This is a genomic window from uncultured Sphingomonas sp. (genome assembly GCF_964243315.1).
Classification (GTDB): domain Bacteria; phylum Pseudomonadota; class Alphaproteobacteria; order Sphingomonadales; family Sphingomonadaceae; genus Sphingomonas.
In genome coordinates, this window is sequence record NZ_CAXTEM010000026.1 from 1 (window position 1) to 43,952 (window position 43,952).

General features: G+C 64.6%; 31 protein-coding genes and 1 tRNA gene. 21 read left to right on the forward strand and 11 right to left on the reverse strand.

Features of this window, described 5'->3' with window-relative positions; all coding sequences use genetic code 11:
* The 3 genes from ACFE77_RS09390 to ACFE77_RS09400 all read left to right on the forward strand — a co-directional run.
* A partial coding sequence (locus tag ACFE77_RS09390) for a cupin-like domain-containing protein (protein WP_375421376.1) occupies positions 1-539 on the forward strand: 539 nt, incomplete at its 5' end.
* A 9-nt stretch (positions 540-548) separates the two neighbouring features.
* A complete protein-coding gene (locus ACFE77_RS09395) occupies positions 549-2,057 on the forward strand; it encodes a tryptophan halogenase family protein (protein WP_375421377.1) in 1,509 nt (502 codons plus the stop codon).
* Between the two features lie 335 nt (positions 2,058-2,392).
* Positions 2,393-3,613 carry a hypothetical protein gene (locus ACFE77_RS09400; protein WP_375421378.1) on the forward strand — a complete coding sequence of 407 codons (1,221 nt, stop codon included), beginning with the start codon at positions 2,393-2,395 and terminating at the stop codon, positions 3,611-3,613.
* Between the two features lie 85 nt (positions 3,614-3,698).
* Here the strand turns inward: ACFE77_RS09400 and ACFE77_RS09405 are convergent, their stop codons facing one another.
* Entirely contained in the window at positions 3,699-5,180 is a 1,482-nt protein-coding gene (locus ACFE77_RS09405) for an MFS transporter (protein WP_375421379.1), read from the reverse strand.
* Entirely contained in the window at positions 5,177-6,214 is a 1,038-nt protein-coding gene (locus ACFE77_RS09410) for a LacI family DNA-binding transcriptional regulator (protein WP_375421380.1), read from the reverse strand. Before ACFE77_RS09410 ends, ACFE77_RS09405 begins: the two co-directional genes overlap by 4 nt.
* A 240-nt stretch (positions 6,215-6,454) precedes the next feature.
* On the opposite strand from ACFE77_RS09410, the gene ACFE77_RS09415 reads away from it, so the two are divergent.
* From ACFE77_RS09415 to ACFE77_RS09430, 4 genes are read left to right on the forward strand one after another with little or no spacing between them, the layout of a single operon-like run.
* Positions 6,455-9,241, forward strand: a complete 2,787-nt coding sequence (locus ACFE77_RS09415; RefSeq protein ID WP_375421381.1) for a TonB-dependent receptor — start codon at positions 6,455-6,457, stop codon at positions 9,239-9,241.
* Positions 9,242-9,251: 10 nt separating this feature from the next.
* A complete protein-coding gene (locus ACFE77_RS09420; RefSeq protein WP_375421382.1) occupies positions 9,252-11,072 on the forward strand; it encodes an alpha-amylase family glycosyl hydrolase in 1,821 nt (606 codons plus the stop codon).
* Positions 11,069-12,694: an alpha-glucosidase gene (locus ACFE77_RS09425; protein WP_375421383.1), complete on the forward strand. Its 1,626-nt coding sequence runs from the start codon at positions 11,069-11,071 to the stop codon at positions 12,692-12,694. The genes ACFE77_RS09420 and ACFE77_RS09425 overlap by 4 nt, the downstream gene beginning before the upstream one ends.
* Positions 12,695-12,696: 2 nt before the next feature.
* Positions 12,697-14,772 carry a glycoside hydrolase family 97 protein gene (locus ACFE77_RS09430; protein ID WP_375421384.1) on the forward strand — a complete coding sequence of 692 codons (2,076 nt, stop codon included), beginning with the start codon at positions 12,697-12,699 and terminating at the stop codon, positions 14,770-14,772.
* Between the two features lie 138 nt (positions 14,773-14,910).
* Here ACFE77_RS09430 and ACFE77_RS09435 read toward each other — a convergent pair whose 3' ends face one another.
* The 4 genes from ACFE77_RS09435 to ACFE77_RS09450 form a co-directional block, all read right to left on the reverse strand.
* Complete coding sequence (locus tag ACFE77_RS09435) at positions 14,911-17,322, reverse strand: hypothetical protein (RefSeq protein WP_375421385.1); 2,412 nt, start codon at positions 17,320-17,322, stop codon at positions 14,911-14,913.
* A gap of 164 nt (positions 17,323-17,486) precedes the next feature.
* Positions 17,487-18,221: a FadR/GntR family transcriptional regulator gene (locus ACFE77_RS09440; protein WP_375421386.1), complete on the reverse strand. Its 735-nt coding sequence runs from the start codon at positions 18,219-18,221 to the stop codon at positions 17,487-17,489.
* A gap of 126 nt (positions 18,222-18,347) precedes the next feature.
* Positions 18,348-19,511 carry a 1,4-beta-xylanase gene (locus ACFE77_RS09445; protein WP_375421387.1) on the reverse strand — a complete coding sequence of 388 codons (1,164 nt, stop codon included), beginning with the start codon at positions 19,509-19,511 and terminating at the stop codon, positions 18,348-18,350.
* 2 nt (positions 19,512-19,513) lie between these two features.
* Positions 19,514-20,662 (reverse strand): aldose epimerase family protein, encoded by a 1,149-nt coding sequence (locus ACFE77_RS09450; protein ID WP_375421388.1) that lies wholly within the window; start codon positions 20,660-20,662, stop codon positions 19,514-19,516.
* 311 nt (positions 20,663-20,973) lie between these two features.
* Here ACFE77_RS09450 and ACFE77_RS09455 point away from each other — a divergent pair, with 311 nt between their 5' ends.
* From ACFE77_RS09455 to ACFE77_RS09470, 4 genes are all read left to right on the forward strand, one after another.
* Positions 20,974-23,784 (forward strand): TonB-dependent receptor, encoded by a 2,811-nt coding sequence (locus tag ACFE77_RS09455; protein ID WP_375421389.1) that lies wholly within the window; start codon positions 20,974-20,976, stop codon positions 23,782-23,784.
* Between the two features lie 16 nt (positions 23,785-23,800).
* Positions 23,801-24,781: a family 43 glycosylhydrolase gene (locus ACFE77_RS09460; protein WP_375421404.1), complete on the forward strand. Its 981-nt coding sequence runs from the start codon at positions 23,801-23,803 to the stop codon at positions 24,779-24,781.
* 349 nt (positions 24,782-25,130) lie between these two features.
* Positions 25,131-27,959, forward strand: coding sequence for a PAS domain S-box protein (locus ACFE77_RS09465; protein WP_375421405.1), 2,829 nt, complete (start codon positions 25,131-25,133; stop codon positions 27,957-27,959).
* A gap of 213 nt (positions 27,960-28,172) precedes the next feature.
* Positions 28,173-28,868: a superoxide dismutase gene (locus ACFE77_RS09470; protein ID WP_375421390.1), complete on the forward strand. Its 696-nt coding sequence runs from the start codon at positions 28,173-28,175 to the stop codon at positions 28,866-28,868.
* A 37-nt stretch (positions 28,869-28,905) separates the two neighbouring features.
* Here the strand turns inward: ACFE77_RS09470 and ACFE77_RS09475 are convergent, their stop codons facing one another.
* Positions 28,906-29,256, reverse strand: a complete 351-nt coding sequence (locus ACFE77_RS09475; protein ID WP_375421391.1) for a DUF3147 family protein — start codon at positions 29,254-29,256, stop codon at positions 28,906-28,908.
* A gap of 163 nt (positions 29,257-29,419) precedes the next feature.
* Positions 29,420-31,984 carry a TonB-dependent receptor gene (locus ACFE77_RS09480; RefSeq protein ID WP_375421392.1) on the reverse strand — a complete coding sequence of 855 codons (2,565 nt, stop codon included), beginning with the start codon at positions 31,982-31,984 and terminating at the stop codon, positions 29,420-29,422.
* Positions 31,985-32,149: 165 nt separating this feature from the next.
* On the opposite strand from ACFE77_RS09480, the gene ACFE77_RS09485 reads away from it, so the two are divergent.
* The 8 genes from ACFE77_RS09485 (at position 32,150) to ACFE77_RS09520 (ending at position 39,786) form a co-directional block, all read left to right on the forward strand.
* Complete coding sequence (locus ACFE77_RS09485; RefSeq protein WP_375421393.1) at positions 32,150-33,100, forward strand: aldo/keto reductase; 951 nt, start codon at positions 32,150-32,152, stop codon at positions 33,098-33,100.
* Positions 33,100-34,194, forward strand: coding sequence for an ABC transporter substrate-binding protein (locus ACFE77_RS09490; RefSeq protein ID WP_375421394.1), 1,095 nt, complete (start codon positions 33,100-33,102; stop codon positions 34,192-34,194). The genes ACFE77_RS09485 and ACFE77_RS09490 overlap by 1 nt, the downstream gene beginning before the upstream one ends.
* Positions 34,191-35,048 (forward strand): ABC transporter permease, encoded by an 858-nt coding sequence (locus ACFE77_RS09495; protein WP_375421395.1) that lies wholly within the window; start codon positions 34,191-34,193, stop codon positions 35,046-35,048. Before ACFE77_RS09490 ends, ACFE77_RS09495 begins: the two co-directional genes overlap by 4 nt.
* Positions 35,045-35,839 carry an ABC transporter ATP-binding protein gene (locus ACFE77_RS09500; protein ID WP_375421396.1) on the forward strand — a complete coding sequence of 265 codons (795 nt, stop codon included), beginning with the start codon at positions 35,045-35,047 and terminating at the stop codon, positions 35,837-35,839. The genes ACFE77_RS09495 and ACFE77_RS09500 overlap by 4 nt, the downstream gene beginning before the upstream one ends.
* Positions 35,814-36,671, forward strand: coding sequence for an NADPH-dependent oxidoreductase (locus tag ACFE77_RS09505; RefSeq protein ID WP_375421397.1), 858 nt, complete (start codon positions 35,814-35,816; stop codon positions 36,669-36,671). The genes ACFE77_RS09500 and ACFE77_RS09505 overlap by 26 nt, the downstream gene beginning before the upstream one ends.
* Before the next feature lie 51 nt (positions 36,672-36,722).
* The gene (locus ACFE77_RS09510) at positions 36,723-37,835 is read left to right on the forward strand and encodes an LLM class flavin-dependent oxidoreductase (protein WP_375421398.1); all 1,113 of its coding nucleotides are present in this window, start codon (positions 36,723-36,725) and stop codon (positions 37,833-37,835) included.
* Positions 37,836-38,185: 350 nt separating this feature from the next.
* Positions 38,186-39,166 (forward strand): aldo/keto reductase, encoded by a 981-nt coding sequence (locus ACFE77_RS09515; protein WP_375421399.1) that lies wholly within the window; start codon positions 38,186-38,188, stop codon positions 39,164-39,166.
* Positions 39,163-39,786 carry a class I SAM-dependent methyltransferase gene (locus ACFE77_RS09520; RefSeq protein ID WP_375421400.1) on the forward strand — a complete coding sequence of 208 codons (624 nt, stop codon included), beginning with the start codon at positions 39,163-39,165 and terminating at the stop codon, positions 39,784-39,786. The genes ACFE77_RS09515 and ACFE77_RS09520 overlap by 4 nt, the downstream gene beginning before the upstream one ends.
* A gap of 369 nt (positions 39,787-40,155) precedes the next feature.
* Here the strand turns inward: ACFE77_RS09520 and ACFE77_RS09525 are convergent, their stop codons facing one another.
* The 3 genes from ACFE77_RS09525 to ACFE77_RS09535 form a co-directional block, all read right to left on the reverse strand.
* Complete coding sequence (locus ACFE77_RS09525; protein WP_375421401.1) at positions 40,156-41,052, reverse strand: hypothetical protein; 897 nt, start codon at positions 41,050-41,052, stop codon at positions 40,156-40,158.
* Positions 41,053-41,752: 700 nt separating this feature from the next.
* Complete coding sequence (locus ACFE77_RS09530; protein WP_375421402.1) at positions 41,753-42,001, reverse strand: hypothetical protein; 249 nt, start codon at positions 41,999-42,001, stop codon at positions 41,753-41,755.
* Positions 42,002-43,136: 1,135 nt separating this feature from the next.
* Positions 43,137-43,226: transfer RNA gene (locus tag ACFE77_RS09535), tRNA-Ser, on the reverse strand.
* Between the two features lie 122 nt (positions 43,227-43,348).
* Between ACFE77_RS09535 and hspQ the strand changes: the two genes are divergently transcribed.
* Complete coding sequence (hspQ, locus tag ACFE77_RS09540) at positions 43,349-43,732, forward strand: heat shock protein HspQ (protein ID WP_375421403.1); 384 nt, start codon at positions 43,349-43,351, stop codon at positions 43,730-43,732.
* Positions 43,733-43,887: 155 nt separating this feature from the next.
* A partial coding sequence (locus ACFE77_RS09545; RefSeq protein WP_375421406.1) for a bL21 family ribosomal protein occupies positions 43,888-43,952 on the forward strand: 65 nt, incomplete at its 3' end.

Consider the following 43,952-nt stretch of genomic DNA (forward strand, 5'->3'; position numbering starts at 1 on the left):
ACATGTCGAACAACATGGCCTGCTGCCTCGTCGGGCGGCGGCGGTTCACGCTGTTTCCGCCCGATCAGGTAGCCAACCTCTACCCGGGCCCGCTGGAGCCGACGCCGGGCGGACAAGTGGTGAGCATGGTCGACCTGCGGGCGCCCGATCTGGCCCGCTACCCGGGTTTCGCCGAAGCGCTGGACCAGGCCGAGATCGCCGATCTCGAACCCGGCGACGTGCTGCTTTACCCGGCCTTGTGGTGGCACAATGTCGAGGCGCTGGATGCCTTCAACGTCATGATCAATTACTGGTGGAACGCCGTGCCGCGGTTCATGGACACACCGATGAACACGCTGCTGCACGGCCTGCTATCCCTGCGCGACCGGCCCGATCACGAGAAAAAGGCATGGCGCGCGATGTTCGATCATTATGTCTTCGGCCCCGCCGATCGCGCGGGCGCACACCTGCCCGAACACGCACGCGGCGACCTCGCACCGCTCGATACGATGTCGGCGCGGCGGCTGCGCGCCAAGATCCTTCAACGCATCAATCGATAGGGACCCGGCATGACCGAGCAGCGCGTCAGGAAAGTGGTCATCGCCGGCGGCGGCACCGCGGGCTGGCTTGCCGCCGCCGCGCTCTCGCGTCAGCTGGGGCAGTTGCTCGACATCACGCTGGTGGAGTCGGAAGAGATCGGCACGGTCGGCGTCGGCGAGGCGACGATCCCGACGATGCGCGCCTTCCATACCATCCTCGGCCTCGACGAGCGCGAGTTCATGCGGGCCACCCAGGCGACGTTCAAATTGGGCATCTCGTTCGAGAATTGGGCACGCGACGGCGATCGCTACATCCATTCGTTCGGCGATATCGGCAGATCGACCTGGATGGGCGACTTCCACCATTTCTGGCTCGCGGCCCAGGCAGCCGGCGATCGCAGCGAGATCGGAGATTACTGTCTGGAATTACAGGCCGCCAAGGCGGAGCGGTTCGCGCTCCCCAGCGAAGGCGAGATCAACTACGCCTACCATCTCGACGCCGGCCTCTACGCCCGCTTCCTCCGCGCGCGCAGCGAGGCCGACGGGCTGACGCGCGTCGAGGGCCGGATCGCCAGCATCGACCGCGACGGCGAGAGCGGCTTCATCAGCGCGCTGGTGCTGGATTCGGGTGAGCGCATCGAGGGCGACCTGTTCATCGACTGCACCGGCTTTCGCGGGCTTCTGATCGAGGGCACATATGCCGCAGGGTATGAAGACTGGTCGCACTGGTTGCCGACCAACAGCGCGTTGGCGGTGCAGAGCGCCGCGACCGGCCCCGCCCACCCCTACACGCGCGCGATCGCGCACGACGCCGGCTGGCGCTGGCGCATTCCGCTCCAGCACCGCGTCGGCAACGGCCTCGTCTATGCCAGCGATTATCTTTCCGACGACGAGGCGCGCGCACGGCTGCTCGGCGCGATCGGTGGCGAGCCGCTGACCGAGCCGCGGCTGATCCGCTTCCGCACCGGTCGCCGGCGTCAGGTCTGGATGGGCAATTGCGTCGCGCTCAGCCTCGCCAGTGGCTTCGTCGAGCCGCTCGAATCGACCAGCATCCACCTGATCATGACGGGCGTCACGCGGCTGATGCAGCTGTTCCCGTTCGGCGGCATCGCACCCGCCACGGTCGCGCGCTTCAACGATCAGGCTCAGGCGGAACTGGAGCGCGTCCGCGACTTCATCATCCTCCACTATCATCTCAACGAGCGCCCCGAACCCTTCTGGGCCGACCGACGCGAGCGGCCGATCCCCGACACGCTGGTCGAACGCATCGCGCTGTTCGCCGAGGGTGCCCAGGCCTATCAGGGCGGCGAAGACCTGTTCCGCGTCGCCAGCTGGGTGCAGGTGATGCTCGGCCAGCGCCTGACGCCGCGCGATCACCACCGGCTCGGCAGCATCATGGGCGATGCGCGCCTTGCGAGCGTGCTTGCCGGCATCCGCGGCAGTATCGCGGATACGGTCGCGGGCATGCCGACGCACCAGCAGTTTCTGGACCGACACTTGGCGACAGCGGTCGGTGCCAGCGCGGCCGGCATGCGCTGAGGCAGATCTCGCTACGCTAGCTGTCTAGTGAACCGAAGGGCGGTCGCTACCGTCGCCAACGCGCTGGTCCGGCATGGTATCGAAGCTTCGCCTCGCTAGGTCGAGCACCGGTACGGGCAATTTCTCACTTCTCGAACGTAGCAACAGCGCCTCAGACGGACGCTGATCCGACGGCGGAGCAGCCACTCGAACGGAAACCATACCCGAACGCGGCCACGATCGCCAACGCCGAACCCCCGTTCACGTTCGACAGCGGCTCCCTTCAGCTAACGCTTACCAATTGATCGTACGGGCGCAGAGTGAGACTTTCTCCTTTGGCCCGGCTCGGCGCTGTCATGGCGCTGATCATCGACGTGTCGGCAATGGCACAGACGGCACCAGCGCCAGATGGTGCCGTAGCGCCACTTCAAACAGCCGGTGCAGCCGTCAGGCAGGACGCCACTGCGGTCGCCGACATGCTCGGCATCTCGGCGGATGAAGCGCTACGCCAGCTCCGTCTACAAGAGGCCAGTGTCGGCGCCACCGACGGCATCGCCAGACGGTTTGCCGCACGCTTCGTCGGGGTCTCGGTCGATCATAAGCCCGGCTTCCGAGTGACCGTGCTTCTTACCGGCGATGCACCTGTCGCCGATGAGCTGATCGATATCGATGGCGAACAGGTGGCGGTAACCTTCCACGTCGGCGCACGCGCCAGCCACGCCGAACTCGTGCAGGCAGTCTCCGCCCACCAACCGGCGATGCGAGCCAAGCTACTTCGACCTCCGGGGTTGGGCATCGACCAACGAACGGGGGATCTCGTCGTCACCGTCTCGAGCAAGGACGTCGAACGTGAGGGGTTAGCGTCTCTTCAGGATCGGCTCAGTTCGCTGACCCATGTTCCTGTTCGCGTGCGGGCCGTCGATCTGCCCGCCGTGAATATGAGCAGCATCGAAGGCGGAACGCGCATGGTCGGTAGCCTCCCTGGCGATCCGCGCCGGTACATGTGCACCGCCGGCTTTGTCGTCACGGACGACGTTCGCACGGCGTTGACGACCGCGGCACATTGTCCCGACACGCTCAGTGCTTACGATAGTGGCGGGCGCGAGCAGGTGCTCGACTTCGTCGGCCAATGGGGTTGGGGCAATCAGGACGTGCAGCTCCATGCCAGCGCGGCTCCACTGGGACCGGTGTTCCTCGCCGACACAGCCAAGACCGTCAGGCGTCCGGTGACCGGCGACCGCGGCCGGGCCGGGACGAGAGCAGGCGATATCGTCTGTCACCGCGGCGAGCGCACGGGCTATAGCTGCTCACAGGTCGAGCTCACCGACTTCGCGCCGGCAGGAGATTTGTGTGGCGGTGCCTGCCTGCCGACCTGGACGACGGTCGCAGGCCCGGTCTGCAAGGGCGGAGACAGCGGAAGCCCGGTTTTCCTAGGTACGACGGCCTTCGGGATCGTCAAAGGCGGCAGCTACCGGTCGGACGGCAGCTGCGCCTTCTACTTCTACATGTCGGTCGATTATCTGCCGAGCGGTTGGCGCCTACTAACGGATGATCCAGCCACCCGGACCGATCGCTGATTCGCCACCCATCACGAGCCACGTAGCTCCGGTATTCGTCAGACCCAGAGCTTCGACCCATACGCGGTCGTATCACTCCACCGGATCACGCCCGCCGCTCGACCCGCAGCATCATGGCCGCGGCCAACGTCATCACCGCTGCGGCTATACCCATCGTCCACACCGGTTCACCCGGGAAGAACCGTCGCACCACCTCGCCCATGATCGAGGAGACGACGAGCTGCGGCAGCACGATGAAGACGTTGAACAATCCCATATACACGCCGAGCTTGTCCTGCGGCAGCGCGCCCGCGAGGATGGCATAAGGCATCGTCAGGATCGACGACCACGCGATGCCGACCAGCACCATCGACGCGATCAGGACATGCGGATCGCGAACCACGAGAAAGGACGCGAACCCCGCTGCGCCGCACAGCAGCCCGACGACATGCGTGTTCCGCCGCCCGATCCGCGCGGCAAGCCCAGGCAGCACGAACGCCCAGAGCGTCGCGACGCCGTTGTACACCGCGAACAGTACGCCGACCCAATTGGCCCCCTCGTTATAGCCGGCGCTCGCCGGATCGGGTGCGCCGAACACGCGGCTGGTGACGATCGGGGTCGTGTAGATCCACATGATGAACAGCGCCGACCAGGTAAATACCTGGACCAGCGCCAGCCGCCGCATCGTCTCGGGCATCGCCGCCAGATCGCCGACGATCTGGCTGAGCACGTTGCCGCCGCGCCCAGACCGCACCAGCGCGGCGCTGACCAGTAGCGCACCGCCGAACGCGATCAGCCCCGCGCCGAGCAGATACACTGGCTTGTCGAGCTCGAAACGCGAAACCGCCGCGACGATCGCGGCGCCCAGCGCGATCCATACCGGCGCGAGCCGGGCGGTCGCGCCAGCGCGTGGTGCGTGGATCACCTCCGCTTCCACGTCGGTGAACGCGGCCATTTGCGCCGGCGAATATTCGCGCGTGGTGATCACCGTCCAGGCCACTGCAACGAACAGCGCCAGCGCGCCGATGTAGAAGCCGTAGAGCACCGAAGGCGGCACGCCGCCGCCCGGCGCGCTATTGGCGACGTGGAAGACGTCGGTGAGGATGATCGGCGCCAGGCTGCCGACCACCGCGCCCGCGCCGATGAAGCCGGTCTGGAATGCATAGCCCGCGGTCCGCTGCGACCGGTCGAGCATGTCGCCGACGAACGCGCGGAACGGCTCCATCGCGATGTTGAGCGACCCGTCGAGCATCCACAGCAGTACCGCCGCGACCCACAGCACCCGCGCGTTCGGCATCGCGATCAGCGCGATCGTCGCGAGGATCGCGCCGGCAAGAAAATACGGCCGCCGGCGCCCCAGCCTCCCCCAGGTCCGGTCGCTGTAATGGCCGATCACCGGCTGGACGAGCAGCCCGGTCAGCGGCGCCGCGATCCACAAAAAGGCGAGATCGTCGACCGCGGTGCCGAGCGACTGGAAGATCCGACTGACGTTCGCATTCTGCAGCGCGAAGCCGATCTGGATCCCGAAGAACCCGAACGAGATATTCCACAGGCCCCAGAAGCCCTGGTGCGGCTTGTCGATGGTCATGACTGGACGTCACCCGACGAACGGCGGACGATCAGCTGCGTCGGCAACACGATGCTGGCGACCTCGCGGTCGCCGATCCGCGCGAGCAACGTTTCGACCAACTGCCGGCCCGCAAGCCCGCTGTCCTGCGCGATCGTCGTCAGCGGCGGGTTGGCGAGTCCGGCTGCGGGGATGTCGTCGAAGCCGACGATCGCGACCTCGCTCGGCACCGCGACGCCCGCCTCTGCCAACACCCGCATAGCCGCCAGCGCGATCAAGTCGCTCGCGGCGACGATGCCATCAAAGGCTACACCGCGCGCCACCAGCGCCGTCGCCGCCCGCATCGCGTCCTCCTCGGTCGAGATCGTATCGATCTGGAGCCGTGGGTCGGGCGCCAGGCCATTTGCCGCCAGCGCATCCGCATAGCCGCGGTAGCGATCGTGGAACTCGGGATAATGATCGGTAGCGTCACCTAAGAAGGCGATGCGCCGCCGTCCGCGCTCGATCAGGTGGCGGGTCGCCGCCGTGCCACCTGCGACGTTGTCGCAGCCGATCGTCAGCCCCGGCTGGCCCGGCTGCACCGATCCCCAGCGGATGAAGTGCGTCCCCTGCGCCACCAGCTGCTCCAGACGTGCGCGATAGTCGGCATAGTCGCCATAGCCGAGCAGGATCAGCCCGTCGGCGCGGTGGCTGTCCTCGTAATCGGTATGCCAGTCGGACGAGAATTGCTGGAACGAGACGAGCAGGTCGTATCCATGCTTGGCGCAGGCGGACATCATTGACCCCAGCATGCCGAGGAAGAACGGGTTGACGACCGTGTCGTCGGGGTTGGGATCGCGAAACAGCAGCAGCGCGATTGTCTTGGTGGTGCCGCTGCGCAAGTTGGATGCGCTGCGATCGACCGCATAGTTTAATTGGCGCGCGATCGCCTCGATCCGCTGGCGCGTCGCCAGGCTTACGGTCGGGCTGCCCCGCAACGCCCGTGACACCGTCGGTTGCGACACGCCGGCGAGCTGCGCGATGTCGAACGACGTTGGTCTATGCTGGGCAGTCACGATCCATCCCCCGGGCTCCCGCCGATCGCGCGACGGTGTTTTCCCGATGCGTGGGCCGCCAACGCGACCCCGTCAATATCGCACCCATAAGCGATGACGACGTCACGAGCGCGGTTGTGATCCGCTGAATACGTATGCGGATCGATTGGCTTTGCGGCGCAGTAATCGCACTAGGGTTTCGCAATTCAATCCGCTCACGGCGCAACAAGACGCCGGGCGGTCTACAGGGGAGACTGAAAGATGACCGACGTTAATTCGATGTTCGCCACGCGCGGACTGCTCAAGATTGGCGTCAGCGGCACTGCACTCGGTGTTGCATTGCTGTTCGCGAACACCGCCGATGCGCAGAGCGCGCCCGATGCGACGACGACGATCCCCGCCACCGACCAGACCGTACAGGATGCGGCCGCCGATCAGCCCCCCGCCGAGGGCGATATCGTCGTCACCGGCTTCCGCGCCAGCCTGCGCTCCGCGATCGCCGTCAAGCGCAACCTCGATGTCGTCGCGGAGGTCGTCTCCGCCGAGGACATCGGCCGCCTCCCCGACGTGTCTATCGCAGAGTCGCTCGCCCGCTTGCCCGGCGTCACGTCGCAGCGGACCGGCGGCCAGGCCTCGGCGATCAACATCCGCGGGTTGAGCCAGGACCTCGTGTCGGCGACGCTCAACGGGCGCGAACAGGTCGCCACGTCGGGCAACCGCGTCATCGAATTCGATCAATACCCGTCCGAACTCGTCAACCAGGCCGCGGTCTACAAAAGCCCCAAGGCATCGCAGATCGAAGGCGGCGTCGCGGGCAAGGTCGAACTGTCCACCGCGCGCCCATTGACCATCCCCGGCAAGACGCTGGTCAGCGTCAACGTCCGCGGCGTCTACAACGACCGGGCCGGCCAGAACCCCGACGCCAGTGAATTCGGCTATCGCGCCAGCGCATCGATCCAGACCAAGCTGCTCGACGACACGCTCGGCCTCGCGGTCGGCTATGCGCGCCTCAAGCAGGCCAATGTCGCGACCCGCTTCGTCGGTTATGATTATACCGCGACCGGGCAGAACGGCAGCCCCGCAGCGCTCGATCTCGACGGCAACGGGCGCACCGACGCGATCGGCTACGGGTTCGAGACGGTCCAGGCGGGCGGCAACGAGACCCGCGACGGCGTGCTCGGCAGCATCCAGTACGAACCCACCGACACGCTGCGCATCCTGGTCGACGGCTATTACTCGCAGTTCAAGTCCGACGTCTATCGCCGCGGCATCCGGGTCGAGAACCTCCAATCGTCGAGCGCGGCGCTCACCGACCCGACCATCGTCGGCAACACGATCGTCGGCGGCACCACCTCCGGCATTCGCACCCGCACCGTCCAGCAGGACGAGAACCGGCTCGACAAGCTCTACACCTTCGGCGGCAACGTCCAGAAGGACATCGGCCAACTGACCCTGACCGCCGACGGCTCCTATTCCCGCGCGTCGAGCTTCTTCAACAATTCAGGGCTCGACGATAACGGCAACACCACCACCAACCCGCCAACGCTCACCTACAAGCTCGACGCGCTGAACGTCGGATCGTTTGCGACGAGCGCCAACTATACCGATCCCGCCGCAAACACGTTCGAGGGCTTCTACATCGTGCCGCAACGCGACACCGACCGGCTCTATGCCTTTGCGGGCAGTGCGCTCTACAAGGTCGACGGATCGTTCCTGAAGTCGATCGAGGTCGGCGGTCGTTACGGCAATCGCCGTGCCGAGCGCACGATCACGAGCTTCAACAGCTTCAGCTTCGCGACCCCGGTGACGCTCACCGGCGCCAACTCGCAGATCGCCGGGTTCAAGGGCAAGTTCGGCTCCTATCCCGACTTCCTGGTCGCCGACATCGGCAGCATCTTCGACCAGCAGCTCGGCACCGACCGCGTCGTCGACCAGTCGCAGGCCTTCACCCGCGATCAGAGCTTCACGATCGACGAAAAGACCTATGCCGGCTACGGCCAGCTAAACTTCGACACGATCGCCGGATCGCTGCCGTTCAAGGGCAATATCGGCCTGCGCGTGATCCATACCGACCAGAGGTCGTCCTCGACGATCGCGGACGGCAATGGCGGCCGCTACGACAATTCGCGCGGCGCGACCTACACCGACTGGCTGCCCCAGGCGAACTTCATCCTGAGCCTCAGCGAACAGGACCAGGCCCGCCTGTCGCTGTCGCGCCAGATCTCGCGCCCGCGCTTCTTCGATTTCCGCAATTCGATCACCACCAACCTGGTCGGGATCGGCGGCGGTGTCGCCCGGCTCGACGGATCGGGCGGCAATCCGACCCTTCAGCCGTTCCGCGCCAACCAGTTCGACGCGACCTACGAACATTATTTCGGCAGCAGCGGCTCGCTCGTGCTTGGCGCCTTCTACAAGGATATCCGGAGCTTCGTGATCGGCGGGATCATCCCCAACTATGATTTCGCGGCGAACGGCATCACCACCCCGCCGCTCGCGGGCACCGGCTTCAACAGCGTGGTGACGACGGGCAATCTGTCGGCGCCGGTCAATGGCAAGGGCGGCTACGTCTACGGCTTCGAAGCTGCGCTGACCAAGACCTTCGACTTCCTTCCGGCCCCGCTCGACGGGCTGGGTGCGGTGCTCAACATCTCGTACAATCAGTCCGACGTTAGCATCACCAATGCGATCAGCGGCAACACGCTGTCGCTGACGCTGCCCGGCCTGTCGAAGGTCGTGTCGAACCCGACGATCTTCTACGAGAAGAGCGGTTTCTCGACCCGTGTGTCGATGCGCTACCGCTCCAAGTTCGTGGCGCCGCAATTCGGGCTTAGCGAGCAGATCGTCACCAACGCCGCCGAAACCGTGTTCGACGCGCAGATGAGCTACGAATTTCCCGAAGGAAGCGCCCTGTCGGGGATGACGCTGCTGGCACAGGCCAACAACTTCACCGACGAACCGACCAGGTCCTATTTCGGCCAGTCCGCGCAGACCGGCACGCTTCAGTATTTCGGCCGGCAATTCTACCTGGGCGCCAGCTTCCGGTTCTAGGGGCAAGTCGATGATCAAGTTCGCCGCGGTACTGGCTGGTCTGCTGGTACTCTCCCCCGCAGCGGCCCAGCCGCCTGCCCCGAAAACCGACTATCGCGCGCGGTTGCCGCAGGACGAGGTGATCTACTTCGTCCTGCCCGACCGGTTCGAGAATGGCGATACGGCGAACGATCGCGGCGGGCTGACCGGGGATCGCCTCGCGACCGGGTTCGACCCTTCCGCCAAGGGCTTCTACCATGGTGGCGACCTGAAGGGACTGATCAAGCGGCTCGGCTATATCCAGTCGCTCGGCGCCACCGCGATCTGGCTCGGGCCGGTGTTCAGGAACAAGCCGGTGCAGGGCGCGAAGGGGCAGGAGTCGGCGGGCTACCACGGCTATTGGATCACCGACTTCACCCAGGTCGATCCGCATCTCGGCAGCAACGACGACATGACCGCTCTGGTCGCCGCGGCGCATGCGCGCGGGATGAAAGTCTACATGGACATCATCATCAACCACACCGCCGACGTGATCCACTATCGCGAATGCGCCGAGGGCACCCCCTGCCCGTACCGCGATCGCGCTGCCTACCCGTATCAGCGGAAGGGCGGCGTTGCCGGCAAAGCGATCAACGCAGCCTTCGCAGGCGACGCGTTGGCGACCGCAGCCAATTTCGCGGCGCTGACCGACCCCACCTACGCCTACACGCCCTATGTTCCCGCCGCCGAGAAGTCGGTGAAGGTCCCGGCCTGGCTCAACGACCCGATCTACTATCACAATCGCGGCGATTCGACCTTCGCCGACGAGAGCTCGACGCTAGGCGATTTCTCGGGGCTCGACGATTTGATGACAGAGAGCCCGCGCGTGATCGCGGGCATGATCGACATCTTCGGTTCTTGGATCGATCGCTTCAAGGTCGATGGCTTCCGCATCGATACCGCGCGCCACGTCGATCCCGCGTTCTGGCAGGCGTTCGTACCCGCGATGGTCGCGCGCGCGAAGGCGAACGACATCCCTAATTTCCACATCTTCGGCGAAGTCGCTGGCGGGACGATGGACCCGGGTTATCTCGCGCAGTTCACCCGGCGCGATCGGCTCCCCGCGGTGCTCGACTTCGCGTTCCGCTGGGGTGTCACCGATGTCGTTGCCGGCAACAAGGGCACAAGCGAACTCGCGGCACTGCTCGACGGCGACGTGCTGTACGACGGTGGCGAGGCGACCGCGATGACGCTGCCGACCTTCCTCGGCAACCACGACCAGGGCCGCTTCGCACGCGACGTCCGCCGCCTGAACCCTGGCGCCGATGATGCCGAGGTGCTGGCGCGCGTGAAGCTCGCTCACGCGATGCTGCTGACGCTGCGGGGCGTGCCGACGATCTACTCTGGTGATGAACAGGGCTTCGCTGGCGATGGCGAGGATCAGGACGCGCGCGAGGACATGTTCGCGTCCAAGGTCGCGGTCTACAACGACAATGTGCTTGTCGGGACGAAGGCGACCACCGCCTCCGCCAATTTCGACCCATCGCACCCGCTCTACCGCGAGATCGCAAGGCTGTCCGCGGTTCGGCGCACAAACCCTGCGCTCACGCGTGGCCGTACATCGGTCCGCGCGCGCGGGCCGGCGCCGGGGCTGTTCGCCGTGTCGCGCTTCGATCCGGTCACGGGCCGCGAGATCCTGCTCGCCTTCAACACCAGCAACGCGGCCGTCACCCAGGCGGTGCAGGTCGAGACCGCCACGCCGGGCTTCGTCGCGCTCGCCGGCGACTGCCCGGCGCGCGTCGCCGCGCCCGGCAGCGCATCGATCACGTTGCCGCCGTTCGGTTATGCCGTGTGCGCCGCGGAGACGAAATGATGCCTGACGCTGCGCGCTGCCCCGACCCGGCGGCCAATTCGCCGTGGTGGAAGGGCGCATCGATCTACCAGATCTACCCGCGCAGCTTCGCCGACACCAACGGCGACGGCATCGGCGACTTGCCCGGCATCACCAGACATTTGGATTACGTCGCGAGCATCGGCGTCGATGCGGTGTGGCTGTCGCCCTTCTTCACGTCGCCGATGCGCGATTTCGGCTATGACGTCGCCGATTACCGCGACGTCGATCCGATCTTCGGCACGCTTGGGGACTTCGATGCGCTGATCGCCCGTGCGCACGCGCTGGGGCTGAAGGTGATCATCGACCAGGTCTACAGCCATACCTCGGACGAGCATCCCTGGTTCGTCGAGAGTCGTTCGTCGCGTACCAACCCGAAGGCGGACTGGTATGTCTGGGCAGATCCCAAGCCCGATGGCAGCCCGCCGTCCAACTGGCAGTCGGTGTTCGGCGGCCCGGCCTGGACGTGGGACGCGCGCCGTCGCCAATATTACCTGCACAATTTCCTGAAGGAGCAGCCCCAGCTCCACGTCCACAATGCCGAGGTGCAGGAAGAACTGCTCGACACCGCGCGGTTCTGGCTAGACCGGCAGGTCGACGGCTTCCGGTTGGATGCCATCAACTTCGCGATGCACGACCCGGCGCTGACCGACAATCCGCCGCTCGCCGACAACAGCGTCAAGACGCGGCCGTTCGACTATCAGCGCCACGTTCACAATCAGAGCCATGCCGACATTCCCGGCTTCCTCGAACGGCTGCGTCGGCTGATCGACACCTATGGCGATCGCTTCACCGTCGCCGAGGTCGGCGGCGCGGAGAGCGATCGCGAGATGAAGCTGTTCACCTGCGGCGATGCGCGACTGAACAGCGCCTATGGCTTCGATTTTCTCTACGCACAGTCGCTCGAGCCGCGGACGGTCGCCGACGCGATCACGCTGTGGCCGGCCGATGCCGACACCGGTTGGCCGAGCTGGGCGTTCGAGAACCACGACGCGCCCCGCGCAGTCTCGCGCTGGGTCGATGCCGCACACCGGGACGCCTTCGCGCGGATGAAGATGCTGCTGCTGGTCTGCCTGCGCGGCAACATCTTCCTCTATTTTGGCGAGGAACTCGGCCTCACCCAGGTCGACGTGCGGTTCGACCTGCTCCGCGACCCGGAGGCGATCGCCAACTGGCCGCTGACCCTGTCGCGTGACGGCGCGCGGACGCCGATGCCATGGCGATCGGATATGCCCGAAGTCGGCTTCACCGACGCGGTCCCGTGGCTGCCCGTCGGCCCCGACCATGCCGCGCTCGCGGTCGACCGTCAGGAACGCGAACCCGGCTCGCTACTCCACCTCACGCGGCGCCTGCTCGCTTTGCGCAAGGCGAACCCCGCGCTCGCGATCGGCGATCTGACGCTCGTGGAAGTCGGACCTAGCCTGCTCGTTTTCGAACGCCGTGCTGCGGACCAGACGATGCTCTGCATCTTCAATATGGGTCCCCGACCGGTGGAATGGCAGCCGGCCCACCCTGAACGCTGGCGGTTGCGCGACGGCGTCAACCATCCCGGCGGCTGGACCTTCGCCGGCTATGCAGCCCTAGTCGCTGAAAGGATCGCCTGATCATGAAGACCCTTCTGCTGCTCTCCACCGCGTTGATCGCGGTGCCCGCCGCCGCGCAGGACCAGCCCGTTTCGACCACCAACGAGACGATCAAGCCGCAACTGCCGAGCGCGATCCCGAGCGCGATCGCCACCTCGCCCGATGGCAGCATCACCGTCACCGTCGCGACCGATGCCGAGGGGCATGCAAGCTACAGCGTCAGCCGCAAGGGCGAGTTGATCGTCAGCCCTTCTCGGCTCGGCTTCCTCTTCACGGACGCGCCGAAGTTCGATCGCCACCTGAGGATCGAGCGCGTCACCCGCGACAAGGCCGATGCGACCTGGACCCAGCCCTGGGGCGAATGGAAGACGATCCGCGACAATCACACCGAGATGCGAGTTCGGCTGGCCGAGACCGACGGGCTGAAGCGGATGGTCGATGTCGTGTTCCGCCTGCAGGACGACGGCATCGGCTTCCGCTACGAATTTCCCGAGCAACCCGGCTTCAAGACTGTCAACATCGCCGAAGAGCTGACGCAGTTCGCCTTCGCGACCGACGCCACCGCGTGGTGGAAGCCGGCGTTCGAATGGAACCGTGAGGAATATCTCTACAATCGTACGCCGCTGACCGGCGTCGGCACTGCCGCGACCCCGATCACGCTCAAGCTGGCGAGCGGCACCCACGTCGCGCTGCATGAGGCAGCGCTGGTCGACTATGCGGGCATGAACGTCGCCAAGGTCGAGGGCAACACGCTGAAGGCGGTCCTCACTCCCGGCGCCGGCGCACCCAAAGTGACGCGGACCGGCGCGTTCACCACGCCGTGGCGTACCCTGATCCTGGCCGACGACGCGCCCGGTCTCTACATGAGCCACCTCGAACTAAACCTCAACGAACCCAATCGGCTCGGCGACGTCAGCTGGGTAAAGCCGGGCAAGTTCGTCGGCGTGTGGTGGAACATGATCACGGGCAAGTGGAGCTGGGCGACCGGACCGCAGCACGGCGCCACCACCGCCCGCGTCAAGACCTACATCGACTTCGCGAGCGCCAACAAGATCCCGGGCGTGCTCGTCGAGGGCTGGAACGTCGGCTGGGACGGCGACTGGTTCGGCAACGGCAACGCGATGCGGTTCGACACGCCGACGCCCGATTTCGATGCCACCGAACTCGCCCGCTACGCGAAGTCGAAGGGCGTCTACCTGATCGGCCATAACGAGACCGGCGGATCGGCGAGCCACTACGACGCCCAGCTCGACCGCGCCTTTGGCTATGCGCGCGATCACGGCATTCCCGCCGTCAAGACCGGCTACGTCACCGACGCCGGGCAGATCGAACGCGTTGATCCCGACGGCACCGCCAGGCGGGAATGGCACGAGGGCCAGTGGATGGTGAACCACTATACGCGCGTGGTCACGACCGCTGCGAAATATCGCGTTGCGATCGACAGCCACGAACCGGTTAAAGACACCGGCCTGCGCCGCACTTATCCGAACTGGGTAGCCCGCGAGGGCTCGCGCGGCATGGAATATAATAGCTGGGCAGGAAAGAACCCGCCCGAGCACGAAGCCAACCTCGCCTTCACGCGGATGCTCGAAGGGCCGATGGACTTCACCCCCGGCGTGTTGAGCCTGAAGGGCAGCGACGATAGCGATATCCTGTCGACCATCGCCAAGCAGCTCGCCCTTTACGTCGTGCTCTATTCGCCGGTCGTCATGGCCGCGGACACGCCCGAAAATTACGCCAAATACTCGCAGGCCTTCCAGTTCATCCGCGATGTGCCGACCGACTGGTCCGACACCCGCGTGCTGAACGGCGAGGTTGGCGATTACGTCACCTTCGCACGCCGCGACCGCCGGTCCGACGACTGGTACATCGGCAGCGTCACCGACGAAAACCCGCGGGCGCTGACCGTCACGCTCGACTTCCTTGACGCCGGCAAAAGCTACACCGCGCAGATCTACCGCGACGGCCCGGGCGCAGACTACAAGACCGCCGCCCGCCATTCGATCGCGTTCGAGTCCAAAAAGGTGCGCAAGGGCGATCGCCTCACCTTGGCGCTCGCGCCGGGTGGCGGCCAAGCGATTCGCCTGAAGGCGCGGTAGCGTTCAGCGCCAGCGTGCACGCGTCCTCCAAAATGCAAATCGCTCACATCGGTGCACTTCCGCGAAACGCCGGCCAGCGGGAGAAGCTCGCGTTGAAGCTATGACACCGTGAGAAAGAGCTACTGGCTCTTCTCCGGCTCAGCGGACGGGTGCAGCAACGGCGTTTTGATCCCGGACGATCGGCTCGACTTGCACGAGCGCGGTCGGCGCGTCACGAAGCCGAAGGTATAGCTGGGGTCCCCGCGGCCGCGGAATGCTGACGCTGCTCCCGATGAAGCCGACGGGTACGGTCACGGGATCGGCGAAATCGGCCGAGTCTGCGATCGATGCGATCAGGAACAAGCGACGGCCTGTCAGACTGCATTGCGATCCGGCTGTCGAACAAGAAACCTCGCCCAGCTCCGGCAAGCGCACGACCTCCACCAGCGGAATCCAATCGCCAGCCACTTCCTTGCGCAACAGGCGAAAGCGCAACGGCCCCGCCGCCGACGTGCCCAGCGCTGCGGTCGGGCGGATGGTGGCGATGGCGACATCCCCGGCGACCCGCTGCAGATCGGCCGAGGCGAGCGACAGTTTCGCCCGGGCACTGCCGTCCGCCGTACCGATCTCGATCACATCTTCGGGTTGTAGCGGACCAGTCGTCGTGCGGAACGAGAAGGTGAGCATCTCCTCGGGCTGCATCGTCCCTTCAGGCAATCGGAACACGAAGCCGCCCGGCTGGGACCGCGCCTCCACGTTGCGGCTGATCAACGCGACGGCCGGACGTGGCGGCACGACGCGCATCTGGACCTTCTCGGTCCGTCCATCCCGCAGACGGACAACACCTTCACCTGAGTTTCCAGGCGCGACACTCGCCCGCATCTCGCCGCTGGACAGCGCAAGCTGATCGCCCTTTCCCCCGCGGATGAGTTCGCCGGGTGTGAATCGCGCAGTTCCGATCTGGACCTCCGCTACCTGATCCAGCCGTGCTCCCGTCAGGACGGCATCCGTATCGCCGGCATGAAGCGTGAGAGCATCGAGGCGGCTCGGCTCGCTTTGCGCGGTGAGCTTCACCGCTACCGATCCGATGCCGGCCTGATTCACCAGCAGCGTGAGCGGGCCGGGGCGGACCCGCGTGAGTGGCAGGGTAACCGTGATCTCGTCCGGGCCGGTGGCTTTCCACTCCAGCGGCCTCTGCTCACCGCTACCGGACTGCAGCACCAAGCCGTCCACGCAGGCCGAGGCGCCGCCCCTGAGCACGAGTGGGTGATCGCGCCCGACGACGACGGCCGCGGTCGGCCGCGGCCCCCAATCAGCAGCCCCTGTCCTGCCCGCGATGATCAGCGGCTCGTCGACTTGGTCGAAGCCCCAACGACCCCGCAGCGAAGCGCTCACGATCGCTCCTCCGGCCGCGGCTGTTTTCGTCTCGTCCAAAACCAGCCCGCCACGCTCGGCATTTGCGGCGACCGGCAGGTTCAGGATGCGTCCGTCGGCGAGCTTCACCCGCAGGGAGAGATCGCTCGCATAGCCGGTGGCGTAGAGAAGCGGTGCGTTCTCCACCGGAAGCACAAACCCGGGCCGCGCGAGGCATACGCCACCCTTACCGCCCACACGCCAGGTGGGGCGCGGTGCCGCCCCAACCGAGGGAAGCGCGGTCACCAGGACCGAGCGCGGCGCGGCGAACGACGGCGGCGTGTTGAGCCGCAGCTGCAACGCATCGTCCTTTCCGACGGCAAGCGCCGGTAGATACTGATACGGTGTGGAGCGAAAGGCGCCGAACAGCCGCACCAAATCACGCGCGAGTCCGATATACGGACTGTAGAAGCCGGCGCCGCCTTCTCGCGTAGACGCGATGCGATAAGCAACGTCGGTCGGCGCGCCGATCAGCCGGTCGCCAACGGTCGGGCTGTTGGTCGACGTCTGCAGAACCAAGCTCTCGTGGTTTTGCGTGAGGCAGGCGGCTCGAAGCGCTCGCTGGCGGCTCAAGCATTCGGGATTAAGTCGGATCGCGAGCGCGTTGGCGAGCACAGGCGATGCGCGGTCAAGGCGTTCAGGCTCGTGTTCCTCTATTCGCGCGATACCCGCCACGAACGCCTCGAGCCGGGCGCGATCGAGTGACGCCTGATGCAAATCCTGCGACGCGCGCACGAAAGCGCCAGGGCGTTCGCGCACGGCGTCCACCACCGCGTCGAACCCACCACCCGCCTTGGGGACGAGCAGTGCGATCGCCTGTTCCGCCCCTTCAGGTATTGTGACGATAAACGGCTTCTTGCTGCGCTGCCATGTCTTCGCTTGGAAGAACCACTTCTTGGGTGGCGGCGTAACGGCGCCCCGAAGAAAGCCGATGACGAGCAGGTAGCGCGCGGACTTTTCGACAGGCAGATCGGCCTGTGCCGCTAGCCGGTCGCCTGACTGCAGGCTCGGAACCCGGGCGATCGGCAAGGTCGATCCGCCCCTGGTGACGCTGAGCGCGATCGTCGGGCCGGCCAGGTCGAAGGTGTTCTGTTGCGCACGTGCAGGAGAAGACACACTCGCCACACTAACGAGTATGAGGAACAAGGAACGCCGCATGGCAGCCTCATACATCGTCCAAGCAGTTGGCTCCAGCCTGGCCGAAGCACGACCCGTCACCTGAGTGTACTCGGTTCATCGAAGAGTCCGACAATGAATTTGGTGCAAGCGAACCGCTTCTCCAATTCGATAGACGCGTCGAGCGTATCGATTCGGATCCCCGTCTAGATCTTGCCCTGTGATTGCTCGATCAGCTTAAGTACCTTCGCAATCAGCGAACCCATTGCCTCGCGCGCAGCACGATCATCACCGCTGAGGATTGCGTCGTGCACCTCCGCGTGATCGCCCAGACTTGCCGATCGCCCCGCGAGCCTGTTGGTGAAGCGGATCGAGGTTTGAAGTGCGGTCGCAACGACATCGCGGAATTGCGAGAAGAACGGATTATTCGATGCCCGCAAGATCGCCATGTGAAAGGCGATGTCGGCGTCCAACGTGTCATCCTTGCCGCAGTCCGCGGCGCGCATGCGCTCGAGCCCCGCGGTGATCGCAGCCTTCTGCTCGGGCGTCGCGCTGTGGGCCGCCAGCGCACACGCCGCCGGCTCAACCGCGATACGGAGTTCGCTGAACCGGCGAAGAAGGGTCAGCGAGGATTTGCGTTCGAGCAGCCAGCGCAGCACATCCGTGTCGAACAAGTTCCAGGCTTCCTGCGGCCGCACGAAAGTACCCTGCTTCGGTCTTGCACTCAGCAGGCCCTTCGCGCCGAGCATCTTGACTGCCTCGCGCGTTACCGATCGACTGACGCCATGCTGTTTGACGATGTCCGCCTCGGTAGGGAACGGCCGATCGCGGTAATCACCCACGACGATCGCCCGACCCAAAACCTCTTGAAGCCCGAATGTTAGATTACGCCCAAGCTCGCCACGGACGAGCCGATCTTCCACGTCAGATCCTTCATTCATTAAGATGAACGCTCCTTGATCCATCTCGCATGACTGGCACCTTCGCAAGGTCTCGCAAAACTAGTCTGATCGACCAACGTCGAAGATCCTGATCGTTGATGTAGACCGGCGCATGGCAGGCGCGACTTACTTGCGCTTGGCCCGCTGCAAAACAGGCGCGCCTTCGATAGACGGTACGACCCCTTTCGGGGCTGCGCTCAAACGCCGGATCAAGCTGGTCTCCGCTTCCCGGTACGGCGTGCCGTCGTTGCGGAACACTTCGTGGAACCAGATGGTCGGTTCGGCCATGACATACGGCTTCTGCCAGCTGTCCCAGGGCAGTCGTGTTTGCGTTCGACCGTCGACGAAGCCCCAGTTCATCATGCCGATATTGTAGCGCTTGGCGATCGGCAGCGATCCGTCGAACGTCGACCCATTCCCGCGCGCCATATACTCGGTACAGATCAACGGACGCTTGTAGGGCAGCAATTGCTTGACGCGGCGCTCGAAGATCTCCGGCCAGCTGTAATCGTGGAAGGTGATGACGTCGGACTGGCCGAGCTGGAGCTTCTCCATCGGCGAGCTCTTGCCGCCCGGGGCCCAATCGTCGCCGATCCAAACGCCCGAGGTCAGCGGCTGCGATGGGTCCGCGTCGCGCGCCCAGTCGAACACCTGGGCTAGCAGAGCGCGGACCAGCGGCTCCTTGCCCTCCTGACCCTTATACTGATCGGCGCCATTATCGGGCTCGTTCCAAACATCCCAGCCGAGCACGCGATCATCGTTGGCGAAGGCGCCGATCACGCCCTGCACATAGGCCTTGTACCCCGGGTAGCGCGACCGATCGCGGAGGCCGGGCAGGCCCGGGCTTTGGACCCAACCCGAATTGTGGACGCCCGGAATCGGCGGATGCTGAGGTCCGAGCTTTGGATCGGGATCCCAGCAGCTGTCGAACAGCACGAAAAGCGGCTTGATGCCGTGCGCCTGCGCGATCGTGAGGAACTCGCCGATGCGGCGCTTGAACCCTTCCGGATCCTGCTGCCAGAGCTGATCGTGGAGGAACACGCGCATCGTGTTCATGCCGATGCCCTGCGCCAGGCCGAGCTCATAGTCGATCCGCTTCGGGTCCCAGGTCGCGGCCTGCCACATCTCGAGCTGATTGATCGCGGTGGCGGGCGCGAAGTTCGAACCTACCAGCCAGGGCTGGCGATCGTACCAGCGCGTTGCCTGCGCCTCGGTCCACCGCGAGCGAGCATCGGCGGGGCTGGCGGCGAACGCGGTCGCGGCAAGCAAGGCGTAGTAGAGGGTCTTCATCGTCAGCGCTCCGTGAACAGCTTGTAGACCATCGTGTTACGATAGGTCTGGCCGGGATCGAGCCGCAGCGAGGGGAAGCGCGGCTGGTTGGGTGCATCGGGGAATAGCTGCGGCTCCATGACGATCGCATCGCCCATCCGGTAAATGTGGCGGCCCTTGCCGACGATCGTGCCGTCGAAGAAATTGCCCGAATAGAATTGCAGCCCGGGCTGGTTCGACCATAGCTCGAACCCGCGGCCCGACACCGGCTCGACCACGCGCGCCATCATGTGCTGGGTCGAGGTGACCGCGTCGCCGATCAACCAATTATGATCATAGCCGCGGCCATAGGCGATCTGCGGATCGCGCGCGTCGCGTACCCGGTCGCCGATCGCGGTCGGCTTGCGGAAATCGAACACCGTGCCTGCGACGCTGGCGTGACGTCCGGTCGGGATCGATGTCGCATCGGTCGGAGTGTAGCGCGCAGCGGGGATCGTCACGACATGCCCCATCGCGCCGCGCGGCGATCCGACGCCGGCCAAGTTCCAATAGGCATGGTTGGAGATGTTGACGACGGTCGATCGATCGGTGGTGGCACGATAGTCGATCGTCAGCTGGTTCTGTTCGTCGAGCGAATAGGTCGCATAGGTGGTGAGCGTACCTGGATAGCCCATATCGCCGTCTGGGCTGACGTAACGCAGCGTCACCGAGGCTGCGGGCCCGTTCTTCACCTCGGTGACGTCCCACAGCACCTTGTCGAAGCCCTTCGTGCCGCCGTGCAGCGAGTTGGGGCCGTTGTTGACCGGCACCGTGTACACGCGTCCGTCGAAGGTGAAGCGGCCATTGGCGATGCGGTTGGCGACCCGGCCGACGGTGGCACCGAAGAATTCCGGCTTGGTCAGATATCCGTCGATCGTGTCGTAGCCGATCTGCACGTCGGCGCGCTTGCCCGCCTTGTCCGGCATGGTCAGCGCCTGGAGCGACGCGCCGAGCGCGATCACGGTCGCCGAAATCCCGCGACCGTTGGTCAGCGTCACAGAGGGCACGGCGCGGCCGTCTGGCATGCGGCCGAACGTCGCGCGTTTGGCCTGCGCGGCAAAGGCAGGATCGGCGCCAGTCAATGCCCAGCCGCTAGCGGCAAGCGCGGTCGCCATCATCAACGTACGTGACATCTACTCTCCCTTTCCGATCATCTGCGGCCCGACCGGGGCGGCGGCATCGCACGACGTAGCGGCGCAGGTCCGGCGTTTGCGACGTCGTCGACATCCGATCTCCCACTCGGCACCGGCTTTTGCCGGTTTCCGTTATCCCGCGCACCCCGTTGCCGGCGCGAAAGCCTATCGCCGACGGGTTAAGGTGCATCCATTTACCAACCTAAGTTGATCTGTCCATAAATCTTACAAATGCGTGTTGATTGTTGCGTATGGTTCGTTTTAGCACGGTTCGCAATCGGAATACCGATGGACGATTTAGGGGAGAGACCATGAACATTCGGGCCATGTTGAACGCGTCGGCGGCGACGCTGGCACTTGCCGCTGGCGCCCCGGCGTTCGCGCAGACGACCGCGCCGGCAGCGGGTCAGGCACAGGACCTCCCCAAACCCGAGACCGCCTCCGACCAGAGCGCGAACCCCGCGACGGCAGAGCCTTCGGTGCAGGAAACTCCCGCCGAGGCTGGTGGTGACATCATCGTTACCGGTCTCCGTCGCAGCCTCGAATCCGCGCAGGCGATCAAGCGCACATCGGACGGCATCGTCGACGCGGTGGTCGCGCAGGATATCGGCAAACTCCCCGACACCTTCGCCTCGTCTGCCTTGCAACGCGTGCCCGGGGTGACCGTCACGCGCGGCGGTGGCGAAGCAGCAGGGGTGACGGTGCGCGGCCTTCCCGACCTGACCACCACCTATAACGGCCGCCAGATCTTCACTGCGGAAGGTCGCTACGTTCAGATCCAAGACTTTCCGGCGGGCACGGTCGCCGCACTCGAAGTCTACAAGTCCGGCACCGCGAATCAGATCGAGGGCGGCATCGCGGGCACGGTCAACGTCCGCGGGCGCAAACCGTTTGATTTCAACGGCTTCGAACTGTCCGGTTCGCTGAACGGCGTGTTGTCGCAGCAATCGAAGAACATCGTGCCGAATGGCAATCTGCTCGTCAGCGACCGGTGGGACACCGGCATCGGCGAGATGGGCTTGTTGTTGAACGTCTCGTACGTCGGCATCAACTTCCTCGATTCCACCCGCGAACAATCGCTGGTGATCGCAAGCACCGATGCGACCACCGCGCCCGGCGCCGCTGCCGGATTGCGCTACCCCGATGCGCAGGGCATCTTCCTTGGCTACGGCAATCGCTATCGGCCATCAGCCAACGCTGCGTTCCAGTGGAAGCCCACCCCCGAGCTCGAAATCTACGCGGACGGGCTCTACCAGGGCTTCCGGTCCAAGGATTACAACCGCTTCCTGTTCGTTCCGATCTTCGGCGGGGCGGTGTTGTCGAACGTAACGACAATCGACGGCACTAATCAGATCGCCAGCGCCACCGTCACCAACGCATTCCGTCCGGACGGCTATACGGGCTCGTTCAATGGCAAGACCGACACCTATCAGGGCGGTGGTGGCGCGATCTGGACGAGGGATCGGCTGCAGATCTCGGCCGACGTCGCCTACACCGACAGCAAATACACCGCGAACCTGGTCAACGTCGACTATCTCTTCGCAAGTTCGCCCGTCCGCAACGTGCAGTTCGAGGCTGGGAACGACGGCGGCCCGACGCAGTCCTTCGTCGATTTCGACATCACCAACCCGGCTAACTACCTCAGCCGCGGGCTCTACCAAGAGTTGCTCGTGGTCAGCGGGAAGGATCTGCAAACGCGTGCCGACGTGCAATATGATTTCGACGGCGGCTTCCTCAAGCGGGTGCAACTCGGCGTGCGTTACGCCGACCGCGATGCCGCCCGCGATTTCGGCAATTCCTACTTCAACAACGAAGGGCTGCGCGTTCCGCTGTCGTCATTGCCAGGCGCCGACATCCGTACCGCTCGGCCGGGCTTCGCGTTCGACACCGTCCAGCCCAACGTTTCCTATGCGGCACTGACTCGCAACAGCATCCGCGACAATCTGCCGGCGCTACGCAGCTTCTTCGGAACGCCCACCGGAACGGTGGCATTCAACCCACCAGACACGTTCCGCGCCAACGAGAAGTCCTACGCGGCCTATGCGCAGGTGAAGTACGGCTTCGACCTCGGCAGCGTCGTCGTCGACGGACTTGCCGGGCTGCGCGCGATCAAGACGAAGCTGCGTATCAACGGCTTCTCACGGATCGAGGACGCCGGCGGCGTCGTCTCGAACCCGGTGGTCAATGCGACGAGCGACATCACCGACTATCTGCCGAACGCCAGCGCGCGGGTGGCGTTCAGCGACAAGCTGCAACTGCGGCTCGCCTACACCCAGACCCGGACCCGTCCGAACTTCTTCGATCTGCGGCCCAATCTCTCGCTCGGCCAGCCGGTGGTGATCGTCGATCCGAGCGATCCCTGTTTCGATCCGGCCAGCACGACTCCGCAGTGTATCGAACGGCGTCGGCGCGGTGGATCTGCAGGCAATCCCGACCTGCGGGCACTGACGTCGAACAATTACGATATCAGCTTGGAATACTACTTTTCGAGGACGGGCTCGCTGACCGCAGCGTTGTTCCGTCATGATGCCCAGGGTTTCCTGTCGACGGTCGCGGACCGTTCCACCGGGGGTCTGACGATCAACCGGCCGCTCAACCTCGGCAACACTCGATTGGACGGCGCCGAGGTTTCGTTCACCAGCTTCCTCGACATCGACGGCCTGCCGGATTGGGCGAAGGGGTTCGGCGTCCAAGCCAACGGCACCTACATCGACGCAAAGGGCGATCTGCCGCCGGACCAGGCGGCGACCTTCAACAACGAACAGCAGCCCTTCCGCGGCGTGTCGAAATGGGCATACAACGTCATCGCCCTTTACGAACGACCAACCTTCTCGGGCCGTCTTGCCTATAATTATCGATCCAAGTTCGTGACTTTCGATCCGGCGTACACGTTCCAGCCGCTCGATCCGATCGCGCATCCGGTCATCGAACGCGGCCGGGGGCAACTTGACGCGTCGTTGACTGTTACGCCCGTGCCCAACATCACGGTTGCCTTCGACATCATAAATCTTCTCGGCAATCCGCTCCAACGCTATCGCCAGTATGACAACGGCGACTCATACACGCGTCAGATCCTCTACATTGAGCGCGCCTATTCGCTCGGCGTCCGGTTCCGGTTCTGAGCGGCCGATGCGGAGGATGAGATTGTCGGGGGCGCTTGTCGCAGCATTGCTCGGGATCGCGCTCGCCAGCACGGCGGTGGCGGGCAATCCCGAATTCCAGGGTGCCGATCCGCACGCGCTGCTGATCGGCGACGAGCTATGGGTATTCCCGACCGGCGGGCCGGGCGGCACCTGGGCGGCCGACCGGTTCGGCGCCTTCTCGTCGCGCGACTTGAAGACATGGCGCAGTCGCGGCGTTCTGTTGCAGCGTGACAACATCCGCTGGATCGACGACGACGGCGCGCGCGATCACTTCCTGTGGGCGCCGGGCGTCGCCCGACGGAATGGCAAATGGTATCTTTACTACTCGGTCGGACCACAGAACCCGACGCCAAGCCGGATCGGCGTCGCAGTCGCCGATCGACCGCAAGGACCGTATCGCGATAGCGGCCGCCCGTTGATCACCGGGGGTAACGGCTTCGAGGCGATCGATCCGATGGTCTTCGTCGATCCGCGATCAGGCAAGACCTATCTCTATGCCGGCGGCAGCGCCGGCGCGACCCTCCGGGTATGGGAACTGAACCCCGACATGGTCGGCATCGCGCGCGAGGTGAAGGTCGATCAGCCGCCGATGTTCACCGAAGGCGCGTTCATGCACGAACGCGGCGGCCTATATTACCTTTCCTATAGTCACGGTCGCTGGAACGGGCCGGACTATTCGTCGCACTACGCCACCGCGCCCTCGCCGACCGGGCCGTGGACCTACCGTGGCGCGATCCTGACCAGCGATGCGCGGCATCAGGGGCCGGGCCACCACAGCTTCGTGCAGGATCCCGCGGGCGACTGGCTGATCGTCTATCACCGCTGGGAGTCGTCGCCCGCGGACGCCCCGCTGAAGGGCGAGCGGCAGGTGGCGATCGAGCGGGTTCGCTATGCCGCGGACGGGACCATCCTGCCGATCAAGATGTCGGACGACGCCGACGCACCGACGCTGCCGATCCGCGCCACGCGACATTGATGGACCGTCGGCTTCCGTCCCGCTGTGGTCCGTCCTAGCGAACATCCTTCGCAAGACGGCGTTGACTATCCAGTCGGCCGTCGTGGGTCGAGAACGGTCGCCTTACTGCTATCGCTACGGCCTCACCAAAGGCCGGCAGCACGGGGTAAGATGAAGGAGAGCCAGTCGTTGCCACGCAAGAACCGTCTTCGTTACACGACTATCTACGTAGTAACGAGGCGGCTACTGAGACGCCGTGGACCGGCTTCGAACCGAAAGTCCTTCCATCGGAGATCGTCTGATTTCACCAGTTCCGTCACGCAACGACCAATCAGCGGGTTTGTCCCATATCTTGGGCGGCGACGGCGAGATGGCTTCGCTAACGCGCCAGCACGATTGGGCGGCCACCCCTCTCGGCGAACCCGAGCATTGGGAGCAGTCGCTACGAACGGCGGTCTCGATCTGCCTTACCACGCCGTTCGTCAGCGCCGTTCACTGGGGAACCGATCTACGCATTATCTACAACGACGCCTATGCGCCCGCGCTGGCGGAGCGCCACCCGCGGGTGCTCGGACAGCCGTTCCGGGAAGTATGGCCTGAGATCTGGGATGTGCTCGGGCCACAGATCGAGCAGGTCTTGGAGACCGGTCGCGGCTTCTCCACCGAAAACCAGCTTCTGCGAATGGAGCGGAACGGGCGGGTCGACGACACTTTCTGGATCTATAGCTTCGCACCGATACAAGGCGAGAGTCGCAAGATTGAAGGCGTGTTCGTCACCGCGATCGACAACACCGCGAACGTGCTTGCAGGACAGCGCCGCGACGCCGCCACGTCGCGGCAACAGCGGATGTTTGAGCAGGCGCCGGGCTTCATCACCGTGCTCGAGGGCCCCGAGCACCGCTTCGTGCTTGCCAACGCCGCTTACACACGGCTCGTGGGTCGGTCCGACTTGATCGGAAAAACCATCGCCGAGGCGCTGCCGGAAGCAGTCGAACAAGGCTATCTCGAGCTGCTCGATCGCGTGTTCGAAAGCGGCGAGACGTTCACCTCTTCTGGCTCGCGATATGTGACGCAGGACCGGCCCGGCGCGCCGGCCGACGAGCGCTACGTCACCTTTGTGTATCAGCCGCTCGTCGACGAAGACGGCCACGTCACCGGCATCTTCGTCGAGGGGCAGGACGTCACCGCAACCGACCGCGCCGACGCCGTGCTGCGCGAAAGCGAAACGCGTTTCCGCAACATGGCCGATAATGCGCCGGTGATGATGTGGGTGACCGATCCGCTTGGCTATTGCACGCATCTCAATGCCCGTTGGTACGAGTTTACCGGTCAGGCGCCGGGTTCGGGAGAGGCTTATGGCTGGCTCGATGCCGTGCATCCTGAAGACCGCGCGGTAGCGGAAGCAACATTCGTCGCGGCCAACGCCGAGCGCCGCGACTATCAGGTCGAGTTCCGCTTGCGCCGCGCCGATGGCGTATATCGGTGGACGATCGACAAGGCCGCCGCACGGTTCGGCGCGGACGGCGGGTATCTCGGTTACGTCGGTTCGGTCATTGACATCGACGAGCGCCGCGAGGCGGAACAGACCCTCGCGCTCAGCCAGGAACAGCTACGGCTCGCCACCGACATAGGCGAGATCGGCGAGTGGGATGTCGACCACATCACGGGTGCGATGTTCTGGCCACCGCGGGTGAAGGCGATGTTCGGCATTTCGCCGGACGTGCCGGTTACATTGGACGATTTCCACGACGGCGTTCATCCCGACGATCGCGAGAAGACTCGTGCCGCCTACGAGGCCGCGAGCGATCCTGATCTCCGTGCCTTTTACGACGTCGAATACCGCACCATCGGCAAGGAGGACGGCGCGCTGCGGTGGGTGGCGGCCAAAGGCCGCGGCCTCTTCGATGCCGACGGCGCCTGCTTCCGGGTTATCGGCACCGCCATCGACGTCACCGCGCGGAAGGCCGACGAGGAGAAGCTGCGCGAACTCAATGAAAAGCTGGAAAGCCGTGTCGCTGAGCGCACCGCCGAGCTCGAGGCTTCCCAGGAGGCGCTCCGGCAGGCGCAGAAAATGGAAGCGGTGGGTCAGCTGACTGGCGGGCTCGCCCACGATTTCAACAACTTGCTGACCGGCATCTCCGGCAGCCTCGAGCTGATACAGCTTCGTATCGCGCAGGGCCGGACCGGTGACGTCGAGCGATACGTCCAGGCAGCGCAGGGCGCCTCCAATCGCGCGGCGGCGCTGACGCATCGGCTGCTCGCCTTTTCACGCCGACAGACCCTTGCGCCCAAAGCCACCGACGTGGTGCGACTGATCACAGGCATGGAAGAGCTGGTCCGCCGGACGGTGGGACCTGCCGTAGAGATCGAAACGATCAATTCGGCAGGTTTGTGGCCCAGCCTCATAGATCCGAGCCAGCTCGAGAATGCGGTACTGAACCTCTGCCTCAACGCGCGCGATGCGATGCCGGACGGCGGCAAGATCACGATCGAGACCGCCAATCGCTGGATGGACCGTACCGCTGCCGATCAGCGCGGTATGGAACCGGGCCAGTACATCTCCTTGTGCGTGTCGGACACGGGAACAGGCATGCCGCCTCACGTTGTGGCGAAGGCGTTCGACCCGTTCTTCACGACCAAGCCGATCGGCATGGGTACCGGTCTGGGCCTGTCGATGATCTACGGCTTCGCCAAGCAGTCGGGTGGCTCCGTCGCGATCTATTCGGAAGCCGGAAAAGGTACGATGGTGTGCATCTACCTGCCTCGTCACCATGGCGACGCCAGCGAGACCCATATGATCGCCAAAACCGGAGAGCCGCCTCGTGCAGAAGCGGGCGAAACGGTGCTGGTGATCGACGACGAACCGACCGTGCGGATGCTCGTCGGTGAGGTTTTGACCGACCTCGGATACACGGCGATCGAGGCGGCCGACGGCCCAGCTGGGTTGAAGGTTCTGAACTCGGACCTGAGGATCGACCTGCTGGTGACCGACGTAGGTCTGCCCGGCGGCATGAACGGTCGTCAGGTCGCCGACGCGGCACGTACTGCCAGGCCGGATCTCAAGGTGTTGTTCATCACCGGCTATGCAGAGAATGCGGTGCTTAGCCATGGGCACCTAGACGCGGGGATGCACGTCGTGACCAAGCCATTCGCGATCGACACGCTCGCCGCCCGCATACGGGAGCTCATCGAGGGTTAGCAGGCCGGCTTGGCACCCTCATTGATCAGCGCCCGACCGGCAGTCGCCTCGGTTCCATGTGCGATCAGGTCCAAGATCAACGCAGAGCGATCATCCACTTCGTCCGATCTTGGAGATCGATGCTCTGTCGCGACGCTCTGAACGCGCCGGGTAGACGGTGGACGCGCTACGTCTCAATGAAGCTGACAGCTACCTTCTGACGGAGACCGCGTGATGAACGACGTTGACCGCCGAACCGCGATAGCGGGCGTCGCTCTGGGGATCGCTGCCTTACCGGTCGCAGCTGCCAGCCAAAGCCGGACGCCGCCCTCGGCTAGTTTCACGCCCAAGCCGCTACCGTTCGATCCCGCGGCGCTTCCGGGTCTCTCGGCCAAGCTGCTGACCAGCCACCACGACAACAATTATGCCGGCGCCGTGAAGCGCCTGGGCGCTATTCGGGCCGAGTTCGCCCGGCTGGATCCGACGACGGCACCGGGCTTCACCATCAACGGGCTGAAGCGCGAGGAGCTGATCGCCTGGAATTCCATGATCCTCCACGAGATCTATTTCGCCGGTTTAGGCGGCGCATCTCGGCCCGGCAAAGGCCTCGCGCAGGCAATCGAACGTGACTTCGGTAGTCATGCACGCTGGTCGGCGGAGTTTACCGGCATGGGCAAGGCGCTAGCGGGCGGCTCCGGCTGGGTGCTGCTGACATGGAGCGAGCGGGACGACCGGCTGACCAACCAATGGGCTGCCGATCACACCATGACGTTGGCAGGCGGCACGCCGCTCCTTGCCCTCGACATGTACGAGCACGCCTATGCGATCGACTATGGCGCGAAAGCTGGCGACTATGTCGATGCCTATATGAAGGTGCTGAGCTGGGACGCGGCCAGCCGCGGGTTCGAACGCTTAGTAGCGTCGATCTAGCACTCAGCCTTTTGGGCAAGCATGTTGTCTTAATGCCCTAGAGCCTGATGCCGAAGCGAGGTGCGGCCCAGGTCATCAGCAGGTAGAGGACAATCGTCAGCGCACAGCCTGCCAGCAACGCCGGCCAGAAGCCCAAACCACGTCGTAGCAGCATCGGCATCAGCAGGAACATTGGCAACGAGGGAAGAACGTACCAAAACGTTGCCCCAGCGTGAGCAGCCATGTTCTCTGCGTCAGGCTTGTCACGCCACAGCCACATCATGCCGAGCACCGACACGAGCGGCAACGACGCGACCAGCGCCCCGATCCCGGGATAGCGCTTCGCCATCTCTGACGCGACCGCGATGACGATGCCGGAGATGGCCGCCTTGGCTAGCAGATACAGCATCGATCGACTCCGGTGCGGCGTGCGCCACCATCCGCCGATGAGCGTAGGGAGGCTCCTTGTTGCGGCAGTGCGGCGGCCGACACTTTGGTTACGTTCTGAGACAGCACCGATATATCAACGGGCATGCTCGGCGCCAGCACTCCCTTATCGCCTCCGTCCGGGTTTAGTATTTTGCTCGAAGGGTGATGCCGTAACGGGCCGGTTGGTTGTAATTGACGGTACGTCCCAGATACGCCGTCACGCCAGCACCCGAAGGAGCCGCCAGCAACGTCTGCGAGATGATGTTGCGTTCGTCAGTGGCATTATTTGCAAAAAGCGAGAGATCGTAGCGGTCGCCGTCGAGGCGGAAGCCCGCGCGCAGGTTGACATTATATTGAGTGGGCACCTGCGTATAGATCGATTGCGTCACCCCCGTGCTGTAGGATGTAGTGCGCGAGAATTGCGCGTAGCTGTAGAAGGTCGTCTTCGACGATATCTCGAAGTCCCATGATGGCGTGACGGATAGCGCCCACTTCGGCGCGTAGGGTGCGCGCTGTCCTTTGGCATCGATGTTGGCCACGCCATTGTAGCTCAGTTCAGCGGGCGCGGGTAACGAGGGTGCACGGGTGTAGACCGCGTCGTTGTAGTTGCCGTCGAAGGTCAGCCTGACCCCCGATCCGAAATTGGCTGCAAGGCTCCATTCGACGCCCCGTGCGCGAATGTCTCCGACGTTAGTCGCGCCGCGCTGCGGCGTACCGTCGGGCAGCGTGTAGGATATGGACGTCTGAAAGCCATTCAGCTTTTCGTTGTAGGCCGCAACGGACAGGGAGAGACGGCGATCGAACAGCGACGCCTTCACGCCCGCCTCATAATTCTGGGTGGTCGTCGGTTCGATGGCGGGTGCCGCCGGGTTCAGCGAGCGGTTGTTGAGATCGAGGCCGCCGGCCTGGAAGCCGGTGGCGTAGGTTACGTAGGAGGTGATGTCGGGCGTGATCTTGTAGGCGAGGCTGACCGTGCCCGACACGTTGTCGTTCGACGTCTCGAGATCGAGCGCATAGCCCGTCGTCGGGACGGAAGTGGGATAGCCGGGGACCGCGTAGGCGACGCCCGCATTCCGCTGGACCGCGTCGATCGCGTTGTAGAAGGCGTTGAGCTGCGCGTTGGTGATCCCCGCCGGCGCCGTCTGCGGCAGCCGGCTGGTGTCCACCGGACTGCTGCCGTTCTTGCGATCATAGGTGTAGCGCAGCCCGCCGGTGAGATCGAGCGCATCGCTGATGTGCCACGTCGCCTGCCCATAGGCCGCGGCGGTCCTGTTCTCGACGATGGTGTCCTCTATGATCTGCGCTCCGGTCAGTTGCGATCGGAAGGACAAGGGGATCGGCGTGAAGCTCGCTCCCGCCACGCTGTTATAGGCATTGTACCAAGGGATCACGTCGGCGCCGAACTGGTGGACGATGTAGTGGTCCTTCAATTTGGAATAGTAGAAGAAGGCACCGACCTGCCACTCGACCGGCGCGCGGCCGCTGGACACCAGGCGAAGCTCCTGGCTGAACTGGTTGCTGCGGCTGATCGCGACATTCTGATAGATGTCGATCGGGGTATTGTCGCTGTCCTGCGGGGGATTGAAGGTCCACAGCCGCCACGCGGTGATCGAGGTCAGGTTGGCCCAGCCATAATCATAGTCGGCCGTGAGCGACACGCCCGCGTTCTTGGTCTTCATATGATTGTAGTTGTTGGTGATGCTGTCCCGCGGGTTCACTGCCGGCGTCCAGTCCTGCACCCCGCCAAAGCTGGAGAGCTGCCCCAGCGCCCTCAACGCGTTGGTCGTCCTCGCCTGCTGCGCCGTCGTGGTGTTGATGCCCCAATTGCCGGGGCCGAAGAGCTCGACGATCCCGCCGCCCGAACTGAAGCCTGACGAACTGTCGGACTCGACGTTGAGATCGCCCGCGAGATTGAGCTTCAGGTCGCCGGTCTCGACCAGGAACTGCTGGCGAACGCCCCAGCGACCGGTGCCCGCCGTCTTGTCATCGTCGGTCGCTGTCGGCGCGAAGATGCCCTTCTGAATCGCCGCTGCCCGGAACGTCGGCCGGAACGGCGTTGCGATCCACCCATCGGCGCGGGTGCCATAAGCCACGGTACGGAAAGCGACGTGATCGGTGATCGGGCCAGTGACGATCGCCTTGGCCTGCGCGAAGTCGTACCGGCCATAGCTGACTTCGAAGCTGCGTGCCGCCGTGAAGCTCGGCTTGTTGAAAGTAATATTGAGCGCACCCGCGGCCGCATTGCGCCCGAACAGCGTGCCCTGCGGACCGCGCAACACCTCGAAGCTCTGGACGTCGACCAGATCCTGCAGCACCTGTCCTGGCCGTGCCTGGTAGACGCCGTCAAAATACACCCCGATCGCATTGTCGAGCCCGTCCGCCGCGGTCGGGGCATAGCCGATCCCGCGGATCGTGACCGAGAAGTTGCGCGGATTGCCCCCGGTCGAATTGAGACCCGGCGTCTGATCGATCAGGCTCTGCAGATCGATCGTTCCTTTGCGCTCCAGCGTCTCGCCGCTGATCGCCTGCACCGAGATCGGCACGTCGCGGATGTTCTCGGACCGTCGCCGTGCGGTGACCACTACGTCGCCTTCGCCGTCCACGTCGACGGCCGCCAGTGACTTCTGTGCGACCTGCGCCTGAGCGGCGAGCGGTGCCGCCAGCGTGGACGCGGACGCGACGAGCGCGCGGAAAAAGATGCGATTCATGGCAAAGCCCCCAACGGCGTCGGTCAATTCCTACCGACTCGATGGGTATTGATGAAGCTCAATGCATACTAGAACAGTAGGAATTGATTTGAGCGGCCGAAGTTTTTCTGCATCGTCCTGATCGGCGCACCGCCTCACACATGCTGCCGAAGCGGGAGAGCGGATATGGCGGCGATCGGAACGGCACGGGTAAGCACGCAGGGCTTCGGCGCGATGGGCCTCTCCCATGTCTATGGAGCGGCCGACGAGGCGGACTCGATCCGCACGCTGCACCCCGCGATCGATCTCGGCATCAACTTCTTCGACACCGCCACCGCCTATGGCGACGGGCATAACGAGGAGTTGCTCGGTCGCGCCATCGCCGGCCGCCGCGACGGCCTGGTCATCGCGAGCAAGTTCACGCATCGCCGCGGCGGCGACGGCACCCGCGTCACCGCACGCGAAGCCGTCGACGCAAGTCTGCGCCGCCTCGACGTGGAGCGGATCGACCTTTATTACCTGCACCGGGTCGATCCCGAGATCCCGATCGAACAATCGGTGGGCGAGCTCGGCCGGCTCCGCGACGAAGGCAAGATCGGGGCGGTCGGCGTCTCGGAGGCGAGCGCGGCCCAGTTGCGGCGGGCGCACGCCGAGACCCGGATCGACGCGCTGCAGAGCGAGTACTCGCTGTGGACCCGCGGCGCAGAGGTGGAGATCCTCCCCACCACGCGCGAACTCGGCATCGCCTTCGTCGCATACAGCCCGCTCGGCCGCGGCTTCCTCGCCGGCGCAGGGCCGGTCGAGGACGGCGACCGCCGCAACATCCATCCACGCTTCAAGGCCGATGCGGTCGCCGCCAACGCGGTACGCCGCCGGACCATCGAAGACATCGCGGAGCGGCTGAAGGTTTCGCCTGCACAGGTCAGCCTTGCTTGGGTGCTGGCCAAGGGGGTCGTACCGATCCCCGGCACCCGTCACATCCGACACCTCGACGAGAATTGGGCCGCCAACGCGATCGAGCTCGACGAAGGGACGATCGAGGAACTTGAGGACGCCTTCGTCCGAGGTGCCACCGCGGGCGATCGCTACCCGGCCGAGCAGATGAAGTTCGTGCCGGCCGAGCCGCTGCACGCCTGATGCCGTTCCCGGCGTCCCGCTGGCCGACAGGGTCGCTCTCGCTTGCCGCCGCGGTGACGATATCGACCGCGTTGCTCGTCGCCTTCGCGCCCGCTCGGCAAGTGGCCGAGGCGACGCCGGCAGCGGCACTGACCGCGCCGCTGTCGAAGCAGGTGCCGCCGGGCGTCGTGCTGCGGATCGGCGATCCCGTCACCCGCTGGGTGTTCGAACATAATGGCTGGGAACGAAAGCTGCCCTTCCGCATCGAATGGGCCGAGATCACCGGCGGACCGGACGTTACCGAAGCCTTCCATGCCGGCGTGCTCGACGTCGGCTTCGGCGCCAGCGTCCCGCCGATCCATGCGGTGTGGATGGGCATCCCGGTCCGCATCATCGCCTTTCGCGAATATGCCGGACGCGTCAGCCGCCAGGCCTATGTCTTCGGGATCGCGCCCGGTGCCGATATCCGCAGCGTCGCCGATCTTCGCGGCAAGCGGATCGCCTTCAGTCCAAGCCAGGTGCAGGCGCAGATCGTCATCGAGACGCTGAAGGCGGCGGGCATTCCACGCGACCAGGTGACGCTGGTCGAGCTGCCCTCCAGCATCGGCGGCGACGTCTATGCGAACGCGTTGGCCGCCGGCGCCGTCGACGCCGCGCCGATCCGCAACGATCTCGTCGCGCAACGCTACATGCGCGATTACGGGGCGAAGGGCGCGAGGCTGCTCGAACACCCGCCGTTCAGGGACGATGGCGGCAACGTCTACGTGCCCGAAGCCGTGCTCGCCGACCCTGCAAAGGCCGCCGCGCTCCGGATCTTCGCGCATTATTGGGGCCTCGGTCAGGCGTGGATCAACGCCCATCCCGAAGAGCTCGCACGCGGTTATTATGCCGCCCAGCGCGGCCTGCCGATCGCCGATGCCCGGGTCATGGCGAAATACGTCTCTGGCGTCTCCGTGCCCCGCACCTGGGCAGGCGCCTTCGCCTATGAACAAGCCGCGATCGACACGCTGGCGCCCGAGACCAAGCGCCATCGCTTCGCCGCGGCGAGCCTCTTCGATCGCAGGTTCGAGTCGATCGCGGGCGATGCAGCAGCAGCGAAGGCACCCGCCCTATGAATGCGTTCTCGCACGATCTGCACGTCCCGGCCCCGGCAGCCGTCGCGCCTCCACCGCCCGCCACGCGGCGTGCACCCCGGCAGCGACTCAGCCCCGGCCGTCCCGCCCGCTACGGCAGCCTGCTCGGACCGGCGCTCCTGCTCTTCTACTGGACGGTCCTGTCGATCACCGGTTGGCTCGACCCGCGGACGTTACCCGCTCCCTGGACCGCGATCACCACCGGGTACGACCTGATCCGCGAAGGCCGACTGCAGGCGAACCTCGCCGTATCGGCATGGCGGGCGATGACCGGGCTCGGCTTCGGCGTCGCGATCGGCACCGCATTGGCCCTGTTGTCTGGCCTGTCGCTGCTCGGTGGCTATGTCATCGACGGGCTGGTGCAGATCAAGCGCGGAGTCCCGATCCTGGCACTGATCCCCTTCATGATCCTGTGGCTCGGCATCGGCGAGACCATGAAGATCACGCTGATCGCGACCGCCGTCTTCGTCCCCGTCTACATCAACACCCACAATGCACTGCGCGCCATCGACATCCGCCATGTCGAACTGGCCGAGACAATCGGGCTGACGCGCTGGCAATTCATCCGCCACGTCGTGGTGCCCGGGTCGCTGCCCGGCTTCCTGACCGGCCTGCGCTTCGGGGTGACGTCCTCGTGGCTGGCGCTGGTCGTCGTCGAACAGCTCAATGCCACCAGCGGCATCGGCTATATGGTCACGCTCGCCCGCAACTATGCGCAGACCGACGTGATGCTGGTCGGGTTGGTCATTTATGCGCTGCTCGGCTTCGGGTCCGACGCGCTGGTTCGCCGGCTCGAACGGCATCTGTTGAGCTGGCGCCGGAGCTTCGGCCGATGACCCCGCACGGCGACGCTCCCGCGGTTCAGGTCCGGAACCTGGTTCGCTCGTTCACGACCAAGGGCGTGCTGAACGGCATCGACGTCGATGTCGCGCCGGGCGAATTCGTGGCGATCCTAGGGCGTAGCGGTTCGGGCAAGAGCACGCTGCTGCGCGCTCTGGCGGAGATCGATCACGAGGCGGTCGGCACCGGCGAGATCAGGCTGCCCGAGCGGCTGTCGGTGATCTTCCAGGACGCTCGCTTGCTGCCATGGACGCGCGTGCTCGACAACGTCCTGCTCGGCATCACCGGCGGGCAGCAGCGCGGCCGCGAAGCGCTTGCGGAAGTCGGCCTCGCTGGCCGCGAACGAGCATGGCCACACGAACTGTCGGGCGGGGAACAGCAACGCGTCGCCCTGGCGCGTGCGCTAGTCCGCGAACCCAAGCTGTTGCTGGCGGACGAGCCGTTCGGCGCACTGGACGCGCTGACCCGCATTCAGATGCATGCCTTGTTGCGGCAGCTGGTCCAGCGGCATCAGCCCGCGGTCCTGCTCGTCACGCACGACATAGAGGAGGCGATCCTCCTTGCCGATCGGATCGTGCTTCTCGAGGACGGCAAGCTTGCCGCCGATCTGCTGGTCGATCTGCCTGCCGTCGGCGCCGGGCGGCGCGCGCGGATCGCCGATCTTCGCAAGCTGCTCCACCGCCTGCTCGGGATCGAGGAAAGCCCGGAAGGCGAACAGCTCTCCGCTCTCCACCCGCCGGCTCCGTTGCCGGGAGGGCATCATGGTGCAGACGATGAAGCGGCCTGATCTCGGAGCCGCGATCAGAGCCTCCCAAGACGAGCACCTCTTCGCGCGGTATCGCGAGCGGCTCGACCCAGCCGCTGCCTGGAACGCCACGCTCGATACGATCCTGTCACATCGCTCGGTGCGCACCTACTTGCCCGATCCGGTGCCGTTCGAGACCGTGCAATTGCTGGTCGCGGCCGCGCAATCCGCAGCAACCTCCTCGAACCTCCAGCCCTGGAGCGTGGTGGCGGTCGAGGATCCCGCGCGCAAGGCCAGGCTGGCGGCGCTCGCGGGTAACCAGGCCCAGATACTACAAGCGCCGCTCTTCCTGCTCTGGATAGTGGACCATCATCGGCTGACGCAGATCGGTGAGCGCGTCGGCGTCGCGGCTGAAGGGCTACATTTCCTTGAGAGTTTTCTCCTCGGCGCTGTGGATACCGCGCTGGCCGCCCAGAACGCAGTCGTTGCGCTGGAATCGATCGGGCTCGGCAGCTGCTACATCGGCGGCATCCGCAACAAGCCCGCCGAGGTCGCGGCCGAGCTCGGTTTGCCGCCGCAGACCTTCGCGCTGTTTGGCATGACGGTCGGCTATCCGGATGCTGCAGCCCCGGCCTCGGTCAAACCGCGCCTCCCGCAGCAGACGGTCCTTTTTCGGGAACGGTACGGGTCGGAAGCCAGCGTCTCAGCCATCGCCGCCTATGACGGTCGGCTGCGCGAATTTCAGCGCGAACAATCGATGGTCGAACGCGACTGGACCGACCAGGCAAGCCAGCGCGTCCGCGGTGCCGCATCGCTGGCGGGTCGCGACGTGCTGCGCAGCGTCCTTCACGATCTCGGTTTCCAGCTCGCCTAGCCGAGCCCTTCGGCCCCGCCCCCCAGACCTCCCATTATGACGGACATCCCTATGACGAACGCCACAGAATTCCTCTGGTACATCCCGAACGAGACCGAAGGCGGGCATCGCGGCGACATCAGTGGATCCGACCCGTTCAGCCTGCAGACGCTGACCGACCATGCGGTCGCTCTGGAGGACCATGGCTGGGGCGGCGCGCTGATCGGCACCGGCTGGGGGCGACCCGACACCTTCACGGTCGCCGCGGCGCTGACCGCACGCACCAAGACCTTCGAGCCACTGATCGCGATCCGTCCGGGCTATTGGCGCCCCGCGCATTTTGCCTCGGCCGCCGCGACCCTCGACGAGCTTAGCGGTGGAAGGGTGCGGATCAACATCGTCTCCGGGCAGGACAAACTCGCTGCCTATGGCGATACCGAGGGCGATCAGGCGCACCGCTACGATCGCACGAAGGATTTCATGCGGCTGGTGCGTCGTCTGTGGACCGAGACCGACGTGACGTTCCGCGGCGAGCATTTTCAGGTCGAGGCCTCGACTGCCTCCCCCCGGATTACGCCCCGCGGCGACCGGCTGCACCCGAAGCTGTATTTCGGCGGCGCGTCGGAGGCGGCCGAGCGGGTCGCAGCGACGGAAGCGGACGTGCAACTCTTCTGGGGCGAACCACTCGACGGCGTCGCCGATCGCATCGCGCGCCTGAAGCGGCTGAGCCGCGATTTGGATCGCGACCTGCCGCCCCTGCAATTCGGGCTCCGCATCACCACGCTGGTGCGCGACACCACCGAGCAGGCCTGGGCCGATGCCGAGGCGAAGGTCGACGTCATGGCCAACCAGACCCGCGTGGATCAGCACCGCAGCTTCAAGGCGGTGGGCCAGCAGCGCCTGCTCGATCTCCATGCCCGCGGGGAAGTGCTCGACGACAATCTCTATACCGCGCCGGGACGATATGGCGGTGGCGGGGCGGGCACGACGTGGCTGGTCGGATCGGCCACCGAGGTCGCCAGCTCGCTGCGCAAATACCGCGATCTCGGCATTACCCACTTCGTCCTGTCGGACACCCCCTATTTGTCCGAAATCGGCCGGCAGGGCGATCAGCTGCTACCGCTCCTCCGCGATGCGCCGCCGCTTACGGCGGAACGGATTGTCGCGGGCGATCAAGTTGCCTGATGCGGGGGCGTCTGCTGGCAGTGGCGGCCAGATGCTTTGCGCTGCGAATTGTCGAGCAGGCGGTCGCCGTGATAGGTGGTCGCATGCGCCTTTACGGCGCTCGGTGTTAGCGGAGCCATATTCGCACGCTAGCCCACAAAGTTGCGCCCGCCACCAATGCGATCTGCGAGCTGAAGGTTGCTCTCGAGCCGTTCTCGCAAATTCTCTTGCTTTTACGAAGCCTCCGTTCGTTCAAGTGCTATTCTTCGTTTCAACTGCGATACAACGCGCACCGCGCCGCACATTCGATCAAGCGGAGCGCATTGCGACGCCGTCCGTTCAAGCCACCGAACCCCAAGACGAGACGGCATATGGAATATACAAAACTCGGCATCACCGGCCTCGACGTGTCGCGCCTGTGCCTCGGATGTATGACCTACGGCATACCCGATCGCGGCAACCATGCCTGGACACTCGATGAGGAGACCAGCCGTCCGCTCCTCCGCAAGGCAGTGGAGGCAGGGATCAACTTCTTCGACACCGCCAACGTCTATTCCGACGGGACATCCGAAGAGATTGTCGGCCGCGCGCTCAAGGAGTTCGCGCGCCGCGACGAGGTCGTGATCGCGACCAAGGTTCACGGCCGGATGCGGCCCGGGCCGAACGGCGCAGGACTGTCGCGCAAGGCGATCATGGCGGAGATCGACGCCAGCCTGACACGGCTCGGCACCGATTACATCGACCTCTACCAGATACACCGCTTCGATCACGACGTGCCGATCGAGGAGACGCTGGAGGCGCTCCACGATGTCGTGAAGGCGGGCAAGGCGCGCTACATCGGCGCCTCGTCGATGTACGCTTGGCAGTTCGCGACCATGCTCCACGTCTCCGAGGCCAATGGCTGGACACGCTTCGCGACGATGCAAAACTATCTCAATCTGCTCTACCGCGAGGAAGAACGCGAGATGCTACCGCTGTGCGAGGCGGAGGGGATCGGGGTCATTCCGTGGAGCCCGCTCGCACGCGGTCGCCTGACGCGCGACTGGGACGATCAGACGGAGCGATCTCAGACTGACGAATTTGGAAAGACGCTCTACGCCCACACCGTCGAGGCGGATCGCAAGGTCGTGGAAGCGGTCGCGACCGTCGCAGCAGAACGCCGCGTACCTCGCGCGCAGGTCGCGCTAGCCTGGGTGTTGGCCAAGTCGGAGGTATCGGCGCCGATCATCGGCGCGTCCAAGCAAGCACATCTCGACGACGCGATCGCCGCGCTCGCGCTCGTGCTTACCGAACCGGATATCGCTCGGCTGGAGGGGCCTTATGTCCCGCATGCCGTCGTCGGCTTCGCGTGAGCGACTTACGCGCCGAGCTGCCGGCGAACGCGTTCGACAAGCAGGACGGCGGCGACGATCTCTCCTTCTATGCGCCGCCACGCCTAGTCTCCCACATCGACAATGGGGCGGTCGCGGCCCTGACCGCCTACTACGCCCGCGTCATACCTCCCAACGCTGTCGTGCTCGATCTCATGTCGAGCTGGATCAGCCACCTGCCGGCGGGGCTCGCAGCCGCCGAAGTCATTGGCCACAGCATGAACGCGGTCGAGCTGCAGGCCAATGATCGCCTCGACCGCTGGTTCATTGCCGATCTTAACGCCACCCCAGCGCTGCCGCTGCCTGATGATGGCGTCGATATAGCTCTGTGCTGCGTCGGAGTTCAGTATCTCCAGCAACCGGTCGAGGTCTTTACTGAGGTTCGCCGCGTGTTGCGGCCGGGCGGGCTTTTCGCCGTCAGCTATTCCAACCGCTGCTTTCCGACAAAAGCCGTACGGATCTGGCGCGCGCTCGACATGGCGGGACAGGCGCGCTTGATCCGCCTGTACATGGAGCGGTCCGGCTTCGCCGCGGTGAAAACCGAGGTGCTGGCTGATGGCAGCACGGGCGATCCGCTGATCGTCGTCGCTGGCACCAAATAGTTGCGACAATGCGTCAGCTTTGAGCCCGCGACGACCCAGCGCCGGAGCTCAACGATGCTGACGCGCTTCCAGAACCAATCCTTAGTTCATGTTGACGGTTGATCAGATCCCCCACCGCCCGCACGGCGACCCGTTGCCGAGCGTGTTGAACGATACCGCCGCTTAGTGACCTTCGCCCAGAGATCGCGCACCCGTCGGCCGTCGGCGGGCAATCCTCGAAGGTCTCCAGACCGTCGAAATAGTTGATCAGCAAGTCGCCGACGGCGTCGACATTCGCGTGACGGAAGTTGACCGCCATGCGCCTTCGACAAACGGCCGCTTACGTCATGCGGCCAAGCATAGCGGCATGGCGTAACTCAGGATCCGGGCTCAGGCGGCGGGAATGAGCGAGTCGACCCCACGCGCCGCGACAACCCAACGATAGACCGCATCGGCAATGTAAAGGCGGAACTGGGTCGGATCGACCCGCACGCTTTTTGCATTCCCGACGCAGATGCGCGCACGGTCTATCAGCGCCTCCTGCACATCCCCCAATCGGGCCGGTCCATCGCTCAGGGCAAGACGGACCGCAAGACGCGGTTCGACGCGAACCATGCAAACTGCAACCTCGAAATACCGATAATCGGCAGGCAGGCGAAAGCGATTACGTTTTGCTTCGCGTGCGTTGAAGCGCGCTTGCACCGCGGGATCGTTAACCTCTTGGCGGGTCAACGTGATCCCGGGAGCGTACATCTTCATCGCTGCGATGGTGAAGGCGCCGCGATCATAGATTGAGCGGCCCAGCGGTGCAGCATCAGGAATATTCAGAGGGCCCGCGAATCTGCCTTGCGCAGCGCTTTGCAAATCCACGCTTTGTGCAGCGCGAGGCGGAGAGCGGAAATTCTGCAACGTTGTGCTTTGGCTGCACGTGATGTTGATGCGAAACAACCGATCCTGTGCAGCCACCTGACGAGCTTGATTGAACTCGCCGTCGACCACGTCGCGGAGCCGCGAAAGATTGGCGAGACGACCGCGAGCCGCACATTTTGCCAGCTTTTCCGAGTATTCATAGGTCTGGCGATTACGAACGATCGAGACGGCAGCCGGGGCACGAACGCGCTTATTAGGCTCTTTGCCCGAACGGTAACCTTTCACCACAATGTCGTCCGGTTGGCTGTCGTCCATCGACGCAGGCGATTGCTGAGCAAACAGTGCAGCAGCTGCTATAGAGAGGTGGAAGAGCAGACCGCTATACATCTTGGACCAGCCATCCATCATGGTCTGCACCACCGACGATGGAAAATCGCGAAAGTTGGCTCAGACGAGCTTTCCATGTACTAGCCTGCCGTTGCGGCCACGTACGACAGGTAACGCGCACAGGTTCTCCAACCGATCTAGGCGTTCAGCATGCGCATCGCGCTGCCCTAGCATTCGCATATTTGCAAGTCCGTCGTTCGCCAGTTTGCTTGCCCACTTACAGATCTGAGCCTTAGGAAGCAGGCGAATGGCCGTATTCTGGAAGCGGTGACCCAAAACTATGAGCACGAACCAACTGATGAACTTGTTAGACCTGTTGGACGCAAGGCATAAGTTCCATACCGCGGGTGATCCGCTCCATCTCCGATCGATGAGTAAGTTATACAAAGAGCCAGAGACGCGGGACCGGTGATCAGCGTCCGGTTATAACGTCCGGATCAAACGCGACGTTGATGCTCGTATTTGCGCCTGGTCCGAAGCTGATGCTGTTCGCCGTCCGATATCGCGTCTTTCATTTCGAGCTGCAGCCGCAACCGCATGCACGCTCGTCCCGCGAGAAAGCTGCCAACTTATGAGCCGGCGTTCGCTCGAGGGTCAGCTACCTAAGCTGGTCGACGGATCTCGGCGGCTGAACAAACGCCAGTCGACGCGAAATCATAGACTACATCCTCCGACACGCGCGAACCATCGAAGTCCGCGCGTGTCCCAATGGCGAATGCGCCAGCGCTGCCTATTTCGTAACGATCGTCACCCCGTGCACTGCCCATTCCTCAACGGTGTTGCAGAGGGTTGCGGGCTGCGAAACATCCTTACTCACCGTCTTGCTCATTGTGCGCGGCATGCAGATGCGGCTTGTTGCGTCCTTGATGGCGCGTGCGGGCACAATGACGGGCTTATCCTTGCGCGGTGCGGACAGTGCCGGCGTGGCAATCAAGGAAGCAACGACTGCGAGGGCGGTAGTCGGGAAAGCTGCGGACATGAGACGTCTCCTTATACGGTAGGCCGCGCGGCCTCGTGCGGCAGCTGTGCTAGTGCATTATTGATGCCAAACACCTGTTTCTAATATTATCATAGAGTTACACAGTGTCGCTCGTTGATTGGCTTGGCGCTACTCGCCAAGGGTTGGTGCAAAATGCCGATCTGGATTGTCCTTTCGCCCTGTCCGTTCTCCGGAATCGGTTTCTTCGGCATGGTGTCTGGAGCTACGCGGCTAGAGCGAGTTGCTACACGCATGTCGTGCGAAGGTGCGATGAGCGGCGACAGGAACTGCGGTCGCCCTGGGGCGAACACCCAAGCGTCTCAGCGGCCGCCAACCGAGCCTGCTCTTTTGCCCACAACGGCGCCCGCCAGCTTGGCGACTCCCAGCGTAGTTCAAGCGGCGTTAAACGAGGCTGACGAGCGCGGTCGCAACCGGCTCGGGCGGCGAGCAAACGTCCGCCTCTGGCGGCTAGCCAAATCGAGCGCCTCGCTACAAGGATCAGCGATCCGACAACAAGAGAGAAGAGGTGAAGGGCCAGGAGGAAGTCTACATACAAGAACTGCGCGGAAACAACCCGACGACCCTCAGACACCGTGAGCAGTGTCGGCAGCGAACTTGCTCGCATCCGGAAAGCGCGATCGGGCATTCTCCCGGTCGATCATGCCAGTAAATATGCGAACGTCTTGTCGATCATCGCCCGCATCCTCGACAACGAAGCTAGAGGCACGGCTTGCCAAGCTGGAGGCGACGCAGTGACCCGCGCCTCGCCAGCCGCATCGCGAATCTAGAGCCGCGCGCGTTGCCGGTCGTCGTTCCGCATATCGTCACCGTTCGGCACGGCGAAACCCCAGACGATGCACGGGCGCGTTGCACGCCGAAGTACGGATCGAGGCTGCGACACCGCCACGGACTTATCGTCGTGCCCGCGGGCATTGTAACCGAACAGGAAGCCGCGTTCGCAATTCAGCAGATGTAGCTAGTTGCGCGCGCGAAGTCGCCGCCGGAACCGACTGATGAACGCAATCGGTATCCCCTTCAGCCTCGTGAACGATGCATTCGCGACCGACGTGCCGGGGGTGGGCGCGATCATTCGCAAACGAAAAGTTCTTTTAAAAAGGACGTTTAGATGAGGTACTGGCGGAGAGGGTGGGATTCGAACCCACGGTACCCGTGAGGGCACGCCGCATTTCGAGTGCGGTACATTCGACCACTCTGCCACCTCTCCGCGAGGACGAAAGCCTGCCGTAACGGCGGGCCGGTCGGTCGAGGGCGCGCTCCTATCGCAGACGTGGCAGGTGCGCAAGCGGCTCGGCTTGTGCGGCGCGAAACAACCACTAGATTGATGCGATGCCACGCCATGACCCAACGACCCCGGCCAAGGCCGCCCAGATCGCCGCTGCGCCGCCGATCGCCCATGCGCGCTTTTCGATCGGCGAAGTGGTGCGTCATCGCATGTTCGATTTCCGCGGCGTGATCTTCGACGTCGATCCGGTCTTCGCCAACACCGACGAATGGTACGACGCGATTCCCGAAGGCGTGCGGCCGAAGAAGGACCAGCCCTTCTACCACCTGCTCGCCGAGAACGCCGAATCGAGCTATGTCGCCTATGTCAGCCAGCAGAACCTGGTGCCGGACGACAGTGACGAACCGATCGATCATCCCGCGATCGCCGGCCTGTTCACGAATTTCGCCGACGGCCGGTACGCGTTGAAGCGCGAGCACCGCCACTAGGCGCGCTGCTTCGGCGGCAACGTACGATGGGCATGAAATGCAGCGCCGGGCGACGCTTCGCGGTTGACAGCGGCGGCCCCCTCTTATAGCTGCCGCCCCTCATCTCGCCGGGCTTGCCTGTGCGGGCGACTGTATTTTGGGAAGTGACTAGAGCCATGTTCGCGATCGTGCGCACGGGCGGCAAGCAGTATCGCGTCGCCGCCGGAGACAAGATCGTCGT

Coding starts and splice junctions, on each gene's coding strand:
- ACFE77_RS09395 (WP_375421377.1), top strand. CDS start 549: ATGACCGAGCAGCGCGTCAGGAAAGTGGTCATCGCCGGCGGCGGCACC.
- ACFE77_RS09400 (WP_375421378.1), top strand. CDS start 2,393: ATGGCGCTGATCATCGACGTGTCGGCAATGGCACAGACGGCACCAGCG.
- ACFE77_RS09405 (WP_375421379.1), bottom strand. CDS start 5,180: ATGACCATCGACAAGCCGCACCAGGGCTTCTGGGGCCTGTGGAATATC.
- ACFE77_RS09415 (WP_375421381.1), top strand. CDS start 6,455: ATGACCGACGTTAATTCGATGTTCGCCACGCGCGGACTGCTCAAGATT.
- ACFE77_RS09420 (WP_375421382.1), top strand. CDS start 9,252: ATGATCAAGTTCGCCGCGGTACTGGCTGGTCTGCTGGTACTCTCCCCC.
- ACFE77_RS09425 (WP_375421383.1), top strand. CDS start 11,069: ATGATGCCTGACGCTGCGCGCTGCCCCGACCCGGCGGCCAATTCGCCG.
- ACFE77_RS09430 (WP_375421384.1), top strand. CDS start 12,697: ATGAAGACCCTTCTGCTGCTCTCCACCGCGTTGATCGCGGTGCCCGCC.
- ACFE77_RS09435 (WP_375421385.1), bottom strand. CDS start 17,322: ATGCGGCGTTCCTTGTTCCTCATACTCGTTAGTGTGGCGAGTGTGTCT.
- ACFE77_RS09440 (WP_375421386.1), bottom strand. CDS start 18,221: ATGAATGAAGGATCTGACGTGGAAGATCGGCTCGTCCGTGGCGAGCTT.
- ACFE77_RS09445 (WP_375421387.1), bottom strand. CDS start 19,511: ATGAAGACCCTCTACTACGCCTTGCTTGCCGCGACCGCGTTCGCCGCC.
- ACFE77_RS09450 (WP_375421388.1), bottom strand. CDS start 20,662: ATGTCACGTACGTTGATGATGGCGACCGCGCTTGCCGCTAGCGGCTGG.
- ACFE77_RS09455 (WP_375421389.1), top strand. CDS start 20,974: ATGAACATTCGGGCCATGTTGAACGCGTCGGCGGCGACGCTGGCACTT.
- ACFE77_RS09460 (WP_375421404.1), top strand. CDS start 23,801: ATGAGATTGTCGGGGGCGCTTGTCGCAGCATTGCTCGGGATCGCGCTC.
- ACFE77_RS09465 (WP_375421405.1), top strand. CDS start 25,131: ATGGCTTCGCTAACGCGCCAGCACGATTGGGCGGCCACCCCTCTCGGC.
- ACFE77_RS09470 (WP_375421390.1), top strand. CDS start 28,173: ATGAACGACGTTGACCGCCGAACCGCGATAGCGGGCGTCGCTCTGGGG.
- ACFE77_RS09475 (WP_375421391.1), bottom strand. CDS start 29,256: ATGCTGTATCTGCTAGCCAAGGCGGCCATCTCCGGCATCGTCATCGCG.
- ACFE77_RS09480 (WP_375421392.1), bottom strand. CDS start 31,984: ATGAATCGCATCTTTTTCCGCGCGCTCGTCGCGTCCGCGTCCACGCTG.
- ACFE77_RS09485 (WP_375421393.1), top strand. CDS start 32,150: ATGGCGGCGATCGGAACGGCACGGGTAAGCACGCAGGGCTTCGGCGCG.
- ACFE77_RS09490 (WP_375421394.1), top strand. CDS start 33,100: ATGCCGTTCCCGGCGTCCCGCTGGCCGACAGGGTCGCTCTCGCTTGCC.
- ACFE77_RS09495 (WP_375421395.1), top strand. CDS start 34,191: ATGAATGCGTTCTCGCACGATCTGCACGTCCCGGCCCCGGCAGCCGTC.
- ACFE77_RS09500 (WP_375421396.1), top strand. CDS start 35,045: ATGACCCCGCACGGCGACGCTCCCGCGGTTCAGGTCCGGAACCTGGTT.
- ACFE77_RS09505 (WP_375421397.1), top strand. CDS start 35,814: ATGGTGCAGACGATGAAGCGGCCTGATCTCGGAGCCGCGATCAGAGCC.
- ACFE77_RS09510 (WP_375421398.1), top strand. CDS start 36,723: ATGACGAACGCCACAGAATTCCTCTGGTACATCCCGAACGAGACCGAA.
- ACFE77_RS09515 (WP_375421399.1), top strand. CDS start 38,186: ATGGAATATACAAAACTCGGCATCACCGGCCTCGACGTGTCGCGCCTG.
- ACFE77_RS09530 (WP_375421402.1), bottom strand. CDS start 42,001: ATGTCCGCAGCTTTCCCGACTACCGCCCTCGCAGTCGTTGCTTCCTTG.
- hspQ (WP_375421403.1), top strand. CDS start 43,349: ATGCCACGCCATGACCCAACGACCCCGGCCAAGGCCGCCCAGATCGCC.